The sequence below is a fragment of the Bacillus sp. AFS029637 genome (genome assembly GCF_002584985.1).
Lineage (GTDB): Bacteria > Bacillota > Bacilli > Bacillales > Bacillaceae_G > Bacillus_A.
The window spans coordinates 1-57,671 of sequence record NZ_NUPZ01000032.1; the positions used below are offsets into that span (position 1 = coordinate 1).

General features: G+C 36.4%; 54 protein-coding genes, 7 tRNA genes, 3 pseudogenes and 1 riboswitch (1 of these 65 running past the window's edge). Of the genes and pseudogenes, 46 read left to right on the forward strand and 18 right to left on the reverse strand.

The genetic code is table 11. The annotated features are described in order from the left end of the window. The first annotated feature begins 30 nt into the window (after positions 1-30). The 15 genes from COE49_RS16860 (at position 31) to glgP (ending at position 12,440) form a co-directional block, all read left to right on the forward strand. Positions 31-106, forward strand: a tRNA-Thr gene (locus tag COE49_RS16860). A 10-nt stretch (positions 107-116) separates the two neighbouring features. Further along, positions 117-192 (forward strand) — tRNA-Lys (locus COE49_RS16865). 13 nt (positions 193-205) lie between these two features. Continuing rightward, positions 206-276 (forward strand) — tRNA-Gly (locus tag COE49_RS16870). 10 nt (positions 277-286) lie between these two features. Continuing rightward, positions 287-363: transfer RNA gene (locus COE49_RS16875), tRNA-Ile, on the forward strand. A 7-nt stretch (positions 364-370) separates the two neighbouring features. After that, a tRNA-Asn gene (locus COE49_RS16880) sits at positions 371-445 on the forward strand. Between the two features lie 6 nt (positions 446-451). Continuing rightward, positions 452-542, forward strand: a tRNA-Ser gene (locus tag COE49_RS16885). A 5-nt stretch (positions 543-547) separates the two neighbouring features. Further along, positions 548-619 (forward strand) — tRNA-Glu (locus COE49_RS16890). 136 nt (positions 620-755) lie between these two features. Continuing rightward, positions 756-1,250, forward strand: coding sequence for an RNA polymerase sigma factor (locus tag COE49_RS16895; protein WP_098253027.1), 495 nt, complete (start codon positions 756-758; stop codon positions 1,248-1,250). Beyond that, positions 1,237-2,217: an anti sigma factor C-terminal domain-containing protein gene (locus tag COE49_RS16900; RefSeq protein ID WP_088232906.1), complete on the forward strand. Its 981-nt coding sequence runs from the start codon at positions 1,237-1,239 to the stop codon at positions 2,215-2,217. Before COE49_RS16895 ends, COE49_RS16900 begins: the two co-directional genes overlap by 14 nt. 460 nt (positions 2,218-2,677) lie before the next feature. Beyond that, positions 2,678-3,622, forward strand: a complete 945-nt coding sequence (locus COE49_RS16905; protein WP_088232905.1) for an L-lactate dehydrogenase — start codon at positions 2,678-2,680, stop codon at positions 3,620-3,622. A 782-nt stretch (positions 3,623-4,404) separates the two neighbouring features. Then, a complete protein-coding gene (gene glgB, locus COE49_RS16915) occupies positions 4,405-6,342 on the forward strand; it encodes a 1,4-alpha-glucan branching protein GlgB (protein WP_098945968.1) in 1,938 nt (645 codons plus the stop codon). Further along, positions 6,290-7,420, forward strand: a complete 1,131-nt coding sequence (glgC, locus tag COE49_RS16920; RefSeq protein ID WP_088232903.1) for a glucose-1-phosphate adenylyltransferase — start codon at positions 6,290-6,292, stop codon at positions 7,418-7,420. Before glgB ends, glgC begins: the two co-directional genes overlap by 53 nt. 18 nt (positions 7,421-7,438) lie before the next feature. Beyond that, the gene (gene glgD, locus COE49_RS16925; RefSeq protein WP_088232902.1) at positions 7,439-8,473 is read left to right on the forward strand and encodes a glucose-1-phosphate adenylyltransferase subunit GlgD; all 1,035 of its coding nucleotides are present in this window, start codon (positions 7,439-7,441) and stop codon (positions 8,471-8,473) included. Positions 8,474-8,582: 109 nt separating this feature from the next. Further along, a complete protein-coding gene (gene glgA / locus COE49_RS16930; RefSeq protein WP_088232909.1) occupies positions 8,583-10,013 on the forward strand; it encodes a glycogen synthase GlgA in 1,431 nt (476 codons plus the stop codon). An 18-nt stretch (positions 10,014-10,031) separates the two neighbouring features. After that, positions 10,032-12,440, forward strand: a complete 2,409-nt coding sequence (gene glgP, locus COE49_RS16935) for a glycogen phosphorylase (protein WP_098253026.1) — start codon at positions 10,032-10,034, stop codon at positions 12,438-12,440. Positions 12,441-12,595: 155 nt separating this feature from the next. Here the strand turns inward: glgP and COE49_RS28065 are convergent, their stop codons facing one another. Both COE49_RS28065 and COE49_RS16945 read right to left on the reverse strand, forming a co-directional pair. Next, complete coding sequence (locus tag COE49_RS28065) at positions 12,596-12,730, reverse strand: hypothetical protein (RefSeq protein ID WP_088232900.1); 135 nt, start codon at positions 12,728-12,730, stop codon at positions 12,596-12,598. A 77-nt stretch (positions 12,731-12,807) separates the two neighbouring features. Next, positions 12,808-13,530 (reverse strand): lipase family protein, encoded by a 723-nt coding sequence (locus COE49_RS16945; RefSeq protein WP_088232899.1) that lies wholly within the window; start codon positions 13,528-13,530, stop codon positions 12,808-12,810. 142 nt (positions 13,531-13,672) lie between these two features. On the opposite strand from COE49_RS16945, the gene COE49_RS16950 reads away from it, so the two are divergent. Then, positions 13,673-14,440, forward strand: coding sequence for a MerR family transcriptional regulator (locus COE49_RS16950; RefSeq protein WP_088232898.1), 768 nt, complete (start codon positions 13,673-13,675; stop codon positions 14,438-14,440). 23 nt (positions 14,441-14,463) lie between these two features. On the opposite strand, the gene COE49_RS16955 is transcribed toward COE49_RS16950, so the two are convergent. Further along, positions 14,464-15,246: a TIGR00266 family protein gene (locus COE49_RS16955; RefSeq protein WP_088232897.1), complete on the reverse strand. Its 783-nt coding sequence runs from the start codon at positions 15,244-15,246 to the stop codon at positions 14,464-14,466. A 320-nt stretch (positions 15,247-15,566) separates the two neighbouring features. Between COE49_RS16955 and cspD the strand changes: the two genes are divergently transcribed. After that, positions 15,567-15,767: a cold-shock protein CspD gene (gene cspD, locus COE49_RS16960; RefSeq protein ID WP_001193054.1), complete on the forward strand. Its 201-nt coding sequence runs from the start codon at positions 15,567-15,569 to the stop codon at positions 15,765-15,767. 44 nt (positions 15,768-15,811) lie between these two features. Here cspD and COE49_RS16965 read toward each other — a convergent pair whose 3' ends face one another. Together COE49_RS16965 and COE49_RS16970 are read right to left on the reverse strand one after the other, a co-directional pair. Beyond that, entirely contained in the window at positions 15,812-16,543 is a 732-nt protein-coding gene (locus COE49_RS16965) for a yteA family sporulation protein (protein WP_088232896.1), read from the reverse strand. A 124-nt stretch (positions 16,544-16,667) separates the two neighbouring features. Beyond that, positions 16,668-17,621, reverse strand: a complete 954-nt coding sequence (locus COE49_RS16970) for a 1,4-dihydroxy-2-naphthoate polyprenyltransferase (protein WP_098858553.1) — start codon at positions 17,619-17,621, stop codon at positions 16,668-16,670. Positions 17,622-17,815: 194 nt separating this feature from the next. On the opposite strand from COE49_RS16970, the gene COE49_RS16975 reads away from it, so the two are divergent. The 12 genes and pseudogenes from COE49_RS16975 to COE49_RS17035 all read left to right on the forward strand — a co-directional run bounded on the left by COE49_RS16975 (position 17,816) and on the right by COE49_RS17035 (position 29,655). Next, positions 17,816-19,210 (forward strand): isochorismate synthase, encoded by a 1,395-nt coding sequence (locus tag COE49_RS16975; RefSeq protein WP_098858551.1) that lies wholly within the window; start codon positions 17,816-17,818, stop codon positions 19,208-19,210. Then, positions 19,207-20,961 (forward strand): 2-succinyl-5-enolpyruvyl-6-hydroxy-3-cyclohexene-1-carboxylic-acid synthase, encoded by a 1,755-nt coding sequence (gene menD / locus COE49_RS16980; RefSeq protein WP_098841408.1) that lies wholly within the window; start codon positions 19,207-19,209, stop codon positions 20,959-20,961. Before COE49_RS16975 ends, menD begins: the two co-directional genes overlap by 4 nt. Then, complete coding sequence (gene menH / locus COE49_RS16985; protein ID WP_098253020.1) at positions 20,958-21,770, forward strand: 2-succinyl-6-hydroxy-2,4-cyclohexadiene-1-carboxylate synthase; 813 nt, start codon at positions 20,958-20,960, stop codon at positions 21,768-21,770. The genes menD and menH overlap by 4 nt, the downstream gene beginning before the upstream one ends. Positions 21,771-21,839: 69 nt before the next feature. Then, entirely contained in the window at positions 21,840-22,658 is an 819-nt protein-coding gene (gene menB, locus COE49_RS16990) for a 1,4-dihydroxy-2-naphthoyl-CoA synthase (RefSeq protein WP_000963892.1), read from the forward strand. Between the two features lie 492 nt (positions 22,659-23,150). Beyond that, entirely contained in the window at positions 23,151-24,596 is a 1,446-nt protein-coding gene (locus tag COE49_RS17005) for an o-succinylbenzoate--CoA ligase (protein WP_141524781.1), read from the forward strand. Beyond that, positions 24,597-25,703, forward strand: a complete 1,107-nt coding sequence (gene menC / locus COE49_RS17010; RefSeq protein ID WP_098253017.1) for an o-succinylbenzoate synthase — start codon at positions 24,597-24,599, stop codon at positions 25,701-25,703. Positions 25,704-25,910: 207 nt separating this feature from the next. Further along, the gene (locus COE49_RS17015; protein ID WP_088232889.1) at positions 25,911-26,609 is read left to right on the forward strand and encodes a response regulator transcription factor; all 699 of its coding nucleotides are present in this window, start codon (positions 25,911-25,913) and stop codon (positions 26,607-26,609) included. Then, positions 26,602-27,708, forward strand: a complete 1,107-nt coding sequence (locus COE49_RS17020; RefSeq protein ID WP_098253016.1) for a HAMP domain-containing sensor histidine kinase — start codon at positions 26,602-26,604, stop codon at positions 27,706-27,708. The genes COE49_RS17015 and COE49_RS17020 overlap by 8 nt, the downstream gene beginning before the upstream one ends. Positions 27,709-27,790: 82 nt before the next feature. Then, entirely contained in the window at positions 27,791-28,651 is an 861-nt protein-coding gene (locus tag COE49_RS17025) for a M15 family metallopeptidase (protein ID WP_088232887.1), read from the forward strand. A gap of 278 nt (positions 28,652-28,929) precedes the next feature. Next, a pseudogene (locus COE49_RS17030) lies at positions 28,930-29,124 on the forward strand (sugar kinase); the annotation flags it as partial. 21 nt (positions 29,125-29,145) lie between these two features. Then, positions 29,146-29,250: pseudogene (locus COE49_RS27325) on the forward strand (GntR family transcriptional regulator); the annotation flags it as partial. Between the two features lie 213 nt (positions 29,251-29,463). Further along, on the forward strand, positions 29,464-29,655 hold the full coding sequence (locus tag COE49_RS17035; RefSeq protein WP_088232886.1) for a YjcZ family sporulation protein: 192 nt from the start codon (positions 29,464-29,466) through the stop codon (positions 29,653-29,655). Positions 29,656-29,708: 53 nt separating this feature from the next. Here the strand turns inward: COE49_RS17035 and COE49_RS17040 are convergent, their stop codons facing one another. The 6 genes from COE49_RS17040 to COE49_RS17065 form a co-directional block, all read right to left on the reverse strand. Next, positions 29,709-31,688: an FtsX-like permease family protein gene (locus tag COE49_RS17040; protein WP_098253015.1), complete on the reverse strand. Its 1,980-nt coding sequence runs from the start codon at positions 31,686-31,688 to the stop codon at positions 29,709-29,711. Next, complete coding sequence (locus COE49_RS17045) at positions 31,685-32,437, reverse strand: ABC transporter ATP-binding protein (RefSeq protein WP_000393250.1); 753 nt, start codon at positions 32,435-32,437, stop codon at positions 31,685-31,687. The genes COE49_RS17040 and COE49_RS17045 overlap by 4 nt, the downstream gene beginning before the upstream one ends. A gap of 20 nt (positions 32,438-32,457) precedes the next feature. Further along, complete coding sequence (locus COE49_RS17050; protein ID WP_088232884.1) at positions 32,458-34,413, reverse strand: FtsX-like permease family protein; 1,956 nt, start codon at positions 34,411-34,413, stop codon at positions 32,458-32,460. A 68-nt stretch (positions 34,414-34,481) separates the two neighbouring features. After that, on the reverse strand, positions 34,482-36,461 hold the full coding sequence (locus COE49_RS17055) for an FtsX-like permease family protein (protein ID WP_098253014.1): 1,980 nt from the start codon (positions 36,459-36,461) through the stop codon (positions 34,482-34,484). Between the two features lie 91 nt (positions 36,462-36,552). Next, positions 36,553-37,566, reverse strand: a complete 1,014-nt coding sequence (locus COE49_RS17060) for a sensor histidine kinase (RefSeq protein WP_088232882.1) — start codon at positions 37,564-37,566, stop codon at positions 36,553-36,555. Between the two features lie 2 nt (positions 37,567-37,568). Further along, the gene (locus tag COE49_RS17065) at positions 37,569-38,264 is read right to left on the reverse strand and encodes a response regulator transcription factor (RefSeq protein WP_000276738.1); all 696 of its coding nucleotides are present in this window, start codon (positions 38,262-38,264) and stop codon (positions 37,569-37,571) included. Positions 38,265-38,472: 208 nt separating this feature from the next. Here COE49_RS17065 and COE49_RS17070 point away from each other — a divergent pair, with 208 nt between their 5' ends. From COE49_RS17070 to COE49_RS17085, 4 genes are all read left to right on the forward strand, one after another. After that, positions 38,473-38,745 carry an autorepressor SdpR family transcription factor gene (locus tag COE49_RS17070; protein ID WP_088232881.1) on the forward strand — a complete coding sequence of 91 codons (273 nt, stop codon included), beginning with the start codon at positions 38,473-38,475 and terminating at the stop codon, positions 38,743-38,745. Further along, positions 38,742-39,377 (forward strand): SdpI family protein, encoded by a 636-nt coding sequence (locus COE49_RS17075; protein ID WP_088232880.1) that lies wholly within the window; start codon positions 38,742-38,744, stop codon positions 39,375-39,377. The genes COE49_RS17070 and COE49_RS17075 overlap by 4 nt, the downstream gene beginning before the upstream one ends. A gap of 145 nt (positions 39,378-39,522) precedes the next feature. Beyond that, positions 39,523-40,239, forward strand: coding sequence for an ABC transporter ATP-binding protein (locus tag COE49_RS17080; RefSeq protein WP_088232879.1), 717 nt, complete (start codon positions 39,523-39,525; stop codon positions 40,237-40,239). After that, positions 40,229-41,803, forward strand: coding sequence for a putative ABC transporter permease subunit (locus COE49_RS17085; protein ID WP_098858548.1), 1,575 nt, complete (start codon positions 40,229-40,231; stop codon positions 41,801-41,803). Before COE49_RS17080 ends, COE49_RS17085 begins: the two co-directional genes overlap by 11 nt. A 65-nt stretch (positions 41,804-41,868) precedes the next feature. Here COE49_RS17085 and COE49_RS17090 read toward each other — a convergent pair whose 3' ends face one another. Further along, positions 41,869-42,741 (reverse strand): AraC family transcriptional regulator, encoded by an 873-nt coding sequence (locus tag COE49_RS17090; RefSeq protein ID WP_098253012.1) that lies wholly within the window; start codon positions 42,739-42,741, stop codon positions 41,869-41,871. 305 nt (positions 42,742-43,046) lie between these two features. Here COE49_RS17090 and COE49_RS17095 point away from each other — a divergent pair, with 305 nt between their 5' ends. Together COE49_RS17095 and COE49_RS17100 are read left to right on the forward strand one after the other, a co-directional pair. Continuing rightward, positions 43,047-43,817, forward strand: a complete 771-nt coding sequence (locus COE49_RS17095) for an ABC transporter ATP-binding protein (protein WP_088232876.1) — start codon at positions 43,047-43,049, stop codon at positions 43,815-43,817. After that, positions 43,804-45,753, forward strand: coding sequence for an ABC transporter permease (locus tag COE49_RS17100; protein ID WP_098253011.1), 1,950 nt, complete (start codon positions 43,804-43,806; stop codon positions 45,751-45,753). The genes COE49_RS17095 and COE49_RS17100 overlap by 14 nt, the downstream gene beginning before the upstream one ends. A 94-nt stretch (positions 45,754-45,847) precedes the next feature. Here the strand turns inward: COE49_RS17100 and COE49_RS17105 are convergent, their stop codons facing one another. Further along, positions 45,848-46,105, reverse strand: coding sequence for a YolD-like family protein (locus COE49_RS17105; protein WP_249278341.1), 258 nt, complete (start codon positions 46,103-46,105; stop codon positions 45,848-45,850). 241 nt (positions 46,106-46,346) lie between these two features. Here COE49_RS17105 and COE49_RS17110 point away from each other — a divergent pair, with 241 nt between their 5' ends. Together COE49_RS17110 and COE49_RS17115 are read left to right on the forward strand one after the other, a co-directional pair. After that, the gene (locus COE49_RS17110) at positions 46,347-46,526 is read left to right on the forward strand and encodes a hypothetical protein (RefSeq protein WP_088232874.1); all 180 of its coding nucleotides are present in this window, start codon (positions 46,347-46,349) and stop codon (positions 46,524-46,526) included. Positions 46,527-46,614: 88 nt separating this feature from the next. Then, positions 46,615-46,917 (forward strand): annotated as a pseudogene (locus tag COE49_RS17115) (SRPBCC family protein); the annotation flags it as partial. On the opposite strand, the gene COE49_RS17120 reads toward COE49_RS17115, so the two are convergent. Continuing rightward, a complete protein-coding gene (locus tag COE49_RS17120) occupies positions 46,915-47,874 on the reverse strand; it encodes an Rpn family recombination-promoting nuclease/putative transposase (RefSeq protein ID WP_098945970.1) in 960 nt (319 codons plus the stop codon). The pseudogene COE49_RS17115 and the gene COE49_RS17120 sit on opposite strands and share 3 nt — an antisense overlap. A gap of 181 nt (positions 47,875-48,055) precedes the next feature. Here COE49_RS17120 and COE49_RS17125 point away from each other — a divergent pair, with 181 nt between their 5' ends. Next, entirely contained in the window at positions 48,056-48,736 is a 681-nt protein-coding gene (locus COE49_RS17125; RefSeq protein ID WP_087966622.1) for a DUF7003 family protein, read from the forward strand. 79 nt (positions 48,737-48,815) lie between these two features. Here the strand turns inward: COE49_RS17125 and COE49_RS17130 are convergent, their stop codons facing one another. After that, positions 48,816-49,718 (reverse strand): diacylglycerol/lipid kinase family protein, encoded by a 903-nt coding sequence (locus COE49_RS17130; RefSeq protein WP_088232872.1) that lies wholly within the window; start codon positions 49,716-49,718, stop codon positions 48,816-48,818. A 218-nt stretch (positions 49,719-49,936) separates the two neighbouring features. Further along, complete coding sequence (hpt, locus tag COE49_RS17135) at positions 49,937-50,464, reverse strand: hypoxanthine phosphoribosyltransferase (RefSeq protein WP_088232871.1); 528 nt, start codon at positions 50,462-50,464, stop codon at positions 49,937-49,939. A 161-nt stretch (positions 50,465-50,625) separates the two neighbouring features. Here hpt and COE49_RS17140 point away from each other — a divergent pair, with 161 nt between their 5' ends. The 4 genes from COE49_RS17140 (at position 50,626) to COE49_RS17155 (ending at position 52,649) form a co-directional block, all read left to right on the forward strand. Next, the gene (locus COE49_RS17140) at positions 50,626-50,841 is read left to right on the forward strand and encodes a hypothetical protein (protein WP_098253009.1); all 216 of its coding nucleotides are present in this window, start codon (positions 50,626-50,628) and stop codon (positions 50,839-50,841) included. A gap of 184 nt (positions 50,842-51,025) precedes the next feature. Further along, positions 51,026-51,358 (forward strand): hypothetical protein, encoded by a 333-nt coding sequence (locus COE49_RS17145; RefSeq protein WP_088232869.1) that lies wholly within the window; start codon positions 51,026-51,028, stop codon positions 51,356-51,358. Positions 51,359-51,534: 176 nt separating this feature from the next. Continuing rightward, positions 51,535-51,939, forward strand: a complete 405-nt coding sequence (locus COE49_RS17150; RefSeq protein WP_088232868.1) for an LPXTG cell wall anchor domain-containing protein — start codon at positions 51,535-51,537, stop codon at positions 51,937-51,939. Between the two features lie 89 nt (positions 51,940-52,028). After that, entirely contained in the window at positions 52,029-52,649 is a 621-nt protein-coding gene (locus tag COE49_RS17155; RefSeq protein ID WP_088232867.1) for a class D sortase, read from the forward strand. Between the two features lie 291 nt (positions 52,650-52,940). Here COE49_RS17155 and thiT read toward each other — a convergent pair whose 3' ends face one another. Beyond that, positions 52,941-53,600, reverse strand: coding sequence for an energy-coupled thiamine transporter ThiT (gene thiT / locus COE49_RS17160; RefSeq protein WP_088232864.1), 660 nt, complete (start codon positions 53,598-53,600; stop codon positions 52,941-52,943). Positions 53,601-53,686: 86 nt separating this feature from the next. Next, positions 53,687-53,788, reverse strand: a riboswitch (TPP riboswitch). Between the two features lie 194 nt (positions 53,789-53,982). On the opposite strand from thiT, the gene COE49_RS17165 reads away from it, so the two are divergent. Genes COE49_RS17165 through COE49_RS17175 form a run of 3 tightly spaced genes read left to right on the forward strand, consistent with a single transcriptional unit; the run spans position 53,983 to position 56,379 of the window. Further along, positions 53,983-54,210 (forward strand): FeoA family protein, encoded by a 228-nt coding sequence (locus tag COE49_RS17165; protein WP_088232863.1) that lies wholly within the window; start codon positions 53,983-53,985, stop codon positions 54,208-54,210. Beyond that, positions 54,207-56,195, forward strand: a complete 1,989-nt coding sequence (gene feoB, locus COE49_RS17170) for a ferrous iron transport protein B (RefSeq protein ID WP_088232862.1) — start codon at positions 54,207-54,209, stop codon at positions 56,193-56,195. The genes COE49_RS17165 and feoB overlap by 4 nt, the downstream gene beginning before the upstream one ends. A gap of 16 nt (positions 56,196-56,211) precedes the next feature. Then, entirely contained in the window at positions 56,212-56,379 is a 168-nt protein-coding gene (locus tag COE49_RS17175; RefSeq protein WP_000989597.1) for a FeoB-associated Cys-rich membrane protein, read from the forward strand. 36 nt (positions 56,380-56,415) lie between these two features. Here the strand turns inward: COE49_RS17175 and COE49_RS17180 are convergent, their stop codons facing one another. Further along, on the reverse strand, positions 56,416-56,994 hold the full coding sequence (locus COE49_RS17180; RefSeq protein WP_088232861.1) for a lipoprotein BA_5634 family protein: 579 nt from the start codon (positions 56,992-56,994) through the stop codon (positions 56,416-56,418). A gap of 403 nt (positions 56,995-57,397) precedes the next feature. Between COE49_RS17180 and COE49_RS17185 the strand changes: the two genes are divergently transcribed. Beyond that, positions 57,398-57,671, forward strand: the 5' end (the start) of a protein-coding gene (locus COE49_RS17185; protein WP_071710946.1) for a PspA/IM30 family protein. Its footprint extends 392 nt past the window's final position; 274 of the gene's 666 nt are visible here — the first part of the coding sequence; it begins with the start codon at positions 57,398-57,400; its stop codon lies beyond the right edge, outside the window.

The window sequence follows — 57,671 nt, forward strand, 5'->3', positions numbered from 1 at the left end:
CCGTCCCGAGCCACCATTTTGAAGTCGCAAGCCGACTTAGCTCAATTGGTAGAGCAACTGACTTGTAATCAGTAGGTTGGGGGTTCAAGTCCTCTAGTCGGCACCACTTTCAAAATGAGCCATTAGCTCAGTTGGTAGAGCATCTGACTTTTAATCAGAGGGTCGAAGGTTCGAGTCCTTCATGGCTCACCATTTACAATTTAATGCGGGTGTAGTTTAGTGGTAAAACAAGAGCCTTCCAAGCTCTGGTCGAGAGTTCGATTCTCTTCACCCGCTTTTCAATTATGGGCCTATAGCTCAGCTGGTTAGAGCGCACGCCTGATAAGCGTGAGGTCGATGGTTCGAGTCCATTTAGGCCCACCATAATTGTTCCGCAGTAGCTCAGTGGTAGAGCTATCGGCTGTTAACCGATCGGTCGTAGGTTCGAGTCCTACCTGCGGAGCCATATTATAGAGAAGTACCCAAGTGGCTCAAGGGGCTCCCCTGCTAAGGGAGTAGATCGCGAACGCGGTGCGAGGGTTCGAATCCCTTCTTCTCTGCCAGAACTGGCCCGTTGGTCAAGTGGTTAAGACACCGCCCTTTCACGGCGGTAACACGGGTTCGAATCCCGTACGGGTCATACTAAAAGAGATAGCATAATCTGCTATCTCTTTTTTGTTGTGTAAAAGCGGACTTTGGATAGTCTGCTTTTTTTTATGGATTTCTTGTATACTTTTTTCTATTTAAATCGTCTAACTAATAGAAAGGAGAGAGCAATGGAGTATGAAAAAGTTATTATAGAATCATCTAAAAGTATTTATAGATACTTGCTTAAAATTGGAGTAACACCAGTAGAGGCAGAGGATATCGTTCAAGATACGATGCATAAGGCATTATTATCTATACCGAATATGAAAATTACGTATATAAAAACATGGTTATTTCAAGTTGCGATTAATAGGCATCGTGATCTTGCAAGAAGGCAAAAGCGTATTGAAGAAATTCCGATTGAATCTGTTCAATTAATTGGAGCAAAAGGATTAGATGAACCAATTTTAAAAAAAGAACTTCAAGTAGAAATACAAAACATACTTGAAAAGATGAATCCGGTATATAAACATATTTTATTATTAAAGTATGATTATGAACTTTCTTATAAGGAAATAGGAACCGTATTAGAGATGAAAGAAGAGACAGTGCGTGTTTCATTGTATAGGGCTCGCAATGAGTTTAAAAAGCTTTATAGGAGGTTTGAAAATGGGCAGAGATGAATTTGATCTTGATATAGATTCAAGTAAAGTATCAACAATGTTGAAGAAGGCGAAGCGAAGACAATTATTAAAAATTACAGTGATTTCGATTTCACTTTTTATTGTTCTATTCTTTAGTTTTATAATAGTAATTTCACAATTGAATAATAGAGCTTACTTAGCTATGGATCGTGATTTAAATATGATAAGACAAATTACAAGACCTAATACAGAGAGAGGCATAGCAATTACTTCAAACGGTGTATTTAAAAGCACAGTAGAGTATAAAACATATAAGGTTATTGAGGGGAAACCTGTTAAGTGGGAAGATGAAGTGTATGAGTATAAAGTTTGGAATACATTTCGCCAATTATCGAATGTAAACCCATTAACAATAGCTGATAATGTTGTAATAGGGAATGAACGTATTAATAAGACAAGTGAATTGTATAACAATCAAACGATGGAAAGAGAGATGCAGTTTTATCTTCCTTTTGCTTCATATAATAGTTATATAAATGATATAGGAAAAGTAAAAGGTGAAAATAAAGTAGCTGAATTCGCTATCTCTTTTGATAAACCGTATAAAGTATCTGAAATAAAAGAGATGCTACCAGAAGGAGTTCACCCTGTTTGGTATTGGGTAGATACATATTATGATAAAAAATCGTATCATATTGATGATATGACTGAAAGTGCTTATAATGTGTACGGCTTTAAAGCAAAACCAGGCGATATTGAATTTGGAAATGGAACAGAAAAAGATTTCCTGTTAGCGATTCAAAATGGACTGGAGCAAAAGGGAAAGTATTACGGGGAATATGAACGTATATATGATTATCTAAAAGGAAAGAAGACAAAACCAAGTGAGGAAGATGTAAAAGTTATTGGAGTGGTCGTAACAGGAACGGCTGCGGATTTACAGCAATTAAACGGTCAAAATTACGTAAAGGCCGCTGTGTTAGGGGCTACTGCGGAAAATAAATAATATATAGAAGAAGCTGTCTCTTAATAAGTGACCTATTGGAGACAGCTTTTTTATGCTGTTATTATTGTCGAGTTTTGTCGTTAAGTCGATATATCGCAAAAATCGCTGATATAATTTGAGTTATGGTCGATAAATTTCAAAAATCGCTGATATATTTGGAGTTACGGTCGATATATTCTAAAAATCGCTGATATAATTTCACTTACCGACAAAAATGCAAAAAATCCCGTTCACAATCTAAAGAAAACGCCTCCATTGAAATGGATTCCACACCTATCCCAATAACTTTACACTCTATGTGAAAAAGTTCACAAATAGGTCATAATTTGTGAAGTAATTCACAATAATACGTGCTACAATATGAATGTAAAGAAGTTAAACAACATTAAATTAGTATTTTAATTAATTACTTAAACAATCATAAAAAAATATATGTGAACAATAGAGAGGGGAAATTATCATGAAAAAAGGTATCAATCGTGTAGTATTAGTAGGAACAGGAGCTGTAGGTTGTAGTTACGCTTACTCAATGATCAATCAAGGTGTAGCTGAAGAATTCGTATTAGTAGATGTTAATGAAGCAAAAGCAGAAGGGGAAGCAATGGACTTAAGCCATGCGGTACCATTCTCTCCAGCAGCAACAAAAGTTTGGAGCGGTAGTTATGCAGATTGTAAAGATGCAGATTTAGTTGTTATCACTGCTGGATTACCACAAAAGCCAGGCGAAACTCGTTTAGACTTAGTTGAAAAAAATACAAAAATCTTTAAACAAATCGTTCGCGGTATTATGGATAGCGGATTCGATGGAATCTTCTTAATCGCAACAAACCCAGTTGATATTTTAACTTACGTAACTTGGAAAGAATCTGGTTTACCAAAAGAGCGCGTAATCGGTTCTGGTACTACTTTAGACTCTGCTCGTTTCCGTTACATGTTAGGTGACTACTTAGATGTAGATCCACGTAACGTTCATGCTTACATCGTTGGTGAGCACGGTGACACTGAACTTCCAGTATGGAGCCACGCTACTGTAGGTGTACAAAAACTAGAAACAATCTTAGCGAACAACGAACAATACAATCAAGAAGATTTAGATAAAATCTTTGAAAACGTACGCGATGCAGCTTACCATATCATCGAACGTAAAGGTGCAACTTACTACGGAATCGGTATGTCACTACTTCGTGTAACTAAAGCGATTTTAAGCAACGAGAACAGCGTATTAACTGTATCTGCATACCTTGAAGGCCAATACGGTGAGAAAGATGCTTACGTAGGTGTTCCAGCTGTAATTAACCGCCAAGGTGTACGTGAAATCGTAGAGCTTGAGCTAAATGAAGAAGAAAAAGCGAAATTCGCTCATTCTGTAAAAGTATTAAAAGAAACAATGGCACCAGTACTATAATAATTGTTAAATAATTTGGAGGTGGGAAACTGCTGCCTGCCTCTGAATTTTTATATAAATTCATATAAATTCCTTTTCCGGTTTCCCTTGTATATCCCCAATATACCCCTTTTGCTGGATAAAGGTCGTTTATAGAAAAAGAGCACTCTACTTTAAATAGAGTGCTCTTTATTATTTTTTAGGTTGTTAGCCCTAATTTCATTGTTAGACGCTTGGGAATGACCGAAATAGGCAAATACACCGCCACATGTAAGTCATAGGCTAAGTGAAGCTGTGACAACTCCCATTCCAACCTTTTGTTTGAATGACATAAGAAAGCCTCCTAGTAAAAAATTTTTATCGAACTTTCGCATGGAGTATAGATAGGGTAAACAGAGTAGTTCAGTATGAATTATATTTTCGAAGGTTCAATGTTCTTTATTGTGAACAAGCATATGCCCATGAATTTTTCAATTCAATACAATTGTGACGAAAAATGTTGAGAAACATTTTTGTACGACAGGTTATTTCACGCCCGTTTTGAGTGAAAATAGCATGGGAAATGGGATAAATCTAATAAAATAAGGGTTGAGAAATAAATAATAGTATGGAATATAGATGAAAAATAAAGCGTTTTCAATGAATATTCGTCAAAATTCGATATTTTATATGGAAATGTGAAAAAAGTTCAACGTTTTTAAGAAAAAAACGTATATTTTTTATAAATTAACAAGGATATTTCAGTTTTTTGCAGAAATGGTTTAAAGTATAAAAAATTCTGTCATCTTAGTGAGGTGAGCATATTGAGTGTAATAAATTGTGAAGAAGTGAAACGAGATGAGTTTCATGCAGAAAAGTACTATGAAAGCTATAACATCTTTGGCGCACATGTTGTGACGGAGGATGAGATGCGAGGGGTACGATTTACAGTATGGGCTCCTCATGCGAAAGCAATGAGTGTTGTTGGAGATTTTAATGAGTGGGATTATGAGCAACATAAGATGCTACAAGTGACAGAAGAGGGAATTTGGTCTTTGTTTATACCGCATATTGAAGAAAGGGAAATATATAAATATGCGATTGAAACGATGGCTGGTGACGTCATTTTAAAAGCAGATCCGTATGCTGTATATGCAGAAGTAAGACCGAATACGGCATCTGTAGTTTTTGATATAAAGGGATATGAATGGAATGATAAAAACTGGAGTCGCAAGAAAAAGAAAAAATCAGTGTATAAAGAAGCGATGGCAGTGTATGAATTGCATTTTGGCTCTTGGAAAAAGAAAGAAGATGGAGCCCTGTATTCTTACAGGGAAATGGCAGAAGAACTCATTCCGTATGTGGTGGAACATCAATTTACACATATTGAAATTATGCCACTTGTTGAGCATCCGTATGATCGTTCTTGGGGGTATCAAGGAACGGGATATTATGCAGCGACGAGTAGATTCGGCACACCGCACGATTTGATGCATTTTGTCGATGAATGTCATAAATATGGAATCGGTGTCATTTTAGATTGGGTGCCGGGGCATTTTTGCAAAGATGCTCACGGTTTATATTTGTTTGATGGGACACCGACCTATGAATATAAAGATAAAGATGTACAAGAAAACACAGTATGGGGAACTGTCAATTTCGATTTAGGAAAGAGGGAAGTACGTAATTTCTTAATTTCAAATGCGTTATTTTGGATGAGATATTTCCATATTGATGGTTTCAGGGTGGATGCAGTTGCGAATATGTTGTTCTGGAATAAAGAAGGACAGGAGCAAAGTAATGAGCATGCTGTTTCATTTTTACGAGAATTAAATGAGGCGGTATTTGCAGAAGACGAAGATTTTCTTATGACAGCAGAAGATTCAACAGCTTGGCCGCTTGTAACAGCTCCAACGTATGAAGGTGGGCTTGGGTTCAATTACAAATGGAATATGGGCTGGATGAATGACGTGCTGAAATATATGGAGTGTGCACCTGAATATAGGAAACACATTCATGAAAAAATGACGTTTTCTTTACTATATGCTTATTCAGAAAACTTCATATTACCGCTTTCTCATGATGAAGTCGTTCATGGGAAAAAGTCATTGTTAAATAAAATGCCAGGAGATTACTGGGATAAATTTGCTCAACTTCGTTTATTATATGGATATTTCTTTACGCACCCAGGAAAGAAATTACTTTTCATGGGAGGAGAATTCGGGCAGTTTGATGAGTGGAAAGACCTTGAAGATTTAGATTGGAATTTACATGATTTTGAAATGCATCGTTATATGCATGATTACTTTAAAGAGCTCATAGCATTGTATAAGCGCTCCAAACCACTTTGGCAGCTTGATCATTCACCTGAAGGGTTTCAGTGGATTGATGCTAATAATAATGAGCAAAGTATTTTCACATTTATCCGCCAAGGGGATAAGAAAGAAGATGCGTTAGTTGTCGTATGTAATTTTACGAAAGCTACATATGAAAACTATAAAGTAGGTGTACCAGATTTTGAGTATTATAACGAGATTTTAAATAGTGATGCTGAGCAATATGGCGGTTCGGGTCAAGTGAATAAAAAACGTCTCAAGACGATTCTAGAACCGTATCATAATCAAGCGGCACATGTAGAAATTACAATTCCACCATTTGGCGTATCCATATTACGACCAGTGAAGACAAGAAAGGGGAGCAAAAAACAAGATGGCTCAAAAACAAAAGTGCGTAGCAATGTTACTAGCAGGGGGAAAAGGTAGTCGTTTAAGTGCATTAACAAAAAATTTAGCCAAGCCAGCTGTTCCATTTGGTGGTAAATATCGCATTATTGATTTTACGTTAAGTAACTGTGCGAATTCTGGTATTGAAACTGTTGGGATTTTGACGCAATATCAACCACTTGAGCTTCATAATTACATTGGAATCGGCAATGCGTGGGATTTAGACCGAGTAAACGGCGGAGTCACAGTGTTACCTCCTTATGCGGAGTCTTCAGGGGTGAAGTGGTATACAGGTACGGCAAGTGCCATTTATCAAAACTTAAACTATTTAAGTCAGTATGAACCGGAATATGTCCTTATTTTATCAGGCGATCATATTTATAAAATGGATTACAGTAAAATGCTAGATTACCATATTGAAAAAGAATCAGATGTTTCAATTTCTGTTATTGAAGTGCCTTGGGATGAAGCGAGTCGCTTTGGTATTATGAATACGAATGAAGAGATGGAAATTGTTGAATTTGAAGAAAAACCGCAATTTCCAAGAAGTAATCTTGCATCAATGGGCATTTATATTTTTAACTGGGCAATTTTGAAAGAGTATTTAGAGATGGATGCAAGAAATCCTGAATCTAGTAATGATTTCGGAAAAGATGTACTTCCGCTTTTATTAGATGAAGGGAAGAAGCTCATGGCGTATCCGTTCGAAGGATATTGGAAAGATGTTGGAACAGTGAAAAGCTTATGGGAAGCGAACATGGATTTACTTCGTGATGAAACATCACTGAACTTAAATGACCGTAATTGGCGTATTTATTCCGTCAATCCAAATGAGCCACCTCAATATATTGCACAGCAGGCAAAAGTAGAGGAATCACTTATTAACGAAGGATGCGTTATTGAAGGGGACGTGAAGCATTCTGTTTTATTCCAAGGAGTAACGGTAGAAGAAGGTAGTATGGTAATTGATTCTGTCGTTATGCCAGGAGCGAAGATTGGTAAAAATGTTGTAATTGAAAGAGCGATTGTTGGATCAGAAATGGTTATTGAAGATGGAACAATCATTCGTCCGGAAAAAAATGTTGACGATGTAGTATTAATTGCTGAAGGGAAATAGAAAAGGGGGATGAAATGAATGGGAGAAAAAATGTTAGGAATTATTAATGCAACGGGAAGTTTTCCTTCCTTAAAGAAAGTAACAGGGCATCGCTCACTAGCGGCGTTACCGTTTGGGGGCCGTTATCGACTCATTGATTTCATGCTTTCAAATATGGCGAATTCTAATATTCATAGTGTGGCGGTGTTTACAAGTCATAAAAACCGTTCATTGATGGACCATGTTGGATCAGGCAAACAGTGGGATTTAGATAGAAAACGAGACGGGCTGTTTTTATTCCCGCCAAACTGCCAATGTGACCAAGATGAATTTGGGTCATTTGCACACTTTAGAAGACATATTGATTATTTTCTAAGAGCTAGAGAAGAATACGTTGTTATTACGAATAGTCACCTCGTAACAGCATTAAATTTCCAAGCGGTGTTAGAGCGACATATACATACGTCAGCTGATATTACTGAAGTTTGTCATGAAGGGGTTTCGCTTCAAACATACGTGTTAAATAAACAGTTATTGTTAGATTTATTTGAGACATATAAAGATGTGGAGCAATATAGTTTATTCGATGTAGTGAGAGAAAAGCGCGGAAAATCACTGCATATTGCTACATATGAGCATACAGGATATGTAGCTATTATTGACTCAATTGAAAGTTACTATAAACATAGCCTAGAAATTTTGAAGCCTGCTATTTGGAAGCAAGTATTTAAGAAAGAAGCACCGATCTTTACGAAAGTAAAAGATGAGCCGCCAACACGTTACGTAAAGGGTGCAGTTGTGAAAAATACAATGATTGCAAACGGCAGTATTATTGAAGGGGAAGTAGAAAATAGTGTGGTTTCCCGTTCTGTTAAAATTGGAAAAGGTTCAATTGTTCGTAATAGCATTATTATGCAAAAGAGCCAAATTGGAGATAACTGTATAATAGACGGTGTTATTATTGATAAAGATGTGAAAATTGGTGACGGTGTCGTGTTAAAAGGAACCGTCGATGAGCCATATGTTGTAGAAAAAGGAAGCGTTCAAAACAGTACGATTAATAGTTATTCTTAATGAATCAGTGGGGGAGTCCCCACTGATTAAAGTTTTAATTTAAATGAAAACTCGAAGGGAGGAAGCTGCAAGAGAAGGAGTTTTAGCTTTTCGCGCAGTGGGACAACAAGTGAATATTTTATTTGCAGTATCAGAATGTGTACCGTTTGTGAAATCGGGAGGATTAGCTGATGTAGCGGGTGCGCTCCCAAAAGAGCTAAAAAAATTAGGTGTAGATGTTCGCGTTATACTTCCGAATTATAGTCTTATTCCGCAAAAATTAAGAGATGGATGCACGCTTCATAAAGTCATCAACGTTCCGCTTGGGTGGAGAAATCAATATTGCGGTATTTTCAAAGGCGAACAAGACGGGATTACGTATTACTTAATAGATAATGAATATTACTTTAAGAGAGATTCCCTATACGGTCATTATGATGATGGGGAGCGTTTTTCTTATTTTTCGAAAGCAGTGTTAGAGTGTATTCCGCATCTTGATTTCGAAGTGGATGTTCTTCATAGCCACGATTGGCATACGGCTATGGTTAATTTCTTGCTTCGTGAAAAGTATCAAGATAACCCTTTATATGAGCGTATTAAAACGGTATATACGATTCACAACTTGCAGTTCCAAGGAGTATTTCCTCCTGAAGTGATGTATGACTTGCTAGAGCTTGGTGATGAATATTTTCATAGTGAGCAGCTAGAGTTTTATGGAAACGTGAACTTTATGAAAGGCGGTATTATCGCTTCGGATCAAATTACAGCGGTTAGCCCGACATATAAGGAAGAAATTCAATATGAATTTTTTGGTGAGAAGTTAGATGGATTATTACGAAAATATAATGATAAGCTTAGTGGCATTGTAAATGGAATTGATACGAGCGTATATAATCCAGAAACGGATTCGTATATTAAGGCTCAGTATGATGCAGATTCATTATATGAAAAGAGTAAAAATAAGCGCGCCTTGCAGCGTTATTTTGGTTTGCCAGAAAAAGAAGATACACCAGTCATTTCGATGGTCACACGATTAACGAAGCAAAAAGGACTTGATTTAGTACGTACTGTATTCCGCGAAATAATGGAGGAAGATGTACAATGTATTATTTTAGGTTCGGGCGATTCGGAATACGAGCAGTTCTTTGAATGGATGGCATATGAGTATCCAGAGAAGGTGAAGGTGTATATTGGGTTTAATGAGGAACTTGCGCATCAAGTGTATGCAGGAAGCGACCTGTTTTTAATGCCGTCACTGTTTGAGCCATGTGGACTTGGACAACTTATTGCATTAGCATACGGTACGATTCCGATTGTAAGAGAGACAGGTGGATTGAACGATACTGTACATTCTTACGATGAAGAAACAGAAGAAGGAAATGGTTTTAGTTTCACGAATTTCAATGCACATGACATGTTGCATACGGTTCACCGTGCAATTGAGTTTTATCACGATAAACCGGTGTGGGATAGGCTTGTAAAGCAAGCGATGACTGAAGATTATAGCTGGGGGAAATCAGCTCTTGCCTATAAGGAATTGTATAAAAGTCTCATGGAATAACATGTAGGTGGTGAAAAAATGTTTACTCATGTTGAAAGTTTCAAATCAGCTTTTCTAGAAAAGTTAGAGACGATGTACGGAAAAAGTTTCAAAGACTCTACAACTCGTGATCAATATAATACACTCGGCCATATGGTACGTGAGTATATGAATAGTCAATGGATTGCAACGAATGAAAGTTACCGAGCTGGAGAGCAAAAGCAAATGTATTACTTATCCATTGAGTTTTTACTTGGACGTTTGCTTGGAAGTAACATATTAAATTTAGGCATCAAGGATGTATGTGAGCAAGGACTGTCTGAGCTCGGGATTTCTTTGCACGATTTAGAAGAGGTGGAAGCAGATGCAGGTCTTGGTAATGGTGGACTTGGGCGTTTAGCAGCCTGTTTCCTTGATTCACTCGCTTCGTTAAACTTGCCAGGACACGGCTGTGGAATTCGTTACAAACATGGCTTATTTGATCAAAAAATTGTTGATGGTTATCAAGTTGAATTTCCAGAACAGTGGCTTCTTCATGAAAACGTATGGGAAGTAAGAAGATATGATCAAGCCGTAGAAGTAAGTTATTTTGGCAATGTTGAACCGCTAAACATTGACGGACGTTTAGAGTTCAGGCATACGAATGCAGAAGTGATTATGGCAGTGCCATATGACGTTCCAGTAGTAGGTTATGAGACAAGTACTGTAAATACGCTCAGACTTTGGAATGCGGAACCAGTTCCTTTCCCGCAAAATTGCAAAGATATTTTGAAGTATAAGCGTGAAACAGAGGCTGTATCTGAGTTTTTATATCCAGATGATACGCATGATGAGGGGAAAATACTTCGTTTGAAACAACAGTATTTCCTCGTATCAGCAAGCTTGCAAAATATCGTTCGTATGCATAGAGAAAGATACGGTAGCCTTCGTCAGTTGCATGAAAAAATTGCGATTCATATTAACGATACCCATCCGGTTTTAGCGATTCCAGAATTGATGCGTATTTTATTAGACGAGGAAAAATTAGCATGGGAAGAAGCTTGGCATATAACGACGCAGACGATTTCTTATACGAATCATACGACGTTATCAGAAGCGCTTGAGAAGTGGCCAATTCACATTTTTAAACCGTTATTACCGAGAATATATATGATTATTGAAGAGATTAATGAACGTTTCTGTCATGAGCTTTGGGAACGTTATCCTTATGAATGGCATCGCATTGAAAATATGGCGATTATTGCGCATGATCTTGTGAAAATGGCTCATTTAGCGATTGTTGGAAGCCATAGCGTCAACGGTGTAGCGAAAATTCATACGGAAATTTTAAAACAGCGTGAAATGCGATTGTTCTATGAGTTTTACCCAGATAAGTTTAATAATAAAACAAATGGAATTGCTCATAGGCGCTGGCTCATGAAAGCAAATTCGCAGCTAACAAATCTCATTTCCGAGGCGATTGGAACGGAGTGGAAGAAAGAACCGATTAAACTGCAAGCATTGCAAACTTTTCAGTATGATGCTAGTTTCCAAGAGAAGCTTGCTGATGTAAAGCAAGAGCGTAAGATTATTTTAGCGGAGCGCATTCATAATCAAATGGGGATTACGATTGATCCAAATTCCATTTTTGATGTGCAAGTGAAAAGATTGCATGCATACAAACGACAATTATTAAATGTTCTTCATATTTTATATTTGTATAACCGTTTGAAAGAGGATGCTAGTTTTTCATTTTATCCGCGTACTTTTATTTTTGGAGCAAAAGCATCTCCAGGCTATTATTATGCGAAGAAGATTATTAAATTAATTAATGAACTTGCAAGAAAAGTAAATAATGATCCGTACGTAAGTCAATTTATGAAAGTTATCTTTCTAGAAAACTACCGAGTTTCTTTAGCGGAAGATATATTCCCAGCAGCTGACGTAAGTGAGCAAATTTCAACTGCGAGTAAGGAAGCATCGGGAACAGGGAACATGAAATTTATGATGAATGGTGCGATTACACTCGGAACGTTAGATGGAGCTAATATTGAAATAAAAGACCGAGTTGGTGATGGAGCCTGTTTCATTTTCGGCTTAACGGCGGATGAGGTTCTTCATTACTATCAAAATGGTGGATATCGTGCAAGTGATTATTATCACCACAATATGCACATTAAAAAAGTGGTAGATCAGCTAACGAACGGTTTCTTTACACATGTAGGGGCTGAATTTGAAGCGATTTATGATTCTCTTGTTATTCAAAATGACGAATATTTCGTTCTTCGAGATTTTAGTCCATATGCGGAAAGACAGGAAGCTGTCGGTAGAGCCTATGAAAATAGGAGGAAATGGCTAGAAATGTCGATTTTGAATATTGCACAATCTGGTCATTTCGCGAGCGATCGAACGATCTTGCAGTATAGCAATGAAATTTGGGGTATTGGTAATACCGTTAAACTATATTAAGTGAAAGTCCCTTTTGAAGGGACTTTTCTTTATTATGTTGAAATGTGCAAAATTGTATATGAGAGGAAAAACGTATTTACTTTTAAAACAAAAATTTAATCGCTTAGAAAAGTAAAACGAGCTTAATGAGAGTAAGCTCGTTTTACTTATTTTGCTTAAGAAAGAAATGGAATAGCGGTATATATTATGCCTGTTCCACCATATTCTCCTGTCGCAAAGTATGAAAATGTAAAGAAACCTGTAAATGAAAAAATTGCAATGAGCAAAAGTGCAAAGATAAATTTTAGCATGTAAGGTCCCCTCATCCAAAAAATAATTTCATATATTATTATAGTATAAGAATATATGATTTCCAAATGTTTACTGGTTAAAAATGAGAAGTCAGACATGTTTTGTATGTTGTAATGGAATGATTATTCGTAATGGATTTTGTGTTTTTCGTAAATGTCATATTGTGATGAACGTGTACATATTCCCAGTCTTGATCGTTAAAATGGACATTTCGTGGTGGAAGAAGAGGAACGACATCAAATAAATTGACGAAGCGAAAGCTACTAGCTACTTGCAGTTTATAATAATTTCGAAAGGCAACATCTCCAACCTTTGGAGAGGCGAATGTATAAATTCCATACTGTGCGAAGGCAGTGTTAATTCGTGCATCTAATATGTGTAGTGTGGCGAGTGCTCCCCCTAAGCTATGGCCTGTTGCAAGAAGTTTCTTATGGGCTGGTAACGATACGAGCATATCCATAATAGAATCCCGGCATGATTCATAAATAGAAAGAAAGCCATTATGGACATTTCCGCTATTGAGAGCATATGGATATGGTTTTTGGTTGACGAGTGAATCGATAATCCAGTCTGTATCTGTTTGCGTACCTCGAAAAGCTATAATAATTGTATCCTCAGACTCCAGTATGAATCCAAACCAATCTGTCGTTTGAATGGTTTTACCTTGAAAGCCTTGTACATATTGAAAACCATCCGGTATTTCGAAAATCCCATTTTGTTTATATTGTTCATATGTTAGATCGCAGCAAGATGCTAACAGTATGGCAGTATCTTTATCGAAGGATAAAGGAGTACGCATTAAGGAAGCCCTCCTTAAGAAAAGGTATAGTTTAAATATATGCAGTGAGGAACTTGATTCATTCTTTTTGAAAAAAGGCTTGCACCTACAGTTACGTGAGGAAGTATGATTTTTATAAATATGTTGTTAGGAGGCGGGAAGGATGAGTAAAGGGGAAAGTTATTCGATTGGTGAATTCTCAAAGAAAACAGGAACATCAATACGAACGCTACAATATTACGATGAAATTGGATTGCTTAAGCCTGAAAAAAATATGAATTCTGGACACCGTATATATAAAAACAAAGATGTATTGGAATTACAAAAAATAGTGAGTCTAAAAATATTAGGATATAGTTTAGAAGAAATCCGCGTTATGCTTAAAATGCCAAGTTTGAATGTAAGTTTAAAAGAAACATTGGAACAACAAAGAAAGGCCTTTGAAGAAAAGAAAAAACAAATTGAAGTCTCGATAAAGGCGATTGAAAGAACGATAATATGCCTTGAAGAAGAACAGGTAGATAGTGGCATAGTAATGAGTTTAATTAACAGTATTCAAAAAGAAAATGAGCAACGTTTATGGCTTGAAGAATATGTATCAAAAGAAGTGGTTGATGGATTATATAATAAGCCAGAAGAAGAGAGCATAGCGCTTGATAAAGAATTTGTGCGTTTAGCAACAGAAGTGAAAAGGTTGTTTGGAAGACGAATTGAGGATTCAGAAGTGCAAAAGCTAGTTGATGAACATATGAAAGCGACTCTTAAGTATGTCGGTGAAGAGACGATGTATTCTCTAGGTAAATTAGAGAATGTAGAAGAACAATATAATAATATGATGCCTTCTCCTTATACGGAAGAAGAAGAGGCGTGGCTTAATGAAGCGATGGAATATTATATGATTCAAAATGGTTTATATAGTCCACCTAAATAAAAAGTGCCCAATAAGGGCACTTTCTACTCTTTCCCATCTAAAAGACGACCAAGTCCACCTAAAACACTACCTTCACCACTGCCTTGAGCTCCTGGGCTTGTAAGGCGTGCTGCTAAGCGGCTAAGTGTTAAGGACTGAATCCAAACAGTTCCAGGACCTTCTAACGTTGCGAAGAATAAACCTTCGCCGCCAAATAGAGCTGTTTTTACTTTTCCTACGAATTCAATATCATAGTTAACGTCTTTTGTCATAGCAACGAGACAACCTGTATCAATGCGAAGCTTTTCGCCAGGTTTCAATTCACGCTTATATACTGTTCCGCCAGCGTGCATGAAAGCAAGGCCATCACCTTCCAGTTTCTGCATGATGAAACCTTCACCACCGAAGAAACCACTACCTATTTTTTTCGTGAATTCAATACCGATAGAAACACCTTTTGCAGCGCAAAGAAAGGCATCTTTTTGACAAACTACTTTTCCTTGATATTCTGTTAAATCAACAGGAATAATTTTACCAGGGTAAGGAGCAGCAAAGGATACGTGGCGTTTGCCGTGACCTGTATTTGTAAATACAGTCATAAACATGCTTTCCCCTGTAACAAGACGTTTACCAGCGCCCATTAATTTACCGAATAGACCACCAGATGGTCCAGAGCCATCGCCGAAAATCGTTTCCATTTCGATATGATCTTCCATCATCATCATTGCGCCAGCTTCAGCAATAACGCTTTCTTTTGGATCTAACTCAATTTCAACAAACTGCATATCATCGCCATATAATTTATACTCGATTTCATGTGCTTGCATTTTTTCACCTCATCATGTGTAATACTTATATTGTACAGAAGTTAAAAGAATTAGAGTACTGTATTTTTGTTAATTTTGGAATAAAATAGAATAAAAATTTAAGGTTATACTAATGTTATAAAAACCGATGAAATGAAAGTGTTCTCATTTGACGTTTTGGATATAGCGTGATATAGTTGAGTCACTATTGAGCTACATAATGTGGTACGGAAATAAAGCACGTTGAATTAAAGGCTGTAAGCTTGTTATACATTCATGTCCTTTATATCCACCTTTTCATGTGGATTCATAGTTTCATTTTTATTTAGGAGGTACATGACATGCAAACAGGTAAAGTTAAATGGTTCAACAGCGAAAAAGGTTTCGGTTTCATCGAAGTTGAAGGTGGAGACGATGTATTCGTTCACTTCTCAGCTATCCAAGGTGACGGATTCAAAACTTTAGAAGAAGGTCAAGAAGTTTCTTTCGAAATCGTTGAAGGTAACCGTGGACCACAAGCTGCTAACGTTACAAAAAACTAATTAGCTAGCGATAAAAAGCATTCCGATTTTCGGAATGCTTTTTTTTATTCTTTGGAACTAGATTCATTTGAGGATAATTCGCCTTTGAAGGTACGTTCTTCAAAATCATCAAGCATTTGTTCATATTCTTCGTGTTCTTCTGTTGCAAAAACTTGCGGATTTTTCCCATACATATCCGTACCGATAAAGTTTTCGAAATCCTCTACGTAGCCTACGTTTTCCTCACTATTTACGTACATGCCATTATAGTTTTTGGAATCTTGTCTTTCTAAATCAGACGGTGTTTCAGATGTTCCGTAATTTGCGACATCTTGCCAAGCATCTTCTGCATCATATTCAACAGAATGGTCTTCATCGTGCTTGTGGAAAGAAGGAGATAACACTTCTTCTTCAACGGGCCTCGTCTCCATATTTAATTTATTTGTCGCGTGCTGTATACACGTTGTAGCGGTCGGCATTGCTTCTAGTCTTTCAAACGGAATTTCCACGCCAGATACTTCGCAAATGCCGTACGTACCAGCTTCTATTTTTTGTAGGGCGTGTTTTGTATCTTCTAGCTGTTTATGCCAAAGCTCGATGAGTCCGAAATCTTTTTCACGTTCATATAATTCTGTTGCCATATCGGCCGGATGGTTATCATAGCTAGATAATTCTCCAACGGAATCGCGTTCAGATGCACGGTCTTCATTTTCATGTGTTTGAATCGTTTGCTCTAGTTCTTGTTTTTGTTTTTCTAAAACGGATTTAAATTGATTTATTTGTTGTGGAGTTAGCATAGTCGTCCACCTTCCTACAATTCAGTTTCTTTACATAGTATGAGCGTTGGGAGTAGGAATTATGAGATGAATTTTAGCTTAGAAGTGAGGATATGAAAAAAAGAGCTGCATAAGCAGCTCCTTTTTATAGGAAATATCCAAGTAGTAATCCAATTCCCATTAGGAAACCGAAGATTGTATTTGTTTTTGCTGTTGCGACCATCGCAGGTGCCATTTCCATTGGAATGCTTTTGCCGATAAAACCTTTCGTCGCTTTAAATGCTTTCGGTGCACTTAAAAATACGATAAGCATCCATGGTGATACGATGCCCACGATAATTAAAGCAATTGTCCAAATGTAAGCAACGATAAACATAGAAGCGAGAACACCAATGGCTCTTTCGCGTCCAACGAGAATGGCTAACGTTTTACGACCATTTTCCTTATCGCCATCTAAGTCACGAATGTTGTTAGATAGTAAAATTGCACCAATTAAAATGGAACTTGGGATAGACAGTAAAATCACTTCAGATGTTACTGTTCCTGTTTGAATAAAGAATGAAATCCCAATAATAATGACGCCCATAAATAATCCTGCTGTTAATTCTCCAAACGGTGTATACGCAATTGGAATTGGTCCACCTGTATAAAGGTAAGCGACGGCCATACAAACAAGACCGATTGCAGCAAGCCACCAGCTAGAATTCATACAAATATAAACACCTAATAGCATTGCGATGCCAAAAAATCCAAATGCTAAGTTCAGTACCGTTTTTGGCTGAATACCATCGCGAACGATAGCACCACCGATACCAACTGAACCTTCATGATCGAGTCCTCTTTTATAATCAAAGTATTCGTTAAACATGTTTGTTGCTGCTTGAATGAGAAGACAAGCAAGAAGCATCATAAGGAAAAGAGGGAGATGTATTTGATTTATACCTCCGACCTGCATCGCATATGCTGTTCCGATGAAAACAGGAACGAAAGCGGCTGTTAATGTATGGGGACGTAGTAAACTCCACCAAATGCGCCAGCCTGTTTGTTTACTTGGCTTTGGCGCCGTAGGAGAGGAATTCGTTTCGACGTTCATTTCCATGTTGAATCCTCCTTAAGTCACATATTGTACACAATTAAGTGTAGAAAAAGCATCATTTAGTGTCAACGTTTATTTTCTAGGAAGAGAAGGTGAATTTCTCAGAAATGCTAAACGTTGACAGGCCTTTCGTTTGAGGTGTATCTTAAAATCAAGCGTAATTATGACTATTTTTCGCCCATAGGGGGGAGACAATTGTGATTCAAACGAAACAAAAAGGCTTGCAAGAAGTTCTGATTGCAGCCATTAAGCGTGCAACTAACGAAAAAACATTAGTTAGTTTTGTAAAACAAATAGACTGGGTGGATCCACTTCTGTTTTATGCAGCAGGAGAAAGGACTTCATTCGAAAATAGATGTTATTTTGCAGACCCAGCTCAGCATGTAATATTTGCAGGACTTGGTTCTGTTTTCACTATAGCAAATTCTTCTCATAAGCGCTTTCAAACTGCTCGTAATGAGTGGGATAAAGTAAAAGAGAAAGCATTTGTACAAAGGGATAAATATGAATTTGGCACCGGACCTCTTTTATTTGGTGGATTTTCATTTGATCCGGAAAAAGAGAAAACGGACTTATGGAAAGAATTTAAAGATACGACGTTTTCACTACCAGCATTTTTATTAACTGTAAAAAATGAAAAAGCATGGTTAACGATGAATACATTTGTTTCAGCAACAGATTGTGCAGACACTCTTTATAACGAAATGATTTCTTTAGAAGAGAAAATTTTGGGGGAAAGTAAATGTGCGCTAGAAGGATTGAAATTAACAGTTACTTCTAAAGTAGAAGTTGATCCGAAAGGCTGGATGAAGGCGATTGAAAAAGTGCAAGATGAGATGAAGCAGGGGAACGTGCATAAGGTTGTATTGGCGAGGGAGCTAAAAGTAGAGGTGAACCATCATATTGATTCTGCTCTTGTTTTAGAAGCGCTTCGCATTGGACAACCGGATTGTTACGTATTTTCTTTTGATTATAAAGGAGCATGCTTCTTAGGAGCGACGCCAGAGAGATTGATTCGTAAAGAAGATGAGAAATTTACGTCGATGTGCCTTGCTGGTTCAATCGGTCATGGTCATTCTATAGAAGAAAGTAAACAAAATGGTAATACGCTTCTTCATGATGAAAAGAATTTAGCTGAACACGGTTATGTTGTTAATATGATCCGATCGGTATTAAATGAGCACTGCGAATCCGTTAATATTCCGGAAAGTCCGGGCTTATTAACAACGAAAAACTTAATTCATTTATATACGCCCGTAGAAGCAAGAGGGGATGCGAGTCTTTTAACGATGGTAGAAGAACTGCATCCAACGCCAGCTCTTGGCGGGACACCTCGTTTGGAAGCGATGAAACTGATTCGTGATGTGGAATTGTTAGACCGAGGATTGTACGGTGCGCCGATTGGGTGGATCGATGATGAAGGGAATGGTGAATTTGCGGTTGCGCTTCGCTGTGGCTTATTAAATGGCGAGAAAGCATCCTTATTTGCCGGTTGTGGGATTGTAATAGATTCAGTACCACAACTTGAATATGAAGAAACAAGTTTGAAGTTTAGACCGATGCTTGGTGCTTTGGAGGAATTAATGAAATGAACAATCATATAGAAGCATTATCATATTATTTAGGCGCGTTCGTGGATGAACTGACGCGTCTAGATGTATGTGATGTTGTCATTAGTCCAGGCTCACGATCAACGCCGATTGCTTTACTAATGGAACAACACGAAGGAATGAACACGTATTTACATGTAGACGAAAGATCTGCAGGATTTTTTGCGCTCGGTATCGCAAAAGCGAAGAAACGTCCAGTAGCATTATTATGTACGTCAGGAACGGCAGCAGCGAACTATTATCCAGCTGTATGTGAAGCTTTTCATTCACGAGTGCCACTTGTCGTCTTAACAGCGGATAGACCACATGAATTAAGAGGTGTGGGTGCACCACAAGCGATGAATCAATTTAATTTATACGGTACTTTTGTGAAGCAATTTACAGAGATGGCACTTCCACAAGCAAGTGAAGCGATGTATCATTACGCTCGCATGACAACGCAACGTGCGATAGCAAATGCTTGTTTAGCGCCGCAAGGACCTGTTCATCTCAATTTTCCAGTTCGCGAGCCACTTATTCCGGATTTCTCATTAGAGAGTTTATGGGATAAAGGACGTGGTGAATATACAGGAGTAGTTCAGCAAGGAAACGCGGTGATGCCGAGTGAATATGTAGATTCTCTTGTAGGGCGCCTTTCACATATGGAAAAGGGGCTTATTATTTGTGGAGACGATAGTCATTCAGAAATTGCAGCATCGGCAGTAGAACTAGCCGAAAAAATGGGATATCCAATATTAGCAGATCCGCTTTCTCATATACGTAGCGGACATCACGATAAAACGATGGTGATTGATTGTTACGATACATTTTTGCGAAATGAACTGTTAAAAGAAACATGGAAGCCAGAGGTTTTAATTCGCTTTGGTGGTATGCCCGTTTCGAAAGCATTAACGCAGTTCATAAAAAAACAAACGAAAGCGGTTCATATCGTTGTTGATGAATCTGGACAATGGAGAGATCCAGCTCTTGTTGCGACAGAAGTTGTACAAGCAAGTGATATTGCATTCTGTAAGGCATTAATAGAAAAAATGCCAGTTATGAAAAAGAATGATTGGTCCCAAATGTGGCAACATATAAACGAAAAAACGAAGGAAACACTTCTTGAAGTAGAAGGATATGAAACGGCATTTGAAGGAAAAGTTATTACGGATATTGTACGCGTACTACCAGAAGGTGCAACATTATTTGCGAGTAATAGTATGCCAATTCGTGATACAGATTCATTTTTCTTCACATCGGATAAAAACATTCAAGTGATGGCAAACCGCGGTGTAAATGGTATTGATGGAATCATCTCGACAGCTTTAGGAGCGAGTATTATTTGTGACCCGCTCGTATTAGTTATTGGTGATTTATCGTTTTATCATGATTTAAATGGACTGTTAGCAGCGAAATTACATGAATTAAACATAACAATTGTCGTTGTAAATAATGACGGCGGTGGTATTTTCTCATTCTTACCACAGTATGAGAAAAAGGAACATTTCGAATCCTTATTTGGAACACCAATTGGACTTGATTATGAGCATGTTGTCAAAATGTACGGCGGTTCATTTAGCCGTGTAAATGGTTGGGAAAACTTCCGAGAAGAAGTGCAAAAAGGAACAAGGGCGGAAGGTTTACACGTTGTGGAAATTTGCACGAACCGTGAGGAAAACTTAACATTGCACCGTACATTATGGGCAAAAACAATGGACGTAATTACTACATCTCTGCAAGGTGAATCACGATGAAAGTAACGCTGCAAGGTGTATCGTATGAATATGAGGTAGTCGGAAGCGGGGAACCACTTCTACTCCTTCATGGTTTTACGGGAAGTATGGAAACGTGGCGTTCTTTTGTTCCTTCTTGGAGCGAGCAGTTTCAAATCATTCTAGTAGATCTTGTTGGGCACGGTAGGACCGAAAGCCCTGAAGATGTTACGCATTATGATATCCGAAATGTAGCATTGCAAATGAAAGAACTACTAGATCATCTTCATATTGAAAAAGCGCATATACTGGGCTATTCGATGGGCGGTAGATTGGCAATTACAATGGCTTGCTTATATCCAGAGTATGTACGATCTCTTATATTAGAAAATTGTACAGCTGGTCTTGAAAGTGAAGAGGATAGAAAAGAACGTCGTGAAAAAGATGAACGACTTGCTCATAAAATTGAGCGAGAAGGCATAGAAAGTTTTGTATCGATGTGGGAAAATATTCCGCTGTTCGAAACGCAAAAACGTTTAGCACAAAATGTACAAGAAGCGGTGCGAAAAGAAAGACTTGCTAACAATCAAAAAGGACTTGCAAATAGTCTGCGCGGCATGGGAACAGGGGCTCAGCCTTCATGGTGGAATGAGCTTGAAAGCTTCAAAATGCCCGTTCTTTTATTGAATGGGGAGTATGATGAAAAGTTCTTTCGCATATTAAAAAACATCAAAAAATACGTCTCTGACGCGAAATTTGTCAAAATTGATGGTGCTGGCCATGCAATTCATGTGGAACAACCGGAAAAGTTTGATACAATAGTAAAGGGATTTCTAAAAACTATGCAGTGATGCTTTTTTCATCTAAGAAGGAAGTCACACTTATAGAGGAGATCAGAAATATACAAGGAGGTAATAGTAATGGCTATTGAATGGGTAACAGAAGGCAATTATGAAGATATTATTTATTCAACATACAATGGTATCGCAAAGATTTCGATTAACCGCCCTGAAGTACATAACGCATTCCGTCCTAAAACGGTAATGGAGTTAATCAATGCTTTTGCACACGCTCGTGATGATGCAAATGTTGGCGTTATCATTTTAACAGGAGAAGGTGGACGTGCATTCTGTTCTGGCGGCGACCAAAAAGTTCGCGGTCATGGCGGATATGTAGGTGACGACCAAATCCCACGTCTAAACGTATTAGACTTACAACGTCTAATTCGCGCAATTCCTAAACCAGTTATCGCAATGGTAGCAGGTTATGCAATCGGTGGAGGACACGTACTTCATATCGTATGTGACTTAACAATCGCTGCAGACAACGCTGTATTCGGACAAACAGGTCCTAAAGTAGGAAGCTTTGACGGTGGATACGGAGCTGGTTACTTAGCTCGTATGGTAGGCCACAAGAAAGCTCGTGAAATTTGGTACCTATGCCGTCAATACAACGCACAAGAAGCGCTTGATATGGGCTTAGTAAACACAGTAGTACCATTAGAAGAACTTGAAGCAGAAACAGTACAATGGGCACAAGAAATTTTAGCAAACAGCCCAATGGCACTTCGCTTCCTAAAAGCTGCATTCAACGCAGACACAGACGGTCTAGCTGGTATTCAACAACTAGCTGGAGATGCAACGTTATTGTACTACACAACTGACGAAGCAAAAGAAGGCCGCGACGCGTTCAAAGAAAAACGCAGTCCGGACTTCGGTCAATTCCCTCGTTTCCCTTGATCAAACCAAAAGCGGAGCCGACTGTTTAGCCCCGTTGGCTAAGGTTCTTTCGCACAGAAAGTGTTTTTTACTTTCTCGTGCGGAAGGTTCTTAGACGGAAGGGGCTAGGAGGCGCAGCTGGATGAAACCAAAAGCGGAAGCGGCTCGTTTAGAATGTGAGGGGGATGGAGCTTCTGACAAAGAGGCGCTTTTTGCCTCGTAGGAAGAAGCGAAGCCACCGAACATTCTAGCCGCTGTAGCTGGATGAAATCAAAAGCGGAAGCGGCTCGCTTAGAACAAGAGGGCGTTGGAACTCCTGACGTAGAGGCGCTTTTTGCCTCGTAGGAAGGCGTGAAACGACCGACTGTTCTAGCCGCTGTAGCTGGATGAGACCAAAAGCGGAAGCGGCTCGCCTACAAAGTGAGACGCCACCGACGATCAAACCGGAAACAAAACAACTAAGAGACTTGATGTCATATCAGGTCTCTTTCTTTCATGAAAGGAGAATGGATGATGACGACGATGCCAAATTGGTTAAAGCAGCGTGCATTTTTAACACCAGATCGCACTGCAATTGAAATAGAGGAAGAGAAAGTTACTTTTATGCAGCTGCATGAAAAAGTAGTATCTGTTTGTGCGCACCTCCCGCATGTAGGAGTGAAGCGTGGGCAAAAGGTGGCTGTTCTGATGAAAAATGGTATGGAGATGATTACAGTTATTCACGCCCTATCTTACGTAGGTGCAGTAGCTGTACTTTTAAATACGCGTCTTTCAAGAGAAGAGCTACTTTGGCAAATGGATGATGCTGAAGTTGTTTGTTTAGTGACGGATCAACATTTTGATGCTAAAGATGTTCCCGTCTATCCATTCGCCGAGGTGATGAATGGATCGAAGGCGGAAGCATCTATACAAGAAGAATTCGTTTTAGAAGAAGCGATGACAATTATTTATACGTCTGGGACGACAGGAAAACCGAAAGGCGTTATTTTAACGTACGGAAATCACTGGGCAAGTGCAGTCGGTTCATCGTTTAACTTAGGACTTCGCGATGATGATTGCTGGTTAGCTTGTATGCCGATGTTCCACGTTGGCGGATTATCTCTTTTAATGAAAAATATTATGTACGGTATGCGTATTTTACTCGTTCCGAAATACGATGCTAATTTTATTCATAAAGCACTTCAAACGAGGGGCGTTACGATTATTTCTGTCGTTTCTAAAATGTTAACTGATTTATTAGAGAGACTTGGAGAAGGGACATATCCATCTTCTTTACGATGCATGTTACTTGGCGGAGGACCAGCGCCGAAACCGTTATTAGAAACGTGTGTAGAAAAAGGAATTCCTGTTTATCAAACGTACGGCATGACAGAAACATCATCGCAAATTTGTACGTTATCAGCAGATTACATGTTAACGAAAGTAGGGTCAGCTGGAAAGCCACTATTTCAGTGCCAACTTCGTATTGAAAAAGACGGTGTAGTAGTGCCGCCGTTTGCGGAAGGCGAAATCGTAGTAAAGGGACCAAACGTAACAGGCGGTTACTTTAACCGTGAAGATGCGACGCGCGAGACTATTCAAAACGGATGGCTTCATACTGGTGACCTCGGTTATTTAGACGAAGAAGGATTTTTATACGTATTAGATCGCCGCAGCGATTTAATTATTTCTGGCGGAGAAAATATATATCCGGCTCAAATTGAAGAAGTGTTGCTTTCTCATCCCGCGGTAGCGGAAGCTGGTGTTGTCGGTATGGGTGATGAAAGATGGGGACAAGTACCGGCTGCTTTTATTGTCAAAAGCGGAGAGGTAACAGAAGAAGAGATACTTCATTTTTGCGACGAGAAGTTAGCGAAATATAAAGTGCCGAAGAAAGCATGCTTCTTAGAGGAATTACCACGAAATGCTTCGAAGAAATTGTTAAGACGAGAGTTAAGACAATTAGTGGAGGAGATGTAAGTGGAAATAAAAAAAGCGACCCTTTATATAACAGAAATGCCACTCGTCATCCCGTTTGCTGCAAGCTATGGGACTTATGAAAAACGTGAGAGTATCGTTATTGAATTAGAAGATACGGACGGGTACATTGGATTTGGCGAAGTTGTTGCATTCTCTGAACCGTGGTATACGGAAGAAACAGTGAAGACAGCGCTACATGTACTTGAGGATTTTTTATTACCGGATTTATTGAAAGCTGAAATTTCTCATCCAAATGAAATACCAGATTTGTTCCAGTATATAAAGAGAAACCGAATGGCAAAAGCGGGAATGGAAGGAGCTGTTTGGGATTTATATGCAAAGCGTCAAAAGAAGTCATTAGCGACATTACTTGGGGGAACGAAGCCAAAAATTGAAGTTGGTGTTGTGATCGGGATCAATACGATTCCGGTTATGTTACAGCAAATAGAAAAGTACGCAGAAGAAGGATACGAGCGTTTTAAAGTAAAAATCAAGCCAGAGCATGACTACGAGTTATTGAAAGAAATTCGTAAAGAGTTCCCGCACATCCCGTTAATGGCTGATGCAAATTCAGCGTATACATTAGCGGATGCGGAGAAGCTAAAACGACTAGATGAATTTCAATTAATGATGATTGAACAACCGTTAGCGGATCACGATTTTCTTGATCATGCACAGTTGCAAAAGAAAATTGAAACGCCGATTTGTTTAGACGAAAGCATCCATAGTTTAGAAGATGCGCGCGTTGCAATTACGCTTGGCAGTTGCCAAATCGTGAATATTAAGCCAGGACGAGTGGGCGGATTAACTGAGTCGGTTCAAATTCATAATTATTGTATGGAGCATAACATCCCCGTTTGGTGCGGCGGTATGGTGGAGATGGGGATTTCACGAGCGCAAAACGTTGCCCTCGCCTCGTTGCCGAATTTTACAATTCCAGGAGATATATCTGCTTCTAGTAGACATTGGGAGAAGGATATTATTTCGCCGGAAGTGATGCTTGAGGGCGGAAAAGTGATTGTACCGCAAAGTATGGATACTGAGTATGAAGTAGACCGCGGGAGACTGGCGGAAATAACGAAGCAACGGATTATTTTGGAGCGGTAGGGACTTCGTCGTTAATTGTCGGTAAGTCGATATTCCTTGTCGAAACGTCGATATATTAAAAAAATCGTTGATATAATTTAACTTACGATCGATATAATTCTATTTATCAAGGCTACTCAAACGGGTAGCCTTTTCGTATTGTACAAATTGGATAGACTAGTTTACAATCGAGCATATAAAAATGGAACGAGAAACAGGGGGAGTAAAATGAAGCACATTTCAATCTTGATAGCTGATGATGAGGCAGAAATTGCTGATTTAATTGAGATACATTTAGAAAAAGAAGGATATCATGTTGTGAAAGCAGCTGATGGAGAAGAGGCGATTCGAATTATTCAGTCTCAGCCAATCGACTTAGTTGTTTTAGATATTATGATGCCGAAAATGGATGGCTATGAGGTTACGCGTCAAATTCGCGCTAAATATCATATGCCAATCATTTTCTTAAGCGCGAAAACATCTGATTTCGATAAGGTGACAGGGCTTGTACTAGGTGCGGATGATTATATGACGAAGCCTTTTACACCAATTGAATTAGTTGCGCGTGTAAATGCACAACTGCGTAGATTTCTTACGCTAAATCAATCGAAAGTAGAAGAAAGTAAATCTGCTTTAGCAATAGGCGGAGTCGTTATTGATCCTGAGCGAAGAACAGTAAATGTGTACGGAGAACAAGTTGAATTAACACCGAAAGAGTTTGATATTTTATATTTATTAGCGAGTTACCCGAAGAAAGTGTACAATGTGGAAAATATTTTTCATCACGTATGGGCAGATGATTATTATGAAGGCGGAAATACAGTGATGGTACATATTCGTACGTTGCGGAAAAAACTTGGGGAAGATAAAAGAAAGGATAAATTAATAAAAACAGTGTGGGGGGTAGGTTATACTTTTAATGGATAAAAAGATGAGAAGTTTTCGTTCGAAGATGGTTATGCTATTCGCGTTAAGTATGATATTAGCTGGTGGCGTAACATATATAATTTATGAAGGGTTACGGATTTATTATAAATCAGAAGTTCTTTATGAGGATCGTTTAGCCGAAGTGCGTTTTATGATAAGACAAATTGGGGATGTTAATTTCTTTTTAATTATTTTCATCCCTCTATCCATTATGTTTTTCTTCTTTCTTACAAAACCGTATTTAAAATATTTTAATGAGATTTCAAGCGGGATCCATCATCTTGCGAATGGAGATTTTACAAATCAAGTGCGCGTTTCATCGAATGATGAGTTTGGATATATCGCACGTGAAATAAACGTAGCGAGTGAAAAATTAAAGGAAGCAGTGGAACGAGGAGACTTTGCAGAAAGTAGTAAAGATCAGCTTATTGTTAACTTAGCTCATGATTTAAGAACACCGTTAACATCTGTTTTAGGTTATTTAGATTTAATTCTTAAAGATGAGAATTTGACGAAGGAACAAATTGAACATTTTTCCAAGATTGCTTATACGAAATCACAAAGGCTGGAAAGTTTAATAGATGAGCTATTTGAAATTACACGTATGAATTATAGTATGTTGAAATTAAATAAACAACCGATTGATGTAGGTGAGCTGCTTATGCAGCTAGACGAAGAATTGTATCCGTCACTAGAGAAACATCATTTAGAAGCTAGATTGAATATTGATCCCCATTTACCGATTAACGGTGATGGGAAATTACTAGCAAGGGTATTTGAAAATCTTTTAACGAATGCGATTCGTTACGGATATGATGGACAGTTTGTTGATATGAACGGATATATGGACCAAGAAGAGGTAGTAGTACAAATTATCAATTACGGAGATAGCATTCCAGAAGATGATTTACCGTTTCTTTTTGATATGTTTTATACAGGTGATAAAGCGAGAACAGAGAACCGTGGCGGGACAGGTTTGGGACTATTTATTGCAAAAAATATCATCGAGCAACATAACGGGACAATCTCTGCTGAAAGTAATGTAGTTAGAACGATATTTGAAGTGAGATTGCCAAAAGATGAGAACTTAACAATTTAATAAAAATTTAAACTTTACCCCACTTTTTATTTTAATAGTTTTTTCTATTCTATACGTAAGTTACGTTAAGGAGGAACTAGAAATGAAAAAGTGGGTATTTGTTTTTCTTTTTATAGCATGCACAGTATGTGTAGGCTTTTATATATCACCGTTATTTCAAAAGAAAATTGATGTGAAAATCGGCGGGAAAGATAGTACGGTAAAGGCTGTAAATACGGAAAAGATAGAGATTACAGAAGAACAAATTTATAAAGGGGATCTATTATTAGTTAACAAAGATTACCCAGTAAAAAAAGATAGTATCAGGTCTGATATTATAAATGTAAATCATAATAGTGAATTAGTAAGAGGCTATGTAATATTTGATAGAAACCTTCGTTTATCAAAGGATGTTGTGAAAAAGTTTTTGAACGTTGTCGATGCAGCTGGGAAAGATGGAATACAGCATTTCTTAATGAGTAGCGGGTATCGAAATTTTAAAGAACAAAGTAAATTATATAAAGAAAGGGGATCTGATTATGCACTCCCAGCAGGATACAGTGAGCATAATTTAGGGTTATCACTGGACGTTGGGTCTACTCAAATGAAAATGGAGAAAGCTCCTGAAGGAAAATGGATTGAAGAGAACGTGTGGAAGCACGGCTTTGTATTACGCTATCCGAAAAATAAAAGTAACATTACAGGCATACAATATGAGCCTTGGCACATTCGTTATGTCGGCTTACCACATAGCGCAATTATGCAAAAGAAGAAAATTACGTTAGAGGAATATTTGGACTTCTTAAAAGAGAAAAAAGAAATTTCAACGAATGTAGAAGGTAAGAAATACACGGTTTCTTATCATAAAGTTTCTGGGAACATGAAAGTGAATGTTCCAGTAAATAAGCAGTATGAAATTTCGGGGAACAATATGGACGGGGTTATTGTGACGGTTCAGGAATAGTGAAAAAATATCTGAGGTAGATAGATTGTTGTATTCTACACTACATATTATTAATAATTACCTCAAGATATTGTTAGATGGATGCTAGTATGTTTAAAGTTCATTTTATCCCGCTATTTGTGGATATTCCGATTGGTGAGGGCTAATAATCAGTGGAGGATGAATCCCCGCTGATTAAAGTTTCACTTTATTTAAGGGGAGACCATGTATACCCCATACATCGGTTATTTAGCTTGATAGACATTGTAGTTGAAAATAATAAAATCGCTGAGGTGACGAAAGCTGGTGCTGGGGATACTTATACGAGCGGGGTTATTCATGGCGAGATAGAAGAGTTTGCACCAGAGAAAGCTGTTTCATTTGCGTCAGCAACTGGAATGCTTGCACATACAATCGTCGGTGATACGCCAATGTCATCAGAGAAAGATATACTTCGGGCAATGATGGCATCAGTAGGTGATGTAGAAAGGTAGTGGGTGTAACGGTGAACGTAACGAGGTATACATTTAGAAAACTTTAGAGATGAAGTTGGCGAAGTAATTGAATATAGTGAAGGCTACTACAATACAGAAATGCAGCATTATGTAGTGAATTACGATAAAGAGGAAGCAAATGCTTCCTCTTTTTTTGCGGAAATCTATAGGAAAGGAGTATCGATTTTTACTTTTACGAATGAAGCTCAATTTCTAAAACAAGCCCGTTTTTAGATGAGCCAAGCTTCCTATTCGCCCTGAAAACATAATATAAATGGAATCCCCTCATTTAGAGCAAGGTGAACTTGTTATGAATGATACTAAAGGAGGAATAGAGTAATGAGCGAAAAGTGTGAACACAGACATGATGATTGTCACCGTAGACATGGTTGTGGAGGCGGTTTTGCGCTTCTAATCGTATTGTTTATTTTATTAATCATTATCGGTGCTAGCTGCTTCGGCGGTGGCGGTGGTTGTGGTTACGGCGGTTATGGTGGATATGGCGGCGGCTATGGTGGATACTGCTGCTAATTATTAAAAACTATTGAAAATGGCTTTGTGCGTATTGCACAAGGCCATTTTATTCATATTTTTATATGCTGTGATAATTTATTAATGTACAGAGAACGGATTAAGAAGAAGAAAATAATCTCGATAATCCCGAACAAAGTAAGTATAATCACTAATTCCTTTAATAAAGAGAAAGAGAACATGCTTTGTAAAAACTGAATCGCAAATATTGTATGAACACCAGCAACGATATAAGGAATGAAAAATAAAATTCCTAATTGAATCGTTGCAGAACGAAACATTTCCGATTCTGTTAAGCCAAGTTTTGTAATTGTAATGTACTTTTGTTTTTCAGTCGTTAAATCATTATACATACGGAAGTATAAAACACTAGCTGCCCCGATAAAGAACATAAAGCCAAGAAATGTCCAAATAAAGAAAGTAGCAATTGAATTTCCTTTACTGTAGTTTAGATAATCAGTAGCTGTATGAATATTAAATGGAGTGTTAGGAGCCGATTCTATATCTTTATATGCCTTATAGAAGCTATCCGCATCATTACTAATATGTTTTAACATATTTTTTGTCGGAACAATTGCATCTTCCCAGTTTTCAACGAAGTAGTTATAAACTGTGGTCGTTTCAATATGAGGAATCACATTATTAAATGCATAATCTTGTACAACAATTATATGTGGGAATGCATAGGCTGGTTCGATCCCTTTATTAATAAATCCTTTAATATGAAATTCTTTTTTATTTGATCCGAGTGTAATTGTATTTTGTTTTGCAAATGGATTGGATACAAGGTTTAATAGTTCTGGCGAGTACCGAGAAATAATATAAACTTGTGTAGAATCAAGGGTTATTTCCGGCCTCTGTAATTGTTTCGCAAGTGTGTTATAGTCACTCATTTTCATAAGAGTAATGTCTTCTTTTAAAGCTGTATCTTGTAACACTGTGAACTTATGCTTATTGTATTGAAAATTAGCATTTGTAAGCTCCGTTTCAATTGTAGTAATGTGCTTTTGTTCAAATGAATTTTCACCTTTGGACGTATAGGTGAAGGGGAAAGGATATCGTTCTAATGTCGATGCTTTCGTATTATTATTAGCAGCAAATAGCCCAATGATAATTGTGAATGCAAGTGCTGACAACATAGAAACGATAAAGAGCACATTAATATTACTACGCGTACGGCTAGCTAAATCTGAAATCCATAACATGTTTATTTGTTTCATATAAAACTTTCTCCGCTTTTTTAAGATAAAGATAAAGAGGAGAAATGTTTGTGAAAAGAATAAATATGTCCCGACTACTACGAGCGGTAAAATAGATAATATAATAAAGGCTACCGATCCATTCCGTACATTTTTTTCTGTTACGTAGCCTTGCGGATAACCAGCAATATAATAGCACAGTCCTAAACAAATTAAGGCAAATAATGAAATGAGTATAGACGGCCTTTTTTCGTCTTTTTCATTTTTATTATTTTTAATTAATCGAGTTGTTTTACGAGTACGAATGAACATCGGTGTAAATGTAGAAACGATGAAAAATAAAATAATAAATGTTACTGTTGTAACGATAATTGCTTCTGTTGGCCAATATAAATAGAGGCCTTTAGCATTTGTTAATTTAGAAGTAACGAGTAAGAAAAGGTTAGAAAATACAAGCCCGCCTTGAATACCAGCAAAAATAGCGAGCATTCCGATAATCATATTTTCAGTAAACAAAAGACGTTTTAATTGTTTTTGAGATATACCGAGAACAGTTAAAACGCCAAATTGCTGTTTCCGGACATTTAAAAATGTTCCAATAGAATATAAGAGAAAGAAGAACGAGAACAAAACGATAACAAACTGTGCCATGCCAGCTAAGTTCATGAGAGGGTCTTGTTCATGTGATTGATTCATAATTTGTAACTGTGGGTGATATGCGTATACAGTAAATGAAAAGAAAACCATGATAGCAAACGCACTACTTACAAAGTAGGCGAAATATGCTTTCGAATTACGCGAGACATTTTTAAATGCGAATTGCCAAAATGTCATCCACGTCTTCCTCCTAATAAGGCTAAAACATCTAATATTTCTTGATAAAATTTCTCACGGTACAATCCGCGGTGTAGTTCATTGTAAAGTTCTCCATCTTTAATGAAAATAACACGGTTACAATAACTTGCTGCAAATGGATCGTGTGTAACCATTAAAATTGTTGCATCTTCTTCTTTGTTTAACTTCGTAAATAGCTCCATTACATCGATGGCTGCTTTTGAGTCCAAGTTTCCTGTCGGTTCATCAGCTAGTAAAAGAGACGGATGATGAATAACAGCACGTGCTACTGCAGTACGCTGTGCTTGTCCTCCTGATACTTCAAAGATACGCTTGTCTAAAATATGATCAATTCCAAGTTTTTTTGAAATGTTATCAAGCTTTTCATCCATTTCTTTTAATGGAACATTATCTAATGTTAAAGGTAGTACGATATTTTCACCGATTGTTAGTGTATCTAGTAGGTTAAAGTTTTGGAAAACAAATCCTAATTCTTGGCGACGGAAAATAGCTAACTTCTCTCTACGAAATGTGTGCGGTTTTTTTCCGTTAATAACGACATCACCAGAAGTAGGAGAATCAATTGTAGAAATAACGTTTAAAAACGTAGATTTACCGCTACCAGATGGCCCCATAATCGCAACGAATTCACCTTTATCTACGTGTAAATTTATATTTTTTAAAGCAGTATGAGGGACCTTCCCCTCATACACTTTTGAGACGTTTTTAATGTGTAATACTTCTTCCATAGTAATCACCTTTCTATTTTCTAAAACTTAATGTGTTGTGATAATTTTTGCATATAAAAGGAACGAATTAAAAGGAAAAATAAAATTTCAACTGTTCCAAAAATCATAAGTACGACTGTAATTTCAGCGAAGAACGAGAGATGTAATATTTCTTGTAGCATCTTTGTCGCAAACATCGTATGGATCGATGCCATAATGTAAGGGACGAAGAATAAAATAGCCAGCTGAATTGTCGCTGAACGTTTCATTTCAGATTCAGTTAAGCCGATTTTCGTGATCGTTATATACTTTTCTTGCTCGTTTGTTAAATCTGTATACATGCGGAAGTAAAGGACACTACCAGCACCGATAAAGAAAATAACGCCAAGGAAGGTTCCGATTAAAAAGAATGAAGCGACATTTAGTTTCGTGTTATATAGAGAGTTACTCGCTTCACTTGCATGGAACGGCGGGTGCTCTGCTTGGATAGCTGCATTGTCGTTAGCGATTTTTGTTATAAATGCTGAACCGATGTTATGTGCTTTTTCCCAATCCATAACTTTGAAGCTATATACACTCATTTGTTTTGAAATAGTTGATAGGGCTTCTACATTTTCATCAGATAGTATGAGCAATTGGTATATTAAGTTATTTGGTAATGGGTTATAACTTTTATATTCTTTCACTTGTAGTTGTAAATTGTTTTGAGTAAGTGTAAGAGTATTTTTCTTTTCGTTATTTTGAAGTGTTCCAAAGACTTGATCATCTAAGTCTTTCATAAGAATATAAGATTCATCCTTATTCAACGTAAGAGTTTCCCAATTTAACGCCTTAGCAAGTACATTATAGTCACTTTGTTTAATGGCATAATAGAGCTGCGGGTTATCTTCAGCTGAAGATACTTCATATATATCCGTTTTAAATTTTGTATACGTAAAGTGCTCTTCATTAAATTTTTGCTCTAACCAGTTTAAATGTTCGTTAGCCAACGTATTTTCAGTATGTGATAAATATGTAAAAGGGAAAGGGTTTTGCCTAATTTCATCAAACTTTGTAAATTTCCCGAATCCATATAAGAATGTAATCATTGTAAAAGCGAGCGTTGATAGCATCGCGACGATAAACAACATATTAATATTTGTTCGAATGCGCGTTGCTAAATCAGAAATCCAAAGCATATTAATTCGTTTCATATAAAATTTTCTTCGCGTTTTTAATATACGAATGAGTAAAAAACTAATCTGTGAAAAGAAAAAATATGTTCCAGCTGCAACGAGTGATGGAATGACCAATATACTAGAGACGGCGTACAAAAGTCCAATTACAGTTCCAAGTGACATGAAATATAACGGATTTGCTGCTAATACGTATCCAGATATTAAACATAGCGCACCAAATAAAGAAATAAGCACGGATGCTTTTCTTTCTTTATGTTGTTTTCCTTCTTTTAAAAGTCGTACAGCTTTTCTCGTGCGGATCAGCATCGGTGTAAAAGACGATACGAGAATAAAGAGACCGAGAAAGATTACAGTTGTTAAAATAATAGCGCCTGTAGGCCAATATAAATATAGACCAGGCACATGCGTAATTTTGGCGGTAACTAATAAAAAGAACTGTGAAAAGACAAGTCCAAGTTGTATGCCAAAAAATATAGAAAGAATACCAATTAACATGTTTTCTAAAAAGACGAGTCTTTTTAATTGTTTTTGGGATATGCCAAGTACTGTTAATATCCCGAACTGTTTTTTTCGTACTTTTAAAAACGTACCAATAGAATAGAGTAAAAAGAAAAATGAAAAGAACACAATGACAACTTCTGAAATTGTCATTAATACGTTCAGAGCATAATTTACGTCTGTCATGTGCAATTTCGGATGAAATAAATAAACTGCAAATGAGAAAAAAATGGCGATGGAAAACGCACTGCTTACAAAATAGGCGAAATAAGCTCTGGCGTTCCTTGTGACGTTTTTAAATGCAAACTGCCAAAATGTCATTCACCTAAACCTCCTAATAGAGTAAAGATGAAAAGAGTATAAGAGATACTCCTTTCATCAAATTTGCTTTAAATATTTTGTCCATTCGTATATTGTGATAACTTTTGCATATAAAGCGAACGAATGAATAAGAAAAAGATGATTTCAACTATGCCAAAAATAATAAGAACGGCTGAAACTTCTTTGAATAATGATAGATCAATTACATCTTGGAGCATTTTTGTCGCAAACATTGTATGAATGGATGCCATAACGTACGGAACAAAAAATAAAATGCTAAGTTGAATGGTCGCAGAACTTCGCATTTCTGCATCGGTTACACCTATTTTAGAAATCGCCACGTATTTTTCTTGCTCGTTCGTTAAATCGGTATACATTCTGAAGTAAAGAACGCTGCCTGCTCCAATAAAGAAAATGACTCCTAGGAATGTCCCGATTAGGAAGTATGCGGCACTACCAGATGTGATTCTATATAATGAGCCTGCTGATTCAAAGTAGCGAATGAGAGACCCTTCGTGCTGAGAATTTTGTCGGTCTTTTTGTATTTTTTGTATAAAATCATCGGCAATTTTATACGTCTGTTCCCAGTTTTGTATTTTGTAATTGTACGCTGATATATGCATTGTTGTATTTGGTAAGTTGTTTATAACAGCGTCAGGTACAACCAACGTTTGATAGGAAAAACTAGATGGAATTGCATTGACAGGTTCATAGCCTTTTACTCGTAATTTCGTATTTGTACTAGAGAGTGTAATGTAATCTCTGTGGTAGCTTTGCTCAAATTCGTTGAATATGGTGATATAAGATGTCCCATTTAAAACATATGCTTCGTTATCATCTATGAATAGTTGTTTCATTCGTAAAGAATCTGCAAGTTTGTTATAGTCACTTTGCTTAATTGCGTATACGTCATTATAAATAGCTATATCTTTATCTTCCTCTAGTGGTGCTTCATATATATCAACTTTTATTTTCTTATAAGAGAAATGTTCTTTTTGTAATTGTTGCTCAAGCCAATTTAAATGCTCTGTAACAAAAGGATTCGCATCATAAGAAAAATAAGAAATTGGGAAGGGGGAGTTTCTCGTAACTTCTAATTTCGTAAATTTCCCGAGCCCATATAAAAACGTAATCATTGTAAAAGCGACAGTAGAGAGCATCGCCACAATAAAAAGCATATTAATATTCGTTCGAATACGGCTTGCTAAATCAGAAATCCAAAGCATATTAATTCGTTTCATATAAAACGTTCTTCTTTTCTTTAAAATATAAATAAGTAAAAAACTAATTTGAGAAAAGAAGAAATACGTCCCAATTGTAACAAGCGTTGGAATCACGAAAATACTTGAAACCATATATATAACGCCTACTTGTGGATTTATTGAAACGAAATATTTAGGGTTCGCTGCTAAAAGATAACCACCTAATAAGCAGATAGCACCAAATAGAGAGACGAATATGGATGGTTTTCTTTCTTTTTGTTTTCCACCATTAACTTTTAAAAGATGTACCGTTTTTTTCGTACGAATTAGCATTGGTGTCAATGAAGATACAGCGATAAAGAGACTAAGAAATACAATCGTTGTTAAAATAAAAGCATTCGTAGGCCAATATAAATATAGTCCTGGTAGATGTGTAATTTTCGCTGTTACTAATAAGAAAAATTGCGAAAAGATAAGACCGAACTGCATACCGAAAAAGATAGATAAAATCCCAATTAACATATTTTCAGTGAAAATGAGTCGATGTAATTGCTTTTTTGATATACCTAAAACGGTTAACACACCAAATTGTTTTTTACGAACTTTTAAAAACGATCCGATTGAATAAAGTAGAAAGAAGAACGAGAACAAGACAATGACAACTTCTGAAAACATCATTAATCCTGAAATTTCAGAGATCATACTGAAATTTTGTAATTTCGGATGAAACAAATAAACAGCGAATGAAAAGAAAACAGCAATTGAAAACGAGCTACTTACGAAATAAGCGAAGTAAGCTCTTGCATTACGTGTTACATTTTTAAATGCAAATTGCCAAAAATTCATATGCTATACCTCCAAGTCGAAAGGATAGCCCTATTTGTATTACAAAAAATGTATGAGAGTAAATTCTCATACATTTCAGGAGTAACTAAGTTCATTCCTCAGTCACCTTCTCTAACGGATTGTTTGCGGCGTTATGGAAGATGATTTTAATCGTCGTTCCTTTACCAACTTCAGAATCTAGTTTGACAGAGTGCCCTAAATAATCACAAATTTTACTTACAATATAAAGGCCCATACCAGTAGATTCTCCGAAGGTACGACCATTTTTCCCTGTGTAAAATGGTTCAAATACTCTTCGAATATCTTCTTGCGGAATACCTACGCCTTCATCACGAACTTCTAAAATAATATCTTTTCCGTTTCGATAAGCTGATAAGAATACCTTCTTCCCGCGCTCACCAGAGTAACGAACAGCATTGGTCATTAACTGATAGATAATGAATTTTAACCATTTCGCATCAGACGCAACTTTTAAATCAGAATGAACTTCTAAAACGGGGAAGACGCCATTACGAATGAATAGTTCTTTTAGACCGTTAATATTTTTTGTTACCGTATCTTTTAATGAAATCGTCTCGACATGGAAATCTTCATGGAAGTTATTTAACCGAGCCATGTATAAAGCCATATCAAGCCCTTGGTTTAGGCGCTCTAATTCCTTCTTGAACTTTGGAATTAAATGTTCATCTTCCATTTCGAGCACCATAAGCTGCATGACAGAAACAGGTGTCTTCATTTGATGCACCCAGTGGTTAATGAATAATTGATGTTCTTGTTGTTTTACTTCATATGATTGTAGTTCTTTTTGGAAGAGACGGTACTGCGTACGTACGAGTTCATTGACACCGTGAGGCATTGGAGCGGTTGCTCTTTCAATAAATGCGTCTTCCATTTTTTCTGGTTGCTCACTTAATCTATGATACATTCTACGATTGCGAACGTAACGATAAGCGAGGAAACAAATGAATAAGTATAAGCTTAAAACTACGAAGTAAAATTTATTATTTTGAAATCCATCTACTGCATCATAGAGAACGAAAATGATACCGAAGTTTAATACGTACAGTAGAAAAAATGCAAAATGATCACGTAAAAATAGCTTCATGCTTATTCACTCCAAGTTGCGTTAAAACGATATCCAAGTCCACGTACTGTTTCAATAGAGTTCTCAATACCAAGCTCATTAAACTTCTTACGAAGACGCGTAATATTTACGTTTAATGTATTTTCTTCCACGAAGCTTTCATCGTCCCAAAGCGCAGCTAATAAATCTTCACGGCTTGCTGTACGCGGGAATTTAGATAATAACATTTCAGCTAAAATTGCCTCTTTCTTCGTTAAAAGAACTTGTTCAGATCCGAAGTGAATTTCAGGGCGTTCTGGGAAGAGTTTTAAGCCTTCTACTTCAACGATACGCTCAGAAATGTTTGGTGCATAATCACCGTAAATACGGCGTAATTGTCCTTTAATTTTCGCCATTACAACGTCATAGTGGAACGGTTTTGTAATGTAATCATCAGCACCGCTTTCAATCGCCATAATTTGTTCCATCTCACCAGCACGCGCGGAAATGAAAATAATTGGACAAGTAGATTCATGACGAATTTGACGGCACCAGTAGAAACCATCGAATTTCGGTAAGTTTACATCCAGTAAAACAAGATGTGGTTTCACAGCGTTAAACGATTCCATAATATCATCGAAATTCTCCGCTACAACAGCTTCATAACCGTACTTTTGAATGTGAGATTGCAGTAATGATGAAATATTTGGATCGTCTTCAACGATTAAAATTTTGTACATATGTATATTCCTCCTAAAAAAACAATTGTAGCTATAGTGTATCATGTGTTTCAAGTCTTTTCATTATGTTGAAAGATAAGCTAGTAAACAGTATAGGTCAAAAGTGTGAAAAGTAAAAAGGGCGCTGGATATGATTGACAAATATTAGTAATCGGTTTAATATTTAGATAAATATCTAAATGTCTAATTAGTGAAAGGGAGAAAGACATTGAATCAAGCATTCAAAGCATTAGCAGATCCAACAAGGCGAAAGATTTTAGACTTATTAAAAGAAGGGGATCTAACCGCTGGTGAAATTGCTGAACATTTCAATATGACAAAACCAAGTATTTCACACCACTTAAACGCACTTAAAAATGCTGAACTTATTCAAGATGAGAAGAAAGGGCAATTTGTTTTGTATTCTTTAAACACGACTGTTTTTCAGGATGTATTGAATTGGGTGTTTACGTTTACGAATAAGGGGGAAGAGGGGAAATGAAAAAACATCTTTTTGCAATTATATTAATTCTTATAACTTGTATCGCATGGGCGTTTGCTTGGCCACATTTGCCGGATACAATCGCGACACATTGGAGTGGTGGTAAGGTAGATGGTTATTCATCTAAACTTTACGGAATGATTTCTATGGTTGGAATTATGATTGTTTTATATATTTTTCTAAACGTGTTACCAAAGATTGATCCAAGGAAAGCAAATTACGAGAAATTTTCTAAAGCTTTTATGATGATGAATAACGGGATACTGCTACTACTATTTGTAGGGAATATAGATATTATTACAAGTGGACTCGGATATAATTTATTCATTAATCGTGTACCGGAATTATTAGTGGGTGTTTTGTTTATAGTAATAGGAAATTATTTACCACAATGCAAGCCTAACTTTTTCGTCGGGATGCGTAATCCTTGGACATTAAGTAATGAAGAAGTATGGAGAAAGACACATCGATTTAGCGGGAAAGTATTTGTGGCTTTGGGACTTATTATGATTATAAGTGTTTTCGCTCCGGCTGATTGGAGATCTTATATGATGCTTGGGATTATAGTAGTTGCTGTCATTATAACGAATTTATATTCTTACGTTTTATATAAAAAAGAAGTACAACTGTGAGCTATATTCGTCAAATTTTATAGTTATAGTTTCTAGGCTTTAAGAGATTTAAATACTCAGTGGAGATAACAAAGGCCACTGAGTAAATTTTTTATCAAAAGGTCTGAAAATTCAGTTAAAAAACAGATGGTTTGGGGGAAATCACATGTTAGAAATTGTGAATTTTAGCAAGACATACAAAGGTGGTAAGAAAGCAGTAGATCATTTAAATATTACTGTGCAAGCAGGAGATATCTTTGGATTTATCGGACATAACGGCGCGGGGAAAAGTACAACAATTAAGTCATTAGTAGGAGTTATCGAGTTTGAAGAGGGTGAAATTTTTGTTGATGGCCATTCAGTAAAAAAGGATCCAATTGCATGTAAGAGAGTAATGGCGTATATTCCTGATAATCCAGATTTGTATGAGCAATTAACAGGAATTCAATATTTGAACTTTGTTGCGGATGTATTTAAAGTGTCTGCGAAGGATCGGGAAGAACAGATACAGAAATATGGGGATGCCTTTGAGATTACACCTTATTTAGGAGACTTAATATCTTCTTATTCACACGGTATGAAACAAAAAGTAGCGATTATATCGGCGGTTTTGCATAAACCGAAATTATTAGTTTTAGATGAACCTTTCGTTGGTCTTGATCCAAAGGCAGCCGTAGTATTGAAAGGTATTATGAAAGAGCTTTGTGAAAAAGGAAGTGCGATTTTCTTTTCTACGCACGTTTTAGATGTAGCTGAGAAGTTATGTAATAAAATAGCGATGATTAATAGAGGGAAATTAGCACTTTCAGGGGAAGTGAATTCTTTAATAAAGGAAGGCTCATTAGAAGAGCTCTTTATGAAGGAGCTTGCTAATGAATACTAATAGTTTAGGTCTTTTGAAAATCCGGTTGATAACGCAGCTCGGTTTAAACACTTTTAAATACGAAAAAGATAAGAAAAAGAGGCAGAATAAAATTTTACTGACAGCATCTATTGCCTTAGTTGGTGTCCTGTTCATGTTATATTGCGGAGCCTCGGCATACGGATTGGTGAAACTAGGAATGAGTGAAATTATTCCAGTCTATGCACTAGTTATTAGCAGTGTATTAACGTTGTTTTTCACTATATTTAAGGCAAATGGAGAAATTTTTGCTTTTAAGGATTACGATCTTTTAATGTCATTACCGATTCGTGTAAGTACGGTTATCGCAAGTAGATTTTTGTATTTATACTTGCTGAATACACTCTTCTCAATCATAATCATGCTACCAATGGGAGTTGTGTATGGCATCTATGAGAATCCATCATTTTCTTTTTACTTTATGTGGTTCATCAGTATGTTTATAGCATCTTTAATTCCAACAACAATAGCAGCGATTTTTGGAGCTGTGATTACGGCAATCGCTTCTAAATTTAAAAATACGAATAAAATAACTACGATTTTAAGTTTTATAGTAATTATTACATTCGGCTTCTTTATGCTAAAAAACGGAAATGCTCAATATAGCCTTACTGATATGAACGGAATTGGTACGATTGTTTCGGAGCAATTAACGAAAGTGTATCCATTAGCTAACATGTTTCAAAAAGCAATTGTTCATGCTGATATTGTAGCTTTCATCCTATTCGTTGGGATATCAGTTATTTGGTATTATCTTTTTATAAAAATACTTTCGTTTAAATATAAGCAAATAAACACAGGAATTTCCACTTATCATATGCTTTCAAATTATAAGATTAATAGTATGAGAAAAGAAAGTGTATTGGTCGCATTGTATAAAAAAGAACTGAAGCGTTTCTTCTCTTCTACAGTGTATGTCATAAATAGTGGAATGGGAGTCGTGCTGGCGATAGCTTTCTCGCTGGCTATAGTTGTAGTAGGGCCAAGTCAATTAATAGCGTATCCTGGAATTGAGTCGATTTTGCAAAAGATTGCGCCATTTACTATTGCAGCAGCGATTTCGATGACATGTACAACATGTGTGTCATTGTCTTTAGAAGGAAAAAATATATGGATTATTAAGTCATTGCCTATAGCGCCAAAGATGATTTATGACAGTAAAATTCTTATGAATCTTTCATTAAGTATACCTGCATCACTTATTAGTGCTGTATTACTAATAATAGGGTTAAAATTAGATGTTTGGAGTTCTTTTTTAATCATAATAACACCGATAACATATTCAGTATTTTCGGCAGTATGGGGGATTTTTATTAATAATCGATTTGGTTATTATGATTGGGTATCAGAAACGCAAGTAGTAAAACAAAGTGTAGGATCATTTGTTGGTATGTTTGGTGGCTTAATTGTGGCTGTTATACCTGCCTTATTAATCGGTACGGCTGCTATCTCGAACTACAGAGTATTTACTTTTTTAGTTGTTATAGTGCTTGCGATTATTACTATTTTCTTGTATAAGAACGAGTCGAGAAGAAGTATAAAATAAGAAGCTGCTTTTCCTTTAAAGAGGAAGAGCAGCTTCTTTATTTTGAAACAGTTTAGCCCTGTATATTACTTTTTCAAAACAGGTACCCATATCTCGCTTTTGAAATTCGGCGAGGATACGTCTTTACTTTCATTCCACAATATTTCCGGTCCTTCTGCTAGTTCATAATTCGAAGAAGGGAACCATTCGGAATAAATACGCCCCCATACATTTTGCAGTGCATCAGGAAATGGACCGACCGCTTCAAATATAGCCCACGTTGAAGCTGCAACTTCCAGTTGTGCGAATTGCTCTGGACAATCCTTTGTTGTGGCTACTCCAATGTAGTGATCAAGTTCGCCTTTTTCCTCCATTCTTCCTTCAGAGAAATTAGTAGAGGCACTAATGATTCCGTTTGGTTCCACATTTGAAAGTGACTTTAATGTTTGAATAGCCCCCGGATCTAAACTTTTCCACATCGAAGCAATTTCTTCATTTACACCGTTAAATACAATCGGTACTCGTTTTGTAATGCCTATAATTCGAAATGGTTCTTTTTCTTCAATTCGATAATTCATTTCATGTCCTCCTTGAATCGATAATTGGAAGGTCATTGGGGAATATGCTTTCAAAGAATGACTACTATTTCGGGCCTCTGAAGGTGTTATGCCGTGTAAGTTTTGAAAGGCACGAGAGAATGAATCTGGTGAGTTGTAGCCATATTTAATAGCGACATCAATGACCTTTACATTGCTGTTTTTTAGTTCAAAGGCAGCGAGAGTAAGACGTCTACAGCGAATATAATCAGATAGTGATATGCCAGCTAGAAATGAAAACATCCTTTTAAAGTGATATTCAGAGCAGAGAGCTAGCCTCGCAACTTCTTTAAAATCAATTTCATCTGTCAGGTTGTCTTCAATATATTGCATTGCTGCATTCATATTTTTAAGTGAATCCATACTATGACCTCCTCTGTACATAGAATAGCAGGAACGAAATAGCCCCATCCGACATTTCGTGCACAACTTTGTAGGTAGTTTTTTCACCTTACAAAAATGTAATGTTCCTGTAAGGAGAATGAATGGATGGTATGTTATCCCAATGTTATAGTAACAAAGTACTTTCATTCATGAGGTTAAATTTTGATGTCTTTACTTATGCGCCTTACATAACTGTCATGTTTGTGTAAGAAACATCGATAGTGGCAAGGGTAGAGAGTGTATATAGTTGAAAATAGAGAATAGAAGAAATGAGGGATGTCGAGATGAAAACAGTGTTAGAAGCAAAAAATATTAAAAAAGTATATGACACAGGTGGAAATAAATTTGAAGCGTTAAAAGGTATTAACTTACAAGTAAAAGAAGGAGAGTTCGTTGGAATTATGGGACCTTCTGGTTCTGGTAAGACGACTCTTTTAAATGTTCTTTCTACAATTGATAATGCGACGGACGGTGAAATTTTAATTGATGGAAAAGATATCGTGAAGATGAATGATGATAAGTTAGCGTTGTTCCGCCGCGATCATTTAGGTTTCATTTTCCAAGATTATAACTTATTAGATACGTTAACGGTGAAAGAGAATATTGCTTTACCACTTGCGTTATCGAAAGTAAAGGCAAATGAGATTGATCGCCGCGTTCTTGAAATCTCGAAGAAGTTCGGTATTGATCATATTTTAAGTCAGTTCCCATATCAAGTATCTGGTGGACAGAAGCAGCGCTGCGCGGCATCGCGTGCAATCGTTACGAATCCGAGTATGATTTTCGGGGACGAGCCAACTGGAGCGCTGGATTCTAAATCTGCAACAGATTTACTTGAAAGTATGAAGTCGTTAAATGAATATGATAACTCAACAATTTTAATGGTAACGCACGATGCATTTGCAGCAAGTTATTGTAAACGAGTTATTTTCATTAAAGATGGTGAGTTATATAAAGAATTGCAACGCGGCGAATTAACACGTAAACAGTTCTTCCAACAAGTCGTTGACGTAATGTCTTCTATTTCTGGAGGTATGGCTGATGACCTTATCTAGCATTGCCCTCCGCAACATACAGCGGAATTTTAAAGACTACTTTGTATATTTTGCATCTATGATTTTTAGTATTGTAATTTATTTTACATTTAAAGCACTGCAGTACAATTCCCAAATGGAAAAAGCAGCGGAAGCTTCTAAAAAAATTAGTGGCGCATTCCAAGTTTCAAGTGTCATGCTTATCATTTTCGTAGCAGTGTTTATTATATATTCAAACGGATTCTTTACACGTAAACGTAAAAAAGAAGTTGGATTATATTCTTTACTAGGTATTCGTAAAAGACAAATTGGTAAAATGCTTTTTTATGAAAATATGTTAATGGGGTTAATGTCTTTAATTATCGGGATTGCGATTGGAAGCGTCCTTTCAAAATTATTCCTTGAGTTATTAGTAAGCATGATGGGACTAAACTTAAATGTTCATTTTGAAGTACCGATGGGTGCAATTATTGATACAGCAATTATTTTCTTTGTGATTATTTTATATACATCACTTCAAGGATATCGTTTAATTTATCGCTTTAAGTTAATTGAACTTTTCCGTGCAGAACGCGAAGGGGAAGCAATGCCAAAGGGATCAGTCGTTATGGCATTAATTTCATTGTTCTTAATCGGTTCAGGTTATTTCTTAGCGTTAATGTATGTGAAGGCACTTAAGTATGCAGACTTTATGGCAGTCGCACTTTACATTTTGCTGGCGACAGTATTAGGTACGTACTTACTATTTATGTTCTTTACAGTATTCGTATTAAAGCGTGCACGAAATAATAAATCGTCGTTTTATAACGGTATGAATATGGTAACAACGTCACAGTTACTATACCGTATTAAAGGAAACGCAAAATCACTTGCAACAATTTCTATTTTAAGTGCGGTAACATTAACAGCTGTTGGTACGTCTGTTACGATGTATTACAACACATTTACGCAATCAAAAGCATTCACGCCGTACAGTTATTCTTATGAGAAAAAAGATGCAGCATTAGATAAGAAAGTAAATGAGATTCTTGCGGAAGAGAAGAAAGATCACCCTGTTAAAAATCAATTTGAAGTTGAGACGGTTCCTGTAAAAGGGAAATTTAAAGGAGATAAAGTTGATTTCATTCTTAATATGAACTATACGATTTCAGAGAAATATCAGTTTATGTCTCAGTCGGAATTTAACAAACTCGCTAAAAAAATCGATGCGGAAACAGTGAATGTAGCTACTGGTGAAGCATTTATATATGATAGTTCGTATATTGAAGGGCATGAGTTTAGTCCTCACTATAAAGGAAATAAAGCGGTATTCCAAATTGGAAACGAAACGAAGCAATTAACGATTCAAGGTGCAAATGATAGTGCCATTACAAATTTAGGTGAACTAGTTGTTGTCGTTTCAGATGAAATGTATGAACAAGCGAAGCAAGCATTTGGAACACGCGTTGTAAAAAATATTGATGTAAAAGATGAAAAAGATAGTAAAGTGTTAACAGAAAAATTAACAAAAGTGATGCCAGCTGGTGAATCAGAAATGGTACCATCGTTTAGAGATTTCTATACTGGTTTCCATATGGGGCTTGAAGGAACAGGATTAATGATGTTTATTGGAATGTTCTTAGGTCTTGTATTCTTATTAGCAACAGGTTCTATCATTTACTTCAAGCAATTAACGGAAGCAAATGCTGACCGTGAGCGTTACGTTGTACTTCGTAAAGTCGGAGTAACGAAACAAGAAATGAAAAAGGCTATCGCAAAACAAGTAAGCTTTATCTTTGCAATCCCGTTAGTAGTCGGAATTCTGCATAGCTTATTTGCACTAAAGGGTTTAGCAAACTTATTACCATTTGAAATTATGATCCCGCTCCTAATTAGTATCGGGGTATACAGTATTATTTATATTGGATATTACTTCATAACAGTTCGTTCGTATTATAAGATTGTGAGTGCGAAGTAATAGGGGATAACCGTAAGAAGCTAAAGAGCCATTTACCTAATTTTTTATGAGGTAAATGGCTTTTTGTTTTTGTATATAAGTGCGACAGACATACTTAACGCGCATCAATTATGTCTATAAGACTAAAAGCATGTTTATGACCAAAGATATCTATGCATATTACAGTACGTTTTAAAGGATGTATTTCCAATACGGTCATGTACATTGTAGGAAAATAACCATTTTTATAATACGTGATCAATACTTCTACTTCTGAAATGAAGGAGCGCAATAAAGTGTCTTCAATTCTTTCTCTATCATCGTATGGTGATACTTCTCGTATGTCTTTCATGTCAGTATATTTTTTAGACATAATATTTACTTATTCTTACTTTTTATAAAAAGATTGCATATATTTACGGATTCATTTACTTAGGTGTTGTATAACAATAGACGTATTGATGGTGGCTTCCATAAAAGTTTTCTTTTATATCTATTATACCAAATAAACAAATGCAAAAGAGGTATTTATATCCAAAACCACTCCCTAATTATTAGTTGAAATAATCGAGTTGTTATTTCATGGTAAAGTATAGAAAAAGGGGGCGGGAGGTATGCTACTTATTGTTAGCCTTATATTAATTGGGATTATGTGTAGTATGAGAATAGTGTCCTTACATATGATAGAACGACAAATAATAGTGGAGCGATATGTATATTGCTCAAAATGTGATGCGAAAATTAGAAGAGGAAACTCTGCTCCTTTTTGTTCGAAGGGTAATTTAATATTTTAAAGAAGATAAAAAGGCCACAACGAACATATTTCAGTTCGTTGTGGCCTTTTTTGAATGAAGAATAATAACAAATTTCTATGTTCCACTGATAATTTCTACAGTTATCTCTATTGAAATTCCAGCGTCACCTGAACAAGTATGGCAATTAATTGGAGGTTTTGATGCACTTCCAGATTGGTTACCATATATCCCTAGCAGTAAAGTAACTGAAGGCGGACGTTTACGTCATTTGGCCAATCCTGATGGTGATGCGATCTTAGAGCGTTTAGAAGCATTTAATGAGAAAGAGCGCTACTACACATATTCAATTATGCAAGCGCCATTCCCTGTGACGAATTATTTATCTACAATCCGTGTTAAAGAAGGTAAAGATGCTAACACATCATTATTATTTATGTTCTAAAATATGTTCAACCTCATGCACACTTAATTTACTTGCCTTAGCAATCGTTTCAATTGGCATACCAAGATCATACATGCTTTTAATCATTTGCATTCTTCCCTGTTGAACGCCTTCTTTTCGACCTTTTTCCATGCCTTTTTCCATGCCCTTTTCCATGCCTCTTTCCATGCCTCTTTCCATGCCTCTTTTCATTCCTTCTTTTTCTGCGTGGGCGAATTTTGCAGCCTCATCCATTAAAACCTTTTCTCTTGCGTCATAGGCTTGTCGGAAAGAGGAATCTTGACTCATACGTTCCCACTTGTTTATTGCTTTTTGTAAAATAGGATCTCGATTCATAGCAATGTCCTCCAATGTTTTAGTTAAGTGCTCATCCTCATTTGCTGAAAGTAATAAAAGCCAACGAGCAAATGGATCCTTCCACGGATTGACTTTTTCTTCATGCCATTGTTCTGTTAACTTTGGAATTTCTACAATGTGTATTTCTATGTCGTCACTCAGGAGTTTTTGTTGTTGTGTATTCCATAATGTGCCCGCTGTATGAAATTCTTTGTGATCTGAAAACATTATGAAGTTCAATAAATTAATGGTGATGGTTTTATGAAGCGAACTGTAGGGCATCCCTTTTTGTAATTGAGATGTGTATAATTTTCCCCAATAATATAAACTGCGTTTCATCATATCGTGATTATTATTAAGTTGTATTTCTACATTTACTTTTGTTCCCGTGTTTAACGTAGCTGAAATGTCTAGAATTGATAACTTATCCTCTTCATATTCCCGGTGTAAATGTGGATCTTCTAGTTGTAGAGAAGCGATAGGCGATTCTAAAGACTCTTGTAACATAGCGTTTAAAAATGTAATTAGGATATCTTCACTACCATTCGTACCAAACAATTGTTTAAATGCAAAATCAATGCGTAAATTAACTAACTGTTGGTTGAACAAAGTTTGTCCTCTCCCTTATATGAAGGTGCTTCTTTCCTTCATTTTACCTAAAAATAACTAGGGCATGCAAATAGACCATTCTGCTATTTTTAAGTAGTATTATTAGAATTTCACAGGCAAGTGTGGCTATGTTATACTCTAGTGAATTTGAAAAGTTTATATAGAGGTGAAGATGATACAGATGCAAAAAGATATTTTGAAACTATTAGATAAAAAGCAAAGTAACTATGAATTTCCTGCCTTTGATAATGAAGATATGGATATTTCGCAAGTGAAATTCTCTCTTTTCTTTAAAGATAATAAAGATTGGTTAATGGTGTTTCAGGTTGTCGGTGTAGGATCATTAGGCATATGTAATGATATTCAAATATATGGTGATGGGGTGGATCATTTAATTGGTGATGATGGCATTTTGCAATTAAATGATGGTGATGATGAATTATTTGATGATGAAGGTGAATTTATACCGGATATTCATAAAGGCATTGTGAAAATTCGGGATCATCATTTTGAATATGAATTTACAGAAGAAGATTATGTGAATCATGGAATAGAAGTACAAACGACAGAGTCTTATCCAACATATTTCATGCGTATGCTTGCTACTTATGAAGAAGCTCGAAAATTAGTATGGTGGGATAAAGAAGAAATTTTAGAAGAGTGCGGTTTAGAAGGTGATTGGGAAGTAGCGTATGAAACGGAAGAGTGGAAACACGTTGAAGAAGAGAAAGTAAGTGAAAATGAATTTTTCCAATCAGTAGCTGCTGCAATAGAGAAGAAAGATCCAAGTGTTATTGTGAATAAGGATTGTAATACGCATTGGAAAAATTGGGTGGAGTTTGATTATGAAAACTCATATTAAAAATGAAAGCGTAGATTAAAATACCTTTCTAATAAAAAAGACGAGCTAACATGTTAAAACTTTAGCTCGTCTTTTTGTATTACACAACCGCAGGATTATAAACCATCGTAAAGTGTCCTTGTAATAATTCAATATGACAAGGCGTATGCAGCGAACTTTCTCCATCTGTATCTACTTCTTTTTCTTCTTCTGTTTCAATATGAATGGATTTCGCTTTTACGTGGAAGATGTCATTTTCATTTGAGTCTTCAAATAGTTTCTTTCCGATATAATCTTTAAATGCTTGAATGCCTGTTGATTTGACTACGAAAATATCAAGTGTTCCGTCGTCACATTTTACGTTCGGAATAAAGGATGGGATACCGCCAAGATATTCACCGTTTCCAACCATAACAAGGACAGCTTCGTCTTCATATACTTGTTCGTCGTAAGTGATTTTTACTGGGAATGTTTCAGCATTTTTGACAGTTCGAATGGTGCTTAAGTAGTAACCGATTTTACCAAGCTTTGCTTTTTCTTCTGCATCAATATTGTTTGATACTTCAGATACGAGTCCAATGCCCCAGAAGTTTAAGAAATGTTGGCCGTTTGCTTTTGCGACATCAACTGGTTTTACATGCCCTTTTGTAATGAGTTTTGCTGCTTCTGCAATATTTTGCGGAACGCCGAGTGTGCGAGAGAAGTCGTTGCAAGTTCCGCCTGGAATGATTGCCAGTGTAGGTCTAGCTTCAAGCGGTGCTAAGCCGTTTGTGCATTCAAATACAGTTCCGTCACCACCAAAGACGATAATTAAATCTACTTTACTAGCAAACTCTTGGCAATATTTTGTTGCATCACCTTGCTTTTTCGTATGAAGGATATGTAGGTTAGGAAAAGCTGCGGCAAGAGGTGGTACGATTTTCGCTAAATTTGTATGTAAGTCACCTTGCCCGGCTTTCGGATTTACGATGAGGAGTACTTTTTCAAATTTTGTCTTTGTCATTTTTCATCTCTCCCTGTAGTTTGTAATAGAAAGAAAGGAGCTGTTCCGGTGTATTTCAGAACAGCCCCTTCCTATTAATAGGGTGCTAAGATTGTCAATTATTGTCGGTAAGTCGATATATTTAAAAAATCGCCGATATAATTTAAGTTACGGTCGATATATGTAAAGAATCGCCGATATAAATTTCATGTACTATCAATTTTTTAAAAGCTAAACAATTACTCTGTTACAACTGAAGCGATAAACGGTAAGTTACGATATTTTTCTGCACAGTCGATACCGTATCCAACGATGAACTCATCTGGAATTTGGAAGCCAACGTATTCAGCTGTTAAATCAACTTTACGACGTTCTGGCTTATCAAGTAACGTACAGAATTTGAGTGCCTTTGGTTTATGCATAAAGAAGTGATCTTTTAAGAAGTGAAGCGTTAAACCAGAATCGATAATATCTTCTACGACAATTACGTTTTTCCCAGTAATGTTTACGTCGATATCTTTTAGTAGTTTCACTTTTCCTGTTGTTTCTGTTTGATTTCCGTAGCTAGATGCAGAGATGAAATCAATTGTTACATCATTTTTAATGTGACGAATTAAATCAGCAGCAAATACGAATGAACCTTTTAATACTGCGATGACTACGATTTCTTCTCCTTCAAAGTCACGCTCGATTTGAAGTGCTAGTTCTTTTACTTTTGTTTGTAATTGTTCTTCAGAAATTAAAGTGTCTTTTATTTCAATATTCATTGGAATCCTCCTACAGTGTAAAACTTGTGAACATTTCGACTGTAAAGGATAGAATAGAAAAAGTCAAAGAGGATAGTAATTTTTCACGAAAACAACGACAAAATCATCTGATGATATGATATACTAATCACAGAAGGAAAACGTTTCCAAAAAGGGTGATTATGATGAAGAAGAAGCAGTACACAAGTGTAACATTTATAAAGGCATTACTTTTAACAATTGTTCTTGGTCTGTTGGCTTATATAATTGATGTACCTGCAATTCGCATTTCACTCATTGGAATGACGCTAGTATTAGGTGCAATTTCCCATGGCATGATGTCGCAGCTGCAAGAAGCTGGACTTGATAATATGAAAAATCATATAGATAAAGAGTGAGAAACCTTCATGTATATATAATGAAGGTTTTTTCTTTTCTTACAAAAATGTAAGGTAGTTGTAAGGCAAATCGATAGTTGCATAGTAGTGTTTTGGATAAACTATGGGTGTAAGGTAAAAGGCAAGCATATTTTAGGTAAATGAAGTTTTAGGCACTCTATATGTGAAGAAGGAGTAGGAGGGCATGGAGAAACGTTGGACAACCTTTTCTTTTTTAGCGACTAGTAACACCGTAATGCTAGCTGGAGAAATGGATTTTTTGCACTTGTTTGATCAAGAAGAAGATCATTCTTCTCCCAAATTTACAATGAAATGGCGTAAATGGAGCGAAAGTTGTAGATTGGAAGAAGAGGCCCCTAACGAAGAGCAAAGAATTATTTTAACAAATCCTATTAAAGCGTGGGTTGTTCAACGTCGCAAGTGTAACGTCAAAAATCACTTCAAGAAAACTGAGCCGAGACAATTAGTTATCGCTCCGGCCCATTCTACTTCTGAATCACGCGAAAGTAACATGTAAATATTGAGACACACACCCGAAAAAACATCGTATAGATTACGATGTTTTTTCTTTTTTTACAATGAAATCTTTAAATGAACTATATTTCATCTGCATCTTATATTTATATCTCTTGTTTATTCTAGTGATACATCCGATGTGAAGTGATGTAAAACGTATAAGAGGAGAAGGATAAAATGAAAAAGAAACTATTACCAATCTGTGCAATGGCACTTTTAACAGTAGGATATTCATCAGTAGCAAGCGCAGATACTGGCACAGTAACAAAGGAAGAAGCGACGCAACTGCAGCAAGATAAAGCTAAAAAAGAAGCCGCGATTAAGGAACAGCAAAAAAATGATGTAGCGAAAAAGCAAGCCGCCCAAGTACAAGAAAAAAGTGATATGGCAAAAAAAGAAGAAGCGATAAAAGCCGAACAAAAAAATGCTACCGCTAAAAAAGAAGTAGCAAAGCCAGTTGTACAAGGTGAAAAATTACCAAACACAGCATCAAATAATGTCGCAATGATGGGTTTAAGTGGCTCTCTTATAGCGATAGGTACATTATTTGGTTGGAATCGTCGTAATAAAGTTAAGGCGTAATTAAAATATTGTCCTATAAAGAATGGGATAATTTCATATATTAAAAATGGTAGGTTATTCCTACCATTTTTTGCATGGAGGGATGAAACATGAAGTTACGCAATTATATCGGTATCATATTGATGGCTATAGGGCTATTCATGGGATCGTATTACACTTTGGAATGGTATAGAGGAAAAAGCTCTGCTCAACAATTAACGACAGAAGAAATAAAGAACCTTGAAAATATACAACATAATCAACTTTCTCATGAAGCGCCTGTAACTTCCCAAGTGCCTTCTTCTCAAACAGAACATAAAGAAGGAGAAAAGGTAGCGATGTTAAATATACCGAAAATAAAGAAGAGGTTTTCTATATATTGGGAAGCGAATGATGTGACTTTGAAAAAAGGAGTTGGTATGTTCGTTAGTGATTTAACGACAACGCCATCTGGAGGAGGACATACTGTACTTAGTGGGCATCGAGATACTGTATTTACAGATTTAGGAGAGTTAAAAGAAAAGGATACCCTTATGTTAGAGTATGATAATAAAAATTACACATATGAAATTCAGAAAATATGGATTACCCGTGCGGATGATCGTACTGTTATTATAAAAAAAGAAGAACCAATATTAACACTGACAACTTGCTATCCATTTGATTATATAGGTGATGCACCAGATAGATATATTATCGAGGCGAAGCTAACTGCTAGTTATTCAAAATAAAATTGTAGTTTCTGAAAGCGGGAGGGGGTAAAGAATACAGGGGATGGTGTGTTATTTTACTTCTATTTACCGAAAAAGGCGTAGACAATATGATCTACGCTTTTTTTGTTTATTTTTATATTATCTTTATCTAATCTTTATTTTTAAAGGGTATAATTTAGTTAGAAAATGAGGTTGTGTAAGGAGTCGATAAACCGTGCATAGCAAGTGGCTAAGTATAATGGTATTTATTTTCTTTTGCGCATTTATTGTATTTTTAATTGATATTACGATATGAAAGAAGAGCGCTAATTAAGCGCTCTTCTTTGATGTATTCATTTGAGAAGCACCGATGCTTTTGAATAAGCGTGGTGAAGTTCTAAATAAAAGGAGTAGTAATACTGTACATAAAGCGAAAGAACCAATCATTGTACTACCGTTTACAATTAATGAATATAGCACAGCAGATTGACCTTTTGGTGCATATTGTCCCCAGAAAATAATACCGGCGATAAAGTGACAGAAGTAGCGAGCGAAACTACCGACAAATGTGGCAAGAATAATGTAAACAAGTGCGTTCTTTTTTTTGTTTTGTTTTGATGCGGGTTTATCTTTACGGCTACCCAAACTGGATTGGTCTTCGTTAGATACTGCAAGTGCTTTTTGAATTGGACGATAGAATAAACCAGCAAATCCGATAAAAGCAAAGGCAATGAAGTATTCAATGAATGCTTGAATAGGTGTTAAAATGTAAGCATCACCTACAACAATTTGTAATAGTCCCCAAATTAAGCCTCCTAAGAAAGCCATTTTGAAGCCCCAGCGGTATGCGATAATAAAAATAGGAATCATTGCAAATGAAATGGAACCACCTGTTGGAAGTTTAAGTGATAGTGGTAAAATGTCGATAATCATGGCGAAGGCTGCAAGAATAGCAGATTCGATCATCGCTTGTAAATTGGTGTTACGCATGTTGTCTCCCCCTAAATCCAAGTTATACAAAAAAGAATAGATATCATAGGAGGATACGAAATACGTAAATAAAAAAGAGGTATGTATTTCGGACGTTTGCACAATCCCTGCGTTAGCATTAACTAACAGGTTCGAAGGGTCGGAACGAAGTGTTCCCTCTCAGCGGCATGGCTCCCCCTGTAATAACGAGATTCTTTATTTGCTATTGTTTATTGTAAGCGAAATGGATGAGAATGGCAAATGAATCTAGTATGACAATTATTGAAATATAATTGTATTGAAATGTTAATAAATATGAAGCAAAAAGGTATAGTCCAAATGAAATAGAGTATGCTATAATTTTCTTGAAAATAATTATCATTCTCTTCTGAGGGGGAAGGTTATGAGTTTAGTAGATATTAAGATTGGTGAGAAAGTGTTAGTAAAAAGTATTCAGTCGTTAGATCAGTTATTAAAAAGAAGACTGGCTGCTTTTGGTCTTTCTGAAGGAAGCGAGCTTCGTATAAAGCAGAAAGCGATGTTTAAAGGTCCTTGTACATTGGAGTGTCGTGGGCAGTTAATTAGTATTCGTCATTGTGACGCGAAAATGATAAAGGTGGAATTAGCGTGAATAAGGTAGCTTTGCTAGGGAATCCGAATACAGGGAAAACATCATTATTTAATGCGCTTACTGGTTCTTATGAGTATGTAGGAAATTGGAGCGGTGTAACAGTAGAAAAAAAGGTTGGTAAATTAAAAGATAAGCAAGGAACATTAATTGATTTACCAGGCGTCTATGATTTAAATCCAGTTTCACGTGATGAAGGTGTCGTTACGAATTTTCTACTAACAGACGAATTTCATCATATGTTAAATATTGTGGATTCTTCGCAATTTGAGCGAAATATGCATTTAACGTTGCAATTACTTGAGTTTGGTAAGCCGGTTTCAATTGGTTTAAATATGGTTGATGTGGCGAAGCAAAGAGGAATTGTTATTGATGTAAAACGATTATCAGAAATATTAGGTGTAACAGTCGTTCCTGTCATCGCAAGAACCGGAAAAGGCTGTGAAGAATTACTTACGACTCTTAAAGAGAATGGCAAAAAAGAGAAAGAACCATTCATTATTTCATATGGTGTACAAATGGATGAAGGAATTGGAGAAGTAATTGCTCTTTTAGAGACAGCGAATTATGAGCATCCGAGATGGTTAGCCCTTCAATTTCTAAGCAATAACGAAGTAGTAGAAAAAGAAATGAAAGCACTACCAATTTATAAGGAACTTGTAGCCGTTCGATCTCGCTTAGAAGGAAAACTTGATTGTACGTTGGAGGAGCACATTTACAAAACTCGTGAAGCGTATATTGAAAAGTTAAAAACAAATGTTATGAAGCATGAGAAAGAAGGGAAAATTCCTTTTTCGGAAAAAATCGATAAGTTAATTACACATAAAATTTTAGGACTTCCAATCTTTTTAGCAGTTATGTTTTTTATTTTTCAGGTTACGTTTACGTGGATTGGGACACCGTTATCTGATATGTTAGATGGCTTTTTTGGTGGGCAGCTTACGGATTGGGTAACGGCTGGACTTACAAGTGTTGGTGCCTCTGATTTTATTCAAGCACTCGTTACAGAAGGTATTATCGCCGGCGTTGGTGCTGTGTTAGTATTCGTGCCACAAATCTTTGCACTATTCTTTTTCATTTCATTATTAGAAGACTCAGGATATATGGCGCGAATTGCAGTTGTTATGGATAGAATTATGGAGTTCTTTGGCTTAAACGGTAAAGCTTTTATTCCGATGATTATCGGTTTTGGATGTAACGTTCCAGGTATTATGGCGGCAAGAACAATTGAACAGGAGAAAGAGCGTTTACTTACAATTTTAGTAACACCATTTATGTCTTGTTCAGCACGTTTACCTGTATATGCATTATTTGCAGGAGTATTCTTCCCTAATAGTCAGGCGACTGTTGTATTTTCTTTATATGTTGCAGGGATTGTTCTGGCATTACTCGTTACAAAAATTATGTCTCTTACGATTTTGAAAGCGGAAAAATCTATTTTCGTAATTGAATTACCTCCTTACCGTGTGCCGCAAGCGAAAACGTTATGGCTGAGCACATGGGAGAAAGGGAAAGGATTTGTTCGTAAAGCTGGTACATTCATTTTCGGTGGTTCTGTTGTCATTTGGTTATTAAACTATGCAGGTCCATCAGGATTTGGTGTTGATATGGGCGACAGTTATTTAGCGATGATTGGTGGATTTATCGCACCATTATTTGCACCGCTCGGCTTTGGAACGTGGCAAGCTGGGGCATCCCTTTTAACAGGATTTTTAGCGAAAGAAGTTGTCGTTTCAACAATGGCGATTATTTATGCGGTGAAAGAAGATGTGCTAGGAAATGTAATGGGGGCACATTATACGGCATTATCAGCGTACGCATTTATGTTCTTTGTTTTATTATATGTTCCATGCTTAGCGACAGTAGCTGTTATTAAACGTGAAACGGGATCAGCGAAATGGACGATTTTCTCTGTCGTTTATCCATTAGTTGTTGCTTATGTATTAACGCTCATTATATACCAAGTTGGATCCTTACTCGGATTCTAGAAGGAGATGTATTAAGGTGATGGTCAATATTATAATTGGAGCTATCATTTTTGGTTATGCAGCATATACGCTAGTGAATTTTGTAAAGAGAAGTAAAAAAGGAAAATGCGCAGCATGTTCTTTAAATAAGTCATGTCAGTCACAAACGTGTAGTCCGGATATGGAGCAAATTGCTCACAAATAGAAAAGAGCTTTGCGATTTCGCAAAGCTTTTTTTCTATTATTTTTTAATTTTTACAAGTTGAGAAGCTTCTACTCCGTTGTAACCAGGGAATTCTTTACTTGGGTCTTTATCGAATTTTAATACACCTACAGATTTTTCATCACCTTTTACATTGCTGTAAGTTGCGTCATCAACAATTGCGTACATATCTGTATATGCGCGGCCACTTCCGATAATTGTGTTGCCTTCATATTTTAATTTCGCACCATCAAGTGTAGTATTTTCAACTTTCTCTTTTGCAAATAATACACCTTGTTCTGTCGTTACAGCGGGTAATTTATCAAGTGGTTTCGTGTTGTCATTTTCATCCACTTTGCTAAGTAACTCTTTTTTTACGAGTTCTTCACCAGTTTTTTTATCCATTACAAGAACTTTTTTACCATCTAATGTTGTCATTTTCATTTTATAGAAGTCTTTTTCTTTCACTTCTTTTTTGTTTTTATCTGTAATTTGCTGAACCTGCTCTTCTGATCCGTACAGTACAAAGCCGTTCGCTTTATCTCCTAATAAAGAACAACCTGATAATGCTCCAAGTGAAATTGCTGCCGCTAATCCGATACCTACTAATTTTTTCATGATGATTTCTCCTTTTTGTCTGTTATATAGAAAATACAATTTTTGTATTAGTACTTACATATGGAGAAGCTTGTTTGCTGCTTCTGGTATTAGTGTATAAGAAATATGGAAACGTAACTATCGAGTTAGCTTACAGTAACATTACAATAATGTAATTTAGAGAAAGTACGTGAAATAAGTTAATTCTAAGGATAAATAATGAGAATATATTAGGAATACAATATTATATATGGAATGTCATATTATATTAGATATATTTTGGAAATAACATGTAAGGACATCTTTGTTTTGTTATAATGAACACATAGGCTGTAAAAATGAATATTCTTTACTGTAAAGGAAGATTTTTACGTTTTCCAAGTAGTGAATTTGAAATATGAGGTATATCATAGGAGGAATTCGGATGTCTGTATTTAAACGATTACGAGATTTAACAATGTCAAATGTGTATTCATTAATTGAAAAAGCGGAAGATCCAGTTAAGATGACGGATCAATATTTACGTGATATGCAAGCGGATGTACAAGAAGCTGAGAAAAGTGTAGCAGCTCAAATCGCACTTGAGAAGAAATTTAAATTATTATTTGAAGAGCAAGAAGCACTTGTGAAAAAACGTGAAGAACAAGCTCATATGGCTGTTCAAGCTAGTAACTTAGACCTTGCGCGCCGTGCACTAG

Coding starts and splice junctions, on each gene's coding strand:
- COE49_RS16895 (WP_098253027.1), top strand. CDS start 756: ATGGAGTATGAAAAAGTTATTATAGAATCATCTAAAAGTATTTATAGA.
- COE49_RS16900 (WP_088232906.1), top strand. CDS start 1,237: ATGGGCAGAGATGAATTTGATCTTGATATAGATTCAAGTAAAGTATCA.
- COE49_RS16905 (WP_088232905.1), top strand. CDS start 2,678: ATGAAAAAAGGTATCAATCGTGTAGTATTAGTAGGAACAGGAGCTGTA.
- glgC (WP_088232903.1), top strand. CDS start 6,290: ATGGCTCAAAAACAAAAGTGCGTAGCAATGTTACTAGCAGGGGGAAAA.
- glgD (WP_088232902.1), top strand. CDS start 7,439: ATGGGAGAAAAAATGTTAGGAATTATTAATGCAACGGGAAGTTTTCCT.
- glgP (WP_098253026.1), top strand. CDS start 10,032: ATGTTTACTCATGTTGAAAGTTTCAAATCAGCTTTTCTAGAAAAGTTA.
- COE49_RS28065 (WP_088232900.1), bottom strand. CDS start 12,730: ATGCTAAAATTTATCTTTGCACTTTTGCTCATTGCAATTTTTTCATTT.
- COE49_RS16945 (WP_088232899.1), bottom strand. CDS start 13,530: ATGCGTACTCCTTTATCCTTCGATAAAGATACTGCCATACTGTTAGCA.
- COE49_RS16950 (WP_088232898.1), top strand. CDS start 13,673: ATGAGTAAAGGGGAAAGTTATTCGATTGGTGAATTCTCAAAGAAAACA.
- COE49_RS16955 (WP_088232897.1), bottom strand. CDS start 15,246: ATGCAAGCACATGAAATCGAGTATAAATTATATGGCGATGATATGCAG.
- cspD (WP_001193054.1), top strand. CDS start 15,567: ATGCAAACAGGTAAAGTTAAATGGTTCAACAGCGAAAAAGGTTTCGGT.
- COE49_RS16965 (WP_088232896.1), bottom strand. CDS start 16,543: ATGCTAACTCCACAACAAATAAATCAATTTAAATCCGTTTTAGAAAAA.
- COE49_RS16970 (WP_098858553.1), bottom strand. CDS start 17,621: ATGGAAATGAACGTCGAAACGAATTCCTCTCCTACGGCGCCAAAGCCA.
- menD (WP_098841408.1), top strand. CDS start 19,207: ATGAACAATCATATAGAAGCATTATCATATTATTTAGGCGCGTTCGTG.
- menH (WP_098253020.1), top strand. CDS start 20,958: ATGAAAGTAACGCTGCAAGGTGTATCGTATGAATATGAGGTAGTCGGA.
- menB (WP_000963892.1), top strand. CDS start 21,840: ATGGCTATTGAATGGGTAACAGAAGGCAATTATGAAGATATTATTTAT.
- COE49_RS17005 (WP_141524781.1), top strand. CDS start 23,151: ATGACGACGATGCCAAATTGGTTAAAGCAGCGTGCATTTTTAACACCA.
- COE49_RS17015 (WP_088232889.1), top strand. CDS start 25,911: ATGAAGCACATTTCAATCTTGATAGCTGATGATGAGGCAGAAATTGCT.
- COE49_RS17020 (WP_098253016.1), top strand. CDS start 26,602: ATGGATAAAAAGATGAGAAGTTTTCGTTCGAAGATGGTTATGCTATTC.
- COE49_RS17025 (WP_088232887.1), top strand. CDS start 27,791: ATGAAAAAGTGGGTATTTGTTTTTCTTTTTATAGCATGCACAGTATGT.
- COE49_RS17035 (WP_088232886.1), top strand. CDS start 29,464: ATGAGCGAAAAGTGTGAACACAGACATGATGATTGTCACCGTAGACAT.
- COE49_RS17040 (WP_098253015.1), bottom strand. CDS start 31,688: ATGACATTTTGGCAATTCGCATTTAAAAATGTCTCGCGTAATTCGAAA.
- COE49_RS17045 (WP_000393250.1), bottom strand. CDS start 32,437: ATGGAAGAAGTATTACACATTAAAAACGTCTCAAAAGTGTATGAGGGG.
- COE49_RS17050 (WP_088232884.1), bottom strand. CDS start 34,413: ATGACATTTTGGCAGTTTGCATTTAAAAACGTCACAAGGAACGCCAGA.
- COE49_RS17055 (WP_098253014.1), bottom strand. CDS start 36,461: ATGAATTTTTGGCAATTTGCATTTAAAAATGTAACACGTAATGCAAGA.
- COE49_RS17060 (WP_088232882.1), bottom strand. CDS start 37,566: ATGAAGCTATTTTTACGTGATCATTTTGCATTTTTTCTACTGTACGTA.
- COE49_RS17065 (WP_000276738.1), bottom strand. CDS start 38,264: ATGTACAAAATTTTAATCGTTGAAGACGATCCAAATATTTCATCATTA.
- COE49_RS17075 (WP_088232880.1), top strand. CDS start 38,742: ATGAAAAAACATCTTTTTGCAATTATATTAATTCTTATAACTTGTATC.
- COE49_RS17080 (WP_088232879.1), top strand. CDS start 39,523: ATGTTAGAAATTGTGAATTTTAGCAAGACATACAAAGGTGGTAAGAAA.
- COE49_RS17085 (WP_098858548.1), top strand. CDS start 40,229: ATGAATACTAATAGTTTAGGTCTTTTGAAAATCCGGTTGATAACGCAG.
- COE49_RS17090 (WP_098253012.1), bottom strand. CDS start 42,741: ATGGATTCACTTAAAAATATGAATGCAGCAATGCAATATATTGAAGAC.
- COE49_RS17095 (WP_088232876.1), top strand. CDS start 43,047: ATGAAAACAGTGTTAGAAGCAAAAAATATTAAAAAAGTATATGACACA.
- COE49_RS17100 (WP_098253011.1), top strand. CDS start 43,804: ATGACCTTATCTAGCATTGCCCTCCGCAACATACAGCGGAATTTTAAA.
- COE49_RS17105 (WP_249278341.1), bottom strand. CDS start 46,105: ATGTCTAAAAAATATACTGACATGAAAGACATACGAGAAGTATCACCA.
- COE49_RS17110 (WP_088232874.1), top strand. CDS start 46,347: ATGCTACTTATTGTTAGCCTTATATTAATTGGGATTATGTGTAGTATG.
- COE49_RS17125 (WP_087966622.1), top strand. CDS start 48,056: ATGCAAAAAGATATTTTGAAACTATTAGATAAAAAGCAAAGTAACTAT.
- COE49_RS17130 (WP_088232872.1), bottom strand. CDS start 49,718: ATGACAAAGACAAAATTTGAAAAAGTACTCCTCATCGTAAATCCGAAA.
- hpt (WP_088232871.1), bottom strand. CDS start 50,464: ATGAATATTGAAATAAAAGACACTTTAATTTCTGAAGAACAATTACAA.
- COE49_RS17140 (WP_098253009.1), top strand. CDS start 50,626: ATGATGAAGAAGAAGCAGTACACAAGTGTAACATTTATAAAGGCATTA.
- COE49_RS17145 (WP_088232869.1), top strand. CDS start 51,026: ATGGAGAAACGTTGGACAACCTTTTCTTTTTTAGCGACTAGTAACACC.
- COE49_RS17150 (WP_088232868.1), top strand. CDS start 51,535: ATGAAAAAGAAACTATTACCAATCTGTGCAATGGCACTTTTAACAGTA.
- COE49_RS17155 (WP_088232867.1), top strand. CDS start 52,029: ATGAAGTTACGCAATTATATCGGTATCATATTGATGGCTATAGGGCTA.
- thiT (WP_088232864.1), bottom strand. CDS start 53,600: ATGCGTAACACCAATTTACAAGCGATGATCGAATCTGCTATTCTTGCA.
- COE49_RS17165 (WP_088232863.1), top strand. CDS start 53,983: ATGAGTTTAGTAGATATTAAGATTGGTGAGAAAGTGTTAGTAAAAAGT.
- COE49_RS17180 (WP_088232861.1), bottom strand. CDS start 56,994: ATGAAAAAATTAGTAGGTATCGGATTAGCGGCAGCAATTTCACTTGGA.